Annotated in this window: 46 protein-coding genes, 2 pseudogenes and 1 riboswitch (1 of these 49 running past the window's edge); of the genes and pseudogenes, 12 read left to right on the forward strand and 36 right to left on the reverse strand. The window is 72.1% G+C overall.

What is annotated here, in order from left to right:
* From ACZ4A5_RS12045 to hemA, 4 genes are all read right to left on the reverse strand, one after another.
* Positions 1-5,265, reverse strand: a 5,265-nt coding sequence (locus ACZ4A5_RS12045) for a type I polyketide synthase (RefSeq protein WP_467581741.1), incomplete at its 3' end; no start/stop codon positions are given.
* Between the two features lie 293 nt (positions 5,266-5,558).
* Positions 5,559-6,626: an acyl-CoA synthetase family protein gene (locus ACZ4A5_RS12050; RefSeq protein WP_467581742.1), complete on the reverse strand. Its 1,068-nt coding sequence runs from the start codon at positions 6,624-6,626 to the stop codon at positions 5,559-5,561.
* A 2-nt stretch (positions 6,627-6,628) separates the two neighbouring features.
* Positions 6,629-7,567: an acyltransferase domain-containing protein gene (locus ACZ4A5_RS12055; RefSeq protein ID WP_467581745.1), complete on the reverse strand. Its 939-nt coding sequence runs from the start codon at positions 7,565-7,567 to the stop codon at positions 6,629-6,631.
* Between the two features lie 284 nt (positions 7,568-7,851).
* Positions 7,852-9,060 (reverse strand): 5-aminolevulinate synthase, encoded by a 1,209-nt coding sequence (gene hemA, locus ACZ4A5_RS12060; protein ID WP_467581747.1) that lies wholly within the window; start codon positions 9,058-9,060, stop codon positions 7,852-7,854.
* A 344-nt stretch (positions 9,061-9,404) separates the two neighbouring features.
* On the opposite strand from hemA, the gene ACZ4A5_RS12065 reads away from it, so the two are divergent.
* Both ACZ4A5_RS12065 and ACZ4A5_RS12070 read left to right on the forward strand, forming a co-directional pair.
* Positions 9,405-10,949 (forward strand): ANL family adenylate-forming protein, encoded by a 1,545-nt coding sequence (locus tag ACZ4A5_RS12065; RefSeq protein WP_467581749.1) that lies wholly within the window; start codon positions 9,405-9,407, stop codon positions 10,947-10,949.
* Entirely contained in the window at positions 10,946-12,511 is a 1,566-nt protein-coding gene (locus ACZ4A5_RS12070) for a long-chain-fatty-acid--CoA ligase (protein WP_467581751.1), read from the forward strand. The genes ACZ4A5_RS12065 and ACZ4A5_RS12070 overlap by 4 nt, the downstream gene beginning before the upstream one ends.
* Here the strand turns inward: ACZ4A5_RS12070 and ACZ4A5_RS12075 are convergent.
* Positions 12,459-13,253, reverse strand: a complete 795-nt coding sequence (locus ACZ4A5_RS12075) for a thioesterase II family protein (protein WP_467581753.1) — start codon at positions 13,251-13,253, stop codon at positions 12,459-12,461. The genes ACZ4A5_RS12070 and ACZ4A5_RS12075 overlap by 53 nt on opposite strands.
* A 750-nt stretch (positions 13,254-14,003) precedes the next feature.
* Here ACZ4A5_RS12075 and ACZ4A5_RS12080 point away from each other — a divergent pair.
* Entirely contained in the window at positions 14,004-14,240 is a 237-nt protein-coding gene (locus tag ACZ4A5_RS12080; RefSeq protein ID WP_467581755.1) for a hypothetical protein, read from the forward strand.
* Positions 14,237-15,037, forward strand: a complete 801-nt coding sequence (locus ACZ4A5_RS12085) for a Crp/Fnr family transcriptional regulator (protein ID WP_467581757.1) — start codon at positions 14,237-14,239, stop codon at positions 15,035-15,037. Before ACZ4A5_RS12080 ends, ACZ4A5_RS12085 begins: the two co-directional genes overlap by 4 nt.
* Before the next feature lie 39 nt (positions 15,038-15,076).
* Here ACZ4A5_RS12085 and ACZ4A5_RS12090 read toward each other — a convergent pair whose 3' ends face one another.
* Positions 15,077-15,739 (reverse strand): GGDEF domain-containing protein, encoded by a 663-nt coding sequence (locus ACZ4A5_RS12090; RefSeq protein WP_467581759.1) that lies wholly within the window; start codon positions 15,737-15,739, stop codon positions 15,077-15,079.
* A 198-nt stretch (positions 15,740-15,937) separates the two neighbouring features.
* Here ACZ4A5_RS12090 and ACZ4A5_RS12095 point away from each other — a divergent pair.
* Positions 15,938-16,312, forward strand: a pseudogene (locus ACZ4A5_RS12095) (DUF779 domain-containing protein); the annotation flags it as partial.
* Positions 16,313-16,335: 23 nt separating this feature from the next.
* Here the strand turns inward: ACZ4A5_RS12095 and ACZ4A5_RS12100 are convergent.
* The 4 genes from ACZ4A5_RS12100 to ACZ4A5_RS12115 form a co-directional block, all read right to left on the reverse strand.
* Positions 16,336-18,507, reverse strand: coding sequence for a putative bifunctional diguanylate cyclase/phosphodiesterase (locus ACZ4A5_RS12100; protein WP_467581979.1), 2,172 nt, complete (start codon positions 18,505-18,507; stop codon positions 16,336-16,338).
* A gap of 455 nt (positions 18,508-18,962) precedes the next feature.
* Positions 18,963-19,799, reverse strand: a complete 837-nt coding sequence (locus ACZ4A5_RS12105) for an SAM-dependent methyltransferase (protein ID WP_467581761.1) — start codon at positions 19,797-19,799, stop codon at positions 18,963-18,965.
* Positions 19,800-20,073: 274 nt separating this feature from the next.
* Positions 20,074-20,691, reverse strand: coding sequence for a GNAT family N-acetyltransferase (locus tag ACZ4A5_RS12110; protein ID WP_467581762.1), 618 nt, complete (start codon positions 20,689-20,691; stop codon positions 20,074-20,076).
* Positions 20,692-20,828: 137 nt separating this feature from the next.
* Positions 20,829-22,166, reverse strand: coding sequence for a peptidase C39 family protein (locus ACZ4A5_RS12115; protein WP_467581764.1), 1,338 nt, complete (start codon positions 22,164-22,166; stop codon positions 20,829-20,831).
* 162 nt (positions 22,167-22,328) lie between these two features.
* Between ACZ4A5_RS12115 and ACZ4A5_RS12120 the strand changes: the two genes are divergently transcribed.
* Together ACZ4A5_RS12120 and ACZ4A5_RS12125 are read left to right on the forward strand one after the other, a co-directional pair.
* Positions 22,329-22,919 (forward strand): uridine kinase family protein, encoded by a 591-nt coding sequence (locus ACZ4A5_RS12120; protein ID WP_467581766.1) that lies wholly within the window; start codon positions 22,329-22,331, stop codon positions 22,917-22,919.
* A 479-nt stretch (positions 22,920-23,398) separates the two neighbouring features.
* The gene (locus ACZ4A5_RS12125; protein WP_467581768.1) at positions 23,399-25,318 is read left to right on the forward strand and encodes an AAA family ATPase; all 1,920 of its coding nucleotides are present in this window, start codon (positions 23,399-23,401) and stop codon (positions 25,316-25,318) included.
* A gap of 235 nt (positions 25,319-25,553) precedes the next feature.
* On the opposite strand, the gene ACZ4A5_RS12130 is transcribed toward ACZ4A5_RS12125, so the two are convergent.
* The 10 genes from ACZ4A5_RS12130 to ribD form a co-directional block, all read right to left on the reverse strand.
* Positions 25,554-26,666 (reverse strand): hemolysin family protein, encoded by a 1,113-nt coding sequence (locus ACZ4A5_RS12130; RefSeq protein WP_467581770.1) that lies wholly within the window; start codon positions 26,664-26,666, stop codon positions 25,554-25,556.
* Positions 26,663-27,997: a hemolysin family protein gene (locus ACZ4A5_RS12135; RefSeq protein WP_467581771.1), complete on the reverse strand. Its 1,335-nt coding sequence runs from the start codon at positions 27,995-27,997 to the stop codon at positions 26,663-26,665. The genes ACZ4A5_RS12130 and ACZ4A5_RS12135 overlap by 4 nt, the downstream gene beginning before the upstream one ends.
* A 201-nt stretch (positions 27,998-28,198) precedes the next feature.
* Positions 28,199-28,654, reverse strand: a complete 456-nt coding sequence (locus ACZ4A5_RS12140; protein ID WP_467581773.1) for a PH domain-containing protein — start codon at positions 28,652-28,654, stop codon at positions 28,199-28,201.
* Positions 28,655-28,706: 52 nt separating this feature from the next.
* The gene (hisG, locus tag ACZ4A5_RS12145; protein ID WP_467581775.1) at positions 28,707-29,555 is read right to left on the reverse strand and encodes an ATP phosphoribosyltransferase; all 849 of its coding nucleotides are present in this window, start codon (positions 29,553-29,555) and stop codon (positions 28,707-28,709) included.
* A 53-nt stretch (positions 29,556-29,608) separates the two neighbouring features.
* Positions 29,609-29,881, reverse strand: a complete 273-nt coding sequence (locus tag ACZ4A5_RS12150; protein WP_116210688.1) for a phosphoribosyl-ATP diphosphatase — start codon at positions 29,879-29,881, stop codon at positions 29,609-29,611.
* A gap of 33 nt (positions 29,882-29,914) precedes the next feature.
* The gene (gene ribH, locus ACZ4A5_RS12155; RefSeq protein ID WP_467581778.1) at positions 29,915-30,400 is read right to left on the reverse strand and encodes a 6,7-dimethyl-8-ribityllumazine synthase; all 486 of its coding nucleotides are present in this window, start codon (positions 30,398-30,400) and stop codon (positions 29,915-29,917) included.
* Positions 30,401-30,440: 40 nt separating this feature from the next.
* Positions 30,441-31,721 carry a bifunctional 3,4-dihydroxy-2-butanone-4-phosphate synthase/GTP cyclohydrolase II gene (locus tag ACZ4A5_RS12160; protein WP_467581981.1) on the reverse strand — a complete coding sequence of 427 codons (1,281 nt, stop codon included), beginning with the start codon at positions 31,719-31,721 and terminating at the stop codon, positions 30,441-30,443.
* Between the two features lie 53 nt (positions 31,722-31,774).
* The gene (locus ACZ4A5_RS12165) at positions 31,775-32,440 is read right to left on the reverse strand and encodes a nicotinamide mononucleotide transporter family protein (protein ID WP_467581779.1); all 666 of its coding nucleotides are present in this window, start codon (positions 32,438-32,440) and stop codon (positions 31,775-31,777) included.
* Complete coding sequence (locus tag ACZ4A5_RS12170) at positions 32,437-33,057, reverse strand: riboflavin synthase (protein ID WP_467581781.1); 621 nt, start codon at positions 33,055-33,057, stop codon at positions 32,437-32,439. Before ACZ4A5_RS12170 ends, ACZ4A5_RS12165 begins: the two co-directional genes overlap by 4 nt.
* Positions 33,058-33,059: 2 nt before the next feature.
* Positions 33,060-34,163, reverse strand: coding sequence for a bifunctional diaminohydroxyphosphoribosylaminopyrimidine deaminase/5-amino-6-(5-phosphoribosylamino)uracil reductase RibD (ribD, locus tag ACZ4A5_RS12175; protein WP_467581983.1), 1,104 nt, complete (start codon positions 34,161-34,163; stop codon positions 33,060-33,062).
* Between the two features lie 157 nt (positions 34,164-34,320).
* Positions 34,321-34,451: riboswitch (FMN riboswitch) on the reverse strand.
* A 169-nt stretch (positions 34,452-34,620) separates the two neighbouring features.
* Between ribD and ACZ4A5_RS12180 the strand changes: the two genes are divergently transcribed.
* The gene (locus ACZ4A5_RS12180) at positions 34,621-35,859 is read left to right on the forward strand and encodes an MFS transporter (protein ID WP_467581783.1); all 1,239 of its coding nucleotides are present in this window, start codon (positions 34,621-34,623) and stop codon (positions 35,857-35,859) included.
* A 79-nt stretch (positions 35,860-35,938) separates the two neighbouring features.
* Here the strand turns inward: ACZ4A5_RS12180 and ACZ4A5_RS12185 are convergent, their stop codons facing one another.
* Positions 35,939-36,349 carry a hypothetical protein gene (locus tag ACZ4A5_RS12185; protein ID WP_467581785.1) on the reverse strand — a complete coding sequence of 137 codons (411 nt, stop codon included), beginning with the start codon at positions 36,347-36,349 and terminating at the stop codon, positions 35,939-35,941.
* 217 nt (positions 36,350-36,566) lie between these two features.
* Here ACZ4A5_RS12185 and ACZ4A5_RS12190 point away from each other — a divergent pair, with 217 nt between their 5' ends.
* Both ACZ4A5_RS12190 and ACZ4A5_RS12195 read left to right on the forward strand, forming a co-directional pair.
* A complete protein-coding gene (locus ACZ4A5_RS12190; RefSeq protein WP_467581787.1) occupies positions 36,567-37,970 on the forward strand; it encodes a uracil-xanthine permease family protein in 1,404 nt (467 codons plus the stop codon).
* Positions 37,971-38,042: 72 nt separating this feature from the next.
* The gene (locus ACZ4A5_RS12195) at positions 38,043-38,726 is read left to right on the forward strand and encodes a DUF5995 family protein (RefSeq protein ID WP_467581789.1); all 684 of its coding nucleotides are present in this window, start codon (positions 38,043-38,045) and stop codon (positions 38,724-38,726) included.
* 294 nt (positions 38,727-39,020) lie between these two features.
* Here ACZ4A5_RS12195 and ACZ4A5_RS12200 read toward each other — a convergent pair whose 3' ends face one another.
* From ACZ4A5_RS12200 to fmt, 14 genes and pseudogenes are all read right to left on the reverse strand, one after another.
* Complete coding sequence (locus ACZ4A5_RS12200) at positions 39,021-40,721, reverse strand: flavin monoamine oxidase family protein (RefSeq protein ID WP_467581791.1); 1,701 nt, start codon at positions 40,719-40,721, stop codon at positions 39,021-39,023.
* A gap of 49 nt (positions 40,722-40,770) precedes the next feature.
* Positions 40,771-41,571 carry a carbon-nitrogen hydrolase family protein gene (locus ACZ4A5_RS12205; RefSeq protein ID WP_467581793.1) on the reverse strand — a complete coding sequence of 267 codons (801 nt, stop codon included), beginning with the start codon at positions 41,569-41,571 and terminating at the stop codon, positions 40,771-40,773.
* Between the two features lie 174 nt (positions 41,572-41,745).
* Positions 41,746-42,201 carry an Lrp/AsnC family transcriptional regulator gene (locus tag ACZ4A5_RS12210; RefSeq protein WP_095580789.1) on the reverse strand — a complete coding sequence of 152 codons (456 nt, stop codon included), beginning with the start codon at positions 42,199-42,201 and terminating at the stop codon, positions 41,746-41,748.
* Positions 42,202-42,211: 10 nt separating this feature from the next.
* Complete coding sequence (locus ACZ4A5_RS12215; protein ID WP_467581795.1) at positions 42,212-43,705, reverse strand: amino acid permease; 1,494 nt, start codon at positions 43,703-43,705, stop codon at positions 42,212-42,214.
* Positions 43,706-44,079: 374 nt separating this feature from the next.
* Positions 44,080-45,522, reverse strand: a complete 1,443-nt coding sequence (locus ACZ4A5_RS12220; RefSeq protein WP_467581797.1) for a GuaB1 family IMP dehydrogenase-related protein — start codon at positions 45,520-45,522, stop codon at positions 44,080-44,082.
* A 193-nt stretch (positions 45,523-45,715) separates the two neighbouring features.
* Positions 45,716-46,885, reverse strand: a complete 1,170-nt coding sequence (locus tag ACZ4A5_RS12225; RefSeq protein WP_467581799.1) for a pyridoxal phosphate-dependent aminotransferase — start codon at positions 46,883-46,885, stop codon at positions 45,716-45,718.
* Between the two features lie 163 nt (positions 46,886-47,048).
* Positions 47,049-48,038 carry a sugar-binding transcriptional regulator gene (locus tag ACZ4A5_RS12230; RefSeq protein ID WP_398874649.1) on the reverse strand — a complete coding sequence of 330 codons (990 nt, stop codon included), beginning with the start codon at positions 48,036-48,038 and terminating at the stop codon, positions 47,049-47,051.
* A 147-nt stretch (positions 48,039-48,185) separates the two neighbouring features.
* Entirely contained in the window at positions 48,186-48,869 is a 684-nt protein-coding gene (rpe, locus tag ACZ4A5_RS12235) for a ribulose-phosphate 3-epimerase (protein ID WP_467581801.1), read from the reverse strand.
* A 185-nt stretch (positions 48,870-49,054) separates the two neighbouring features.
* The gene (locus ACZ4A5_RS12240; protein WP_467581803.1) at positions 49,055-49,276 is read right to left on the reverse strand and encodes a DUF397 domain-containing protein; all 222 of its coding nucleotides are present in this window, start codon (positions 49,274-49,276) and stop codon (positions 49,055-49,057) included.
* Positions 49,260-49,469 (reverse strand): hypothetical protein, encoded by a 210-nt coding sequence (locus ACZ4A5_RS12245; protein ID WP_467581805.1) that lies wholly within the window; start codon positions 49,467-49,469, stop codon positions 49,260-49,262. Before ACZ4A5_RS12245 ends, ACZ4A5_RS12240 begins: the two co-directional genes overlap by 17 nt.
* A 76-nt stretch (positions 49,470-49,545) precedes the next feature.
* Positions 49,546-50,207: pseudogene (locus tag ACZ4A5_RS12250) on the reverse strand (helix-turn-helix domain-containing protein); the annotation flags it as partial.
* A 425-nt stretch (positions 50,208-50,632) separates the two neighbouring features.
* Complete coding sequence (locus ACZ4A5_RS12255) at positions 50,633-51,418, reverse strand: recombinase family protein (RefSeq protein WP_467581807.1); 786 nt, start codon at positions 51,416-51,418, stop codon at positions 50,633-50,635.
* A gap of 301 nt (positions 51,419-51,719) precedes the next feature.
* Positions 51,720-53,156: an RsmB/NOP family class I SAM-dependent RNA methyltransferase gene (locus ACZ4A5_RS12260; protein WP_467581809.1), complete on the reverse strand. Its 1,437-nt coding sequence runs from the start codon at positions 53,154-53,156 to the stop codon at positions 51,720-51,722.
* A gap of 175 nt (positions 53,157-53,331) precedes the next feature.
* The gene (gene fmt / locus ACZ4A5_RS12265; RefSeq protein ID WP_467581811.1) at positions 53,332-54,270 is read right to left on the reverse strand and encodes a methionyl-tRNA formyltransferase; all 939 of its coding nucleotides are present in this window, start codon (positions 54,268-54,270) and stop codon (positions 53,332-53,334) included.
* 258 nt (positions 54,271-54,528) lie between these two features.
* On the opposite strand from fmt, the gene ACZ4A5_RS12270 reads away from it, so the two are divergent.
* The gene (locus tag ACZ4A5_RS12270; RefSeq protein ID WP_467581813.1) at positions 54,529-55,032 is read left to right on the forward strand and encodes a hypothetical protein; all 504 of its coding nucleotides are present in this window, start codon (positions 54,529-54,531) and stop codon (positions 55,030-55,032) included.
* Positions 55,033-55,251: 219 nt separating this feature from the next.
* On the opposite strand, the gene ACZ4A5_RS12275 is transcribed toward ACZ4A5_RS12270, so the two are convergent.
* Positions 55,252-57,381, reverse strand: coding sequence for a primosomal protein N' (locus tag ACZ4A5_RS12275; protein ID WP_467581815.1), 2,130 nt, complete (start codon positions 57,379-57,381; stop codon positions 55,252-55,254).
* A 238-nt stretch (positions 57,382-57,619) separates the two neighbouring features.
* On the opposite strand from ACZ4A5_RS12275, the gene ACZ4A5_RS12280 reads away from it, so the two are divergent.
* Positions 57,620-57,671, forward strand: the start of a protein-coding gene (locus ACZ4A5_RS12280; RefSeq protein WP_467581817.1) for a helix-turn-helix domain-containing protein. 1,244 nt of this gene lie beyond the right edge of the window; the window shows 52 of its 1,296 coding nt (coding positions 1-52); it begins with the start codon at positions 57,620-57,622; the stop codon falls past the right edge of the window.

The following is a 57,671-nucleotide window of genomic DNA, read 5'->3' on the forward strand; positions in this document are numbered from 1 at the left end:
GTCGGCCGTCGCGAGCGCACCGGTCACATTCGAGACCAGCGGGATACGCGGCGCCTCGTACGCCAGCCCCTCGACCACCTCGCGGAAGTCGGCCAACATCGGCTCCATCAACGGGGAGTGGAACGCATGCGAGACACGCAGCCGCCGCACACGACGACCCTCACTCCGCCACACTGCCTCCAACTCCGCCACCGACGCCTCAGCACCCGAAACCACCACAGACAACGGCCCGTTGACAGCGGCAATGTCCACATCAGAGGAGGTCAGCGCTGTACGGACGGTCGTCTCGTCCGCCTCCACGGCCAGCATCGCCCCACCCGACGGCAACGCCTGCATCAGGCGCCCACGCGCCGCGACAAGCGCGCAAGCATCCGCGAGCGACCACACACCAGCCACATAGGCGGCCGCGATCTCACCGATGGAATGCCCAGCCACGAAGTCCGGCTTCACACCCCACGAAGCAACCAGCCGATAGAGAGCAACCTCCACCGCGAACAGACCACACTGCGTGAACACCGTCTCATCAAGAGCCTCACCACCCTCGAACACGACCTCACGCAACGGCCGTTCCAACTCAAACGCCGCACACACCTCATCAAAAGCGTCCGCGAACACAGGGAAGGCGTCATACAGCTCCCGCCCCATCGCAGCCCGCTGACTGCCCTGCCCCGAGAACACCAACGCCAGCTTCCCCGACGCCGACACACCCCGGACCACACCAGCAGCAGGCTCACCCGAGACCACCGCACCCAAACCAGCGGCGAAAGCCTGCGCCTCACCGGCCAACACCACCGCACGGTGCTCAAACGCCGCACGAGCCGACACCAAGGAGTGCGCCACATCGACAGGCGCGACAGCCTCGTCCCGCGTCAACGACAGCAGCCGCTCAGCCTGCCCCCGCAACGCCGCCTCGGACCTGGCCGACACCACCCACGGCACCACAGGCAACGAGCACTCCGAAGCCACCGGAAGCTCCAGCTCCGGCGCCTGCTCCACGATCACATGCGCATTCGTCCCACTGATGCCGAACGACGACACACCCGCCCGGCGAGGACGACCGCTCTCCGGCCACGGCACGGCCTCGGTCAGCAGCTCCACCGCACCCGCGGACCAGTCCACATGCGAAGACGGCTCATCCACGTGCAGCGACCGCGGCAGCACACCATGCCGCATCGCCAGCACCATCTTCATGATCCCGGCAACACCGGCCGCAGCCTGCGTATGACCGATGTTCGACTTCACCGACCCCAGCCACAACGGCTCGTCTGCCGCCCTGCCCTGGCCGTACGTGGCCAGCAGCGCCTGCGCCTCGATCGGGTCACCCAACTTCGTGCCCGTACCATGCGCCTCCACCGCGTCGACCTCAGCGGCCGACAACCCCGCACTCGCCAACGCCGCACGGATGACGCGCTGCTGCGACGGGCCGTTCGGCGCCGTCAGACCGTTGCTCGCGCCGTCCTGGTTCACCGCAGAGCCACGCACCACCGCCAGCACCCGATGCCCATGACGCCGCGCATCCGACAGCCGCTCCAGCAGCAACACACCCGCGCCCTCGGACCAGCCCGTCCCGTCGGCCTCGGCGGAGAACGGCTTGCAGCGGCCGTCCGACGCGACGCCTTGCTGGCGGCTGAACTCCACGAAGAGACCCGGGGTCGCCATCACGGTCACACCGGCGGCGAGGGCCAGCGAGCACTCGCCCTGCCGCAGCGACTGCGCCGCCAGGTGCAGGGCCACCAGCGACGACGAACACGCCGTGTCCACCGTCACCGCGGGGCCCTCGAACCCGAACGTGTACGAGATGCGCCCCGAGGCGGCACTGACGCTGTTGCCGGTGAGGAGGTAGCCCTGGAGCCCGTCCGAGGCGTCGTGCATCCGGGGGCCGTAGTCCTGGGACATCGCGCCGACGAAGACACCCGTCTCGGTCTTCGTCCGGTCGTCGGGAGCGATACCCGCCCGCTCGAACGCCTCCCACGCGGTCTCCAGCAGCAGCCGCTGCTGCGGATCCATCGCCAGCGCCTCACGCGGCGAGATCCCGAAGAACTCGGCGTCGAAGTCACCTGCGTCGTAGAGGAATCCGCCCTCGCGGGTGTACGTCGTCCCCGGCTTTCCGCGCTCCGGGGAGTACAGGCCGGCCAGGTCCCAGCCACGGTCCGTCGGGAATCCGCCGATCGTGTCCCCGCCGGAGGCGACCAGGTCCCAGAGCTCTTCGGGCGACCCGATGCCGCCGGGGAACCGGCAGCTCATCCCCACGATCGCGATCGGATCGTCGTCCACCGGCACCACCGACACCGGCGCGGTCGCCGCCTGCTCGCCGTCGAGGAGGGAGGTCCGCAGGTGGCGTGCGAGGACGGCGGGAGTGGGGTAGTCGAACAGCAGGGTGGTCTGCAACCGCAAGCCCGTCGTGAGGTTCAGGCGATTGCGGAACTCGACGGCACCCAGCGAATCGAAGCCGAGCTCCTTGAACGTCCGCCCGGCGTCGACGGCTTCCGGCCCGTCGTAACCCAGCGTCGTGGCGACCTGGTCACGCACCAGGTCCAGGAGCAGATCGTCCTGCTCGCTCCCCTCCAGCTCCGCCAGCCGCGCCCTGAGTCCCGAGGCGGCGTCGGTCGCCGGCACACTCGCCCGCGCCTCAGCCGAGGTGTCCAGCCAGTGACGGCTGCGCTGGAAGGCGTAGGTGGGGAGGTCGACGCGGCGGGCACCCGCGCCGTCGAAGAGCTTGGCCCAGTCGACGGAGGCGCCGCCGACGAAGGCTTCGGCGACAGAGGTCAGGAAGCGGTCCAAGCCGCCCTCGTCGCGACGGAGAGAGCCGACGGCGGTGATGGTGTGGGTCTCGGCGGTCTGCTCCACGCCGACGGTCAGCACCGGGTGGGCGCTCGACTCCACGAACAGGCGGAAACCGTCGTCCAGCAGTGCCTGGACGGCTTCCTGGAAGCGGACGGTCTGACGCAGGTTGCGGTACCAGTAGCCCGCGTCCAGGGTGCTGGTCTCCAGCACGCCACCGGTCACCGTCGAGTAGAGCGGCACGGAGGCCGGACGCGGGGAGATACCCGCGAGATCACGCAACAGCGCGCTCTCGATCTCCTCCACGTGCGCGCAGTGCGAGGCGTAGTCCACCGCGATACGACGCGCACGGATACCGTCCGCCTCGCAGCCGGCGAGGAGCTGTTCCAGCGCTTCATTGTCACCGGAAACAACCACCGCGGCCGGGCCGTTGACCGCCGCCACCGCGAGTCGGCCGTCCAGCCGCTCTTCAACCGCCTTCACATCCAGCGAGACGGACACCATCCCACCACGGCCGGACAGCGCGCGCAGAGCCTTGCTCCGCAGCGCCACCACCTTCGCCGCATCCTCCAGCGACAACGCACCCGCAACACAAGCAGCCGCGATCTCACCTTGGGAATGACCGATGACAGCGGCCGGCTCCACACCGGCCGAACGCCACACCTCCGCCAGCGAGACCATCACAGCCCACAACACCGGCTGCACCACGTCGACCTGCTCAAGCCAGGCGACGTCCTCCGAACGCAGCAGATCGGTCAACGACCAATCCACATACGGCGCCAACGCCGCCGCACACTCCGCCATCCGCTCCGCGAACACCGACGAGGAATCCAGCAGTTCGGCCGCCATACCGGCCCACTGCGACCCCTGCCCCGGGAACACGAACGCCACACGCCCGTCCCCCGTGACACGACCCCGCACCACGCCGGGCACCTCGCGCCCATCCGCCAGCGCGCTCAAACCATCCCGGTGCCCCGACAGCACCACGGCCCGGTGCTCGAACACACTCCGGCCCGCCGCCAGCGAGAAGCCCACATCCAGCGGCGACAACTCCCCCACACGCGCGAGCAACCGCCCAGCCTGCGCACGCAACGCCGCCTCGGACTTGCCCGACACCACCCACGGCACCACCGGCGCCTCGACCCGCGCCGACGTGTCCTGCTGGGCGTGCCGCGGTCCCTCGGTGAGGACGACGTGGCAGTTCGTACCGCCCACTCCGAAGGAGCTGACGCCGGCGGTGCGCGGGGCGTCCGGGGCGGGGGTCCAGGGGGCGAGGGCGGTCTGGACGCGCAGGTTCAGTTCGTCCAGGGGGATGTCCGGGTTCGGCGTCCGGAAGTTGAGGCTGGGGAAGAGTTCGCCATGCCTGAGGCCGAGGGCCGCCTTGATGAGGCCCACGATGCCCGCGGCGCCCTCCAGGTGGCCGACATTGGTCTTGGCGGAGCCGACCAGGAGCGCGTCGTCGCGGCGGGCCGTGCCCAGGACGGCGCCGAGGGCCGCGGCCTCGATCGGGTCGCCGACCTTCGTGCCGGTGCCGTGGAGTTCGACGTACTGGACCTCGGAGGGGTCCACGCCGGCCTGCTCGTAGGCGCGCCGGAGCACGTCCTCCTGGGCGGCCTGCCGGGGGGTGGTGAGGTGGGTGCCGCCGCCGTCGTTGTTGACGGCGCTGCCGCGGATGACGCAGTGGACGGTGTCGCCGTCGGCGAGGGCGTCCGCGAGGGGCTTGAGCACGACGGCGCCGCCGCCTTCGCCTCGTACGTAGCCGTTGGCGCGGGCGTCGAAGGTGTAGCTGACGCCGTCGGGTGACAGGCCGCCGAACCTGGCGACGCCGACGCTGCTCTCGGGCGCGAGGATGAGGTTGACGCCACCGACGACGGCCACCGTGCTCTCGCCGCGGCGCAGGCTCTCGCAGGCCAGGTGGACGGCGACGAGGGAGGACGCCTGGCCCGCGTCGAGGGTGAGGCTGGGGCCGCGCAGGCCGAGGTGGTAGGAGACGCGGTTGGCGATGATGCCGCGGTGCAGTCCGGTGAAGCTGTGCCGGTCGATGGCATCGAGGCCGCGGCGCCGCTGGAGGGTGGCGTAGTCGTCGGCGATGACGCCGATGTACACGCCGGTGGCGGTGTCGCGGAGGCGGTCGGGGACGATGCCGGCGTCCTCCAGGGCCTCCCAGGTCAGTTCCAGCACGAGGCGTTGCTGGGGGTCCATCGCGGCGGCCTCGCGGGGCGAGACGCCGAAGAAGTCCGCGTCGAAGTGGTCCACCTGGTGCTGGGCCAGGAAGCCGGCGCGCCGGGTGCCGGGGGCGTCCGCGGCGGAGAGGCCGGCCGCGTTCCAGCGTTCCGCGGGGACCTCGGTGATCGCGTCGACGCCGTTGCGGAGCATGTCGCGGAAGGCGGCCGGGTCGGGTGCCCCGGGGAGGCGGCACGAGAGTCCGACCACTGCGATCGGAGCGTCCGCCATGTTCGGGCAGGCGGCCTCGGAACCCTTCATGTGCGTGACTCCCTGGGGACCAGAACGTGGGACGCCGAGCGCGACGGAACTGCGCTCCCGGCTCTATGGGCGTGACAGTGATTGCTTTGTCGGTGTGGGGGCGCCGGCGGTGCCTGGCGGTGCCGTGGACGCCGTGCGGCGTCGCTGACACATGCTGCCGATGTGCGGGCCCGTCCCGGGCAGGCCGGGATCACCCCGTCGCGCCCGGCGAGGGGCGCGACGAGGGGTAGGGGTGTGCGGGCGGACCGGCAGGCGGGAGCTCGTGTCCCGGCCGGTTGTACGGCCCGGTGGGGCTAGTAGATGCCCTCGGGGGCCGAGCGGACGACCTGGAGCGGCCGGACGTTGGCGACGCCGTCGCAGGGCCAGGCGTCGCCCGTGTCGTACCGCACGGCGATGTCGCGCTCGAGGATGTTCGGCAGGAAGAGGTCGTCGTGCAGGACGGTGAGCCGGACCTGGCCCTGTTCGCCGTAGCCGACGACCTTCGACCAGTCGTCCTTGTCGACCACGGCCATGGTCACCTGCGGGTAGTTGGGCAGGTAGGGCATCAGCGCGCCGTCGTTCTCCACGGGGAGGCCGACGGTGTTGCCGAAGGTGTTGGCGTAGGTCACGACGACCAGCCCGCCGCCGAGCGCCTCGTGGAAGGCACGGCGCATCGCGGGGGTGGCGTGGGTGCCGCTGAGGCGTACGCCCTTCAGCTCGGCCACCAGTTCCGGTCTGGCCTTGATGAGGGCCTGGAGGAGCGCGGGGGTGGTGACGAGGTAGTCGACGGGCTGGCTCTCCAGGACGGCGGCCATCTGGTCGATGAGGTGCGCCGTGTATTCCTGGGCTTCCTTCAGCCTGCCGTTGCGCAGCATGCGCTTGACCCAGCGGGGGTCGAAGTCGATGCCGTACACGCGGCCGTCGTAGAGGTCCGCCAGGTCGGCTGCGCCGTGGCCGATGAGGTGGGGGCCGGTCGGGGTGGCCTGGAGCCAGACCCGGCCGGGCTCGAAGCCCTCGCGCTCGATGATCCAGCGTCGCCAGGCGGCGCGGTGTTCGAGCATGGGCTCGGTGTAGAAGACGCGGCAGGGGCTGCCGGTGGTGCCGCCGGAGTCCCAGATCCGTCCGGACAGCGGGCGGGGCAGCGCCAGGGGCACCAGGTCGGTGGGGTCGAGCGTGCGCAGGACGCCGAGCGGCATGGGGCCGAAGGCGGCGAGGTCGGCGTAGCGGGTGATGTCACCGGATGCGACGCCGATCTCGGCGGCGCGCTCGATCCAGTACGGGGCGCCGGTCTCGGGGTCGAGGTGGTGGCGGACGATGCGGCGCGTCCAGGCGTCGATGTCCTGCGCCAGCCACTCGTCGATGAGCGGGGTGACGTCCTTCATGGTCAGCCCACCACCGTCTCGCCGGCGGGGAGTTCGATGCCGAAGTCGTAGACGGCGGTCATCGCCTCGAAGACGTGGTCCGGGGACTCGACGTGCACCACGGGGAAGGAGGCGCTCTGGAAGGTGCCGAAGGCGGCGGGGCCGAGGACCAGGCCGAGCTCGGTGCCGGCGTCCTCGAGGCTGCCGATCATGTCGGCGACGTTCACGGGGTCGGTGGGGTTGCGGCGGAAGAGGTCGCGGATCTCCTCGCCCGTGGTGAGCGCCTTGCGTTCCATGCAGGAATGGACGGGAACGCGTGGGTCCTTGAAGGTCATGGCGTCCAGCGTGGGCGCGAGGAAATCGCTGACGTGCTGCTGCAACGGGGAGTGGAAGGCGGCGCCGTGATCCTCGGAGACGTGCAGGGCTCCGGTGGGGAGGGTGGTGCCGAAGTGGTCGAGGGCGGTGCGGTAGCCGCCGAGCAGGACCATGCGTTCGCTGCCGTTGCCGACCCGTCCGAGATCGGCGGACAGATATACGTCGTCGATGTCGGCGAGCAGGGCCGCGGTATCCGTGTCGAAGGGAATGCGGAGCATGGCGACGGCTTGCCGGGGACTGCCGGGCGGGGGTGCGGGAACTTCCCGCAGTCGCATCAGGAGGGTGAAAAGGTCCTGGCGTTCCACCGCGCCCGCGAGGGTCGCGGAGACAAGCGCGCCGAAACTGAGGCCGGATACCGCGGCCGGCGTGATTCCGTATTCCGCGGCGAGCACGTCGGCGATTCCGAGAACGGCGGCCGCCTGCCGAATGGCGCCGACCCCCTGGCGGTGTTCCTGTCCCGGCTGTCGTTGTTCGTGGAATATGCGGTCGACTTCGATACCGGTCCACTGCGCGATGTCCGCGTAGGTCTGCTGCACGCTCGGAAAGAGTTCGTACAGCTCCGCGCCGGCACCCGGCTGATCGTTCATGCCGCCGTCAAGAATGTATGCAAGCGTCATTCAGGCCCCCGTTCCCGCTCTCTCCTCCGGACAGAGCGATGTTGCATCGCGGCGGGTCCCGTTGACACTTCCCCGGTGGACCCGCCCGCGCTCCCACCCTACAAACTTTCGAACTTCACGCGACTGTAACCATGGTCACATCCATGCACTTGAATCATGGACTACCGCACGACAGGTAATTGGTCCATACCGGAGTTGACGAATGGCATGGACCTTTCACCATCAAGTGCCCTCTCGCGGCGGCCCGTTCACGGCTACGCGCGCGCGGCGCCCAGATCCGCCCAGATCCGGTCCAGGGCGTCGACGAAGCCCTCGACCTCCTCGGAGGTGTGCACGGCCCCGGGCGCGACACGCAGGATCTCCTCGCCGGCCCGCACGCTCGGCGCGTTGATCGCCTGCACATAGATCCCGTAACGGTCCAGGAGCAGCGCGGACATGCGCTTGCACAGGGCCTCGTCCTTCACCAGGACGGACACGATGTGCGTCTGGTCCGAGATAAAGGGAATGCGCCGTTCCGTCAGCAGTTTGTGCATCAACTGCGCGTTGTCCCACAGAAGGGAGCGTTCATCCTCGGACGACCGCAGATGCCGCACGGCGGCGAGGGCGCCCGCGGCCACGGCGGGCGGCAGGGCGGTGGTGAAGATGAAGGAGCGGGACAACATCCGCACGGCCTCTATCACTTCGGCCGGACCCGCGATATAGCCGCCGTTGGTGCCGAAGCCCTTGGCCAGCGTGCCCATGATGACCGTGAAGTCGTCGGCGATGCCCTCCCGGGCCGCGATGCCGGCGCCCTCCGGGCCGTACATGCCGACCGCGTGCACCTCGTCGAGGAAGGTCATCGCCCCGTACCGCTCGGCGATCTCCGCGATCTCGGCGAGCGGCGCGATGTCGCCGCTCATCGAGTACACGGACTCGGCGACGATGAGCTTGGGCACGTCCGGGTCGGCGGCCGCGAGCAGTTCTTCCAGGTGGGCGGTGTCGTTGTGGCGGAAGATGTGCTTCCGCGCGCCGCTGTGGCGCAGGCCGTCGATGATGGAGGCGTGGTTCAGCGCGTCGGAGAAGACGACGCAGCCTTCCAGGCGCCCGGCGATCACGGACAGCGCGCCGTCGTTGGCGGTGTAGCCGGAGCTGAAGAGGAGGGCGTCCTCCTTGCCGTGCAGCGCGGCGAGCTCCTTCTCCAGCAGCACGTGGCAGTGGTTGGTGCCGCCGATGTTCCGCGAACCACCGGCGCCCGCGCCGTATTTGTCGACGGCTTCCTTCATGGCGTCGAGGACCGCGGGGTGCTGCCCCATGCCGAGGTAGTCGTTGCTGCACCAGACGCTGATCCTGGCCGCGTCGTCGCCGCCGCGTACGCTGGCGGCGGGGAACCGGCCGGCGAGCCGTCCGATCTCCAGGAACTCCCTCTTGCCCCCGTCGGAGCCTTCGGTGAGACGGGAAAAGAGGTCCAGATATGGGGTCGTCACGTCTACTCGCTTTCGAGGCCAGCTGGGTGTGGTTGCCGCCTGTGCGCGAATGCGCCGGGCGCGGCTGCGGAGACTTCGTGGCGCCGGGTGCGGGGAGTTGGGGATCGCCCGCCGGAAATCACGGCGCGCCGTCCTCGATTCGAGGAGGCCGGGGGAATTGACCTCTGTATATCACCGTTCCACGCCACCGTCCAACCGTCCGGTCCGTGACCGCCAATCGGCGCACCGTAAAGCGGAACTGCCGCCTCGACCAGGAAACTGACGGTCAATCAGGAATAGTTGCCAGGTCATCGTCAGTATGTGATCCTGCCCCGAGCAAACCGGTTCGGCGCAGTGGAGATTCGATGTCTACGAACGAGAATTATGTCCGCCGGGTCCTCGAGGCGCTGGCGGGCGCTCCGGACCGGATCGCCCTGTGGCGGGAGGGCGAGGAGTACACCGCGGCCCGGTTCTCCCGGACGGTTCTCGCCGCGGCGGAATTCCTGCGCCGGCACTTTACGGAAGGCGAAACTCCGATTGTGGCGGTGCTGACCGTCACCAATAGCCCGGCGACCATAATTCTGCGCTACGCGGCGAACCTCGTCGGAGCCACCGTGGTGCACCTGCACTCCACGAACGCGGTGGACCCCAACGACCAACTGACCGCCGCCGCACGGCTGGAGATCCTCCGGACGACCGGGGCGACGTTCCTCGCCGTCGACAAGGAGAACGCCGGCACGGCCCGCGAGCTGTGCGGCCGGCTGCCCGACGCGCCCCGGCTCGCCGCGCTCGGCGACCTCGGCCCCGACGTCCTGGATCTGACGGCGGGCGACCCGGAGGCCATCGCCCTGGACGCGATCGAGGCCGACCCCGAGCAGCCCGCCGTGGTGCTCTACACCAGCGGCACGAGCGGCGCGCCCAAGGGCGTCACCCTGCCGTACCGGGTCCGCGGCCTCTATCTCCTCGCGGGCCTCCAGGCCCCGGCCCCCATCGTGTATCTGTCGACCCTGCCCGTGAGCCACTCCAACGGCTCGGGCGCCGACCTCGCCCTCGCCTCCGGCGGCACGGTCGTCCTGCACGACGGCTTCGAGCCGGGCGCCGTCCTGCGCGCGGTGGAACGGCACCGGATCTCGGCGCTGACGCTCACCCCGCCGCAGCTGTACATGCTGGTCGACCACCCGGACATCGCCGGCACCGACCTGTCCAGCATCAAGATCATTTCCTATGGCGGCTGTGCCGCCTCCCCCGCGCGGCTCGCCGAGGCGGTCGAGGTGTTCGGCCCGGTGCTCCTGCAGTTCTACGGCACCACCGAGACCAGCGGCATCACCGTGCTGATGCCGCCCGACCACTTCGACCCGGAACTCCGCGCCACCGTCGGCCGCCTGACCGCCGAGGTGCGCATCCTCGACCAGGACGACCAGCGCGAACTCCCGCCGGGCGAGACCGGCGAGGTGTGCGTACGCACCCCCTTCACCATGCTCGGCTACTGGGGCGACCCGGAGCTGACCGCCGCGACCGTCCGCGACGGCTGGGTGCACACCGGCGACCTCGGCTCCCTCGACGAGCGCGGCTATCTGCGCCTGCACGGCCGGACGGGCGAGGTGATGAAGACCAACGGGATCAAGGTCCACCCCACGGACGTCGAGAACGCGCTGCTCTCCCACCCCGGGGTCGCCCAGGCCGCCGTGTACTGCGTCGTCGACGCCGACGCCGTCGAGCACAGCCACGCCGCGGTGGTCGTCCACGCGGGCGCGGCCGTCGACGCCGACGCCCTGATCGGCCACGTCGCCGCCGAGCTGTCCCCGAAGCACGTGCCCGCCGTGGTCACCTTCCACGACACCCTGCCCCTCACCGGCGCGGGCAAGCCGGACAAGCAGGCGCTGGCCGCGCGGCACGCGGACGCGGCATGACCCTCAGCGCCGCGTCCATCCTCGCGGAGTCCGCGCTGCGGCGCCCGGACCACACCGCGCTCGTCTTCGGGCCGGAGCGGTTCACCTACGCCGAACTGTGGGACGCCGCCCGGCGGTACGCGACCGTGCTGCGGGAGCAGGGCGTGCGCCCGGGTGACCGGATCGCCCTGCTGCTGCCCAACTCACCGCACTTCCCGATGGTGTACTACGGCGTGCTGGCCCTCGGCGCCGTCGCCGTCCCGGTGCACGGCCTGCTGCACGCCGACGAGATCGCGCACGTGCTGCGCGACTCGGAGGCCGGGGCGCTGGTGTGTGCCGAGCCGATGCTCCCCCAGGGAGCCGAGGCCGCGCGGGCCGCCGACGTCCCCGTGCTCACCATCATGGAGGAGACCGACAGCGGCTCACCACGCCTCGACGTCCTCGCCGAACGGGCGGAGCCGCTCGACCGCTGCGCGCCGCGCGCGCCCGAGGACCTGGCCCTGGTGCTCTACACCTCCGGCACCACCGGCCGGCCCAAGGGCGCGATGATCACCCAGCTCAACCTGGTGATGAACGTCAGCACCACGATGCGCTCGCCGTTCGACCTCGGCCCCGACGACGTACTCCTCGGCTGCCTGCCGCTCTTCCACACCTTCGGCCAGACCTGCGGCATGAGCGCCGTCTTCCTGGCCGGCGGCACCCTCGTCCTCATGAGCCGCTTCGACGGCCCCGGAGCGCTCGGCCTCATGCTCGCCGAGAAGTGCACGGTGTTCATGGGTGTCCCGACGATGTACCTCGCCCTCCTCGACGCGGCCGCCCACGAGCCCCGCCGCCCGCCGCTCGACCGTGCCTTCTCCGGCGGCTCCGCGCTGCCGGTCAAGGTGCTCCAGGACTTCGAGGACGTCTACGGCTGCCCGATCTACGAGGGGTACGGCCTGACGGAGGCGTCACCGTGCGTCGCGTACAACCAGAAGGCGTGGCCCCGCAAGCCCGGCACCGTCGGCCGGCCCATCTGGGGCGTCGAGGCGGAGATCGCCGCCGCCGACGTGGAGGGCCGTATCGAGCTGCTGCCGGACGGCGAGGTCGGTGAGATCGTCGTGCGCGGCCACAACATCATGGCGGGCTATCTCAACCGGCCGGAGGAAACCGCGGCCGTGCTCGTCGACGGCTGGTTCCGCTCGGGCGACCTGGGTGTGAAGGACGCCGACGGCTATCTGACCCTGGTCGACCGCAAGAAGGACATGGTGCTGCGCGGCGGCTACAACGTCTACCCGCGCGAGGTCGAGGACGCGCTCATGCACCACCCGGCCATCGCCCAGGTCGCCGTCATCGGCGTCCCCGACGAGGTGTACGGCGAGGAGGTGTGCGCCGTGGTGCGCACCCGGCCCGGCACGGCGCCCGGCCCCGCGCTCGCCTCGGACATCGTGGCCTGGAGCAGGCAGCGGGTCGCCGCGCACAAATACCCGCGCCTGGTGGAGTTCGTCGACGCCTTCCCCCTCGGGCCGAGCGGGAAGGTGCTGAAGCGGGAACTCACGGCGCGGTTCGGTGAACGGCGGGACGGGGGCGGGCCCCGAAGGCCGTGAGGTCCTCGATCAGCGCCGCGGTCACCTGCTCCCGCTGCTCGTTGAGGTAGAAGTGGCCTCCGGCGAACGTCCGGACCCGGAAGTCGGAAACGGTGTGCTCCGCCCACCGTTCCGCTTCCCGGCCGCTCACCTGCGGGTCGGTGTCACCGGTGTAGACGACGAGGGGACAGCTCAGGGCGGGGCCCTGCCGGTAGGAGTACGTCTCCACGGCGGTGTAGTCGGCGCGGAGCGCCGGCAGGATCATGCGTACGACGTCCTCGTCGTCCAGGAGAGCCGAGTCGGTCCCCGCCAACTCACGGATCCCCGCGAGGAGTTCCGCGTCGTCCCGGAGCCGCGCCGTCCGCCGCCGCGCGGGGCCGGGGGCCTCGCGCCCCGAGACGATCAGCCCCAGCAGCCGGCCGTCCGACTCCGCCTCCAGCCGCCGCGCGGTCTCGAAGGCGAGCGTGCCGCCCATGCTGTGCCCGAAGAAGACCATGGGCCGGTCGCCGCAGTCACGCAGTGCCCCCGTGATGCCCCGCACCAACTCGTCGACGCTGCTGAGCGGAGCCTCGGACCTGCGGTCCTGCCGCCCCGGATACTGCAACGCGACCACCTCGGCACGGTCCGAGAGTGCGGCGGACAGCGGCAGGAAATAACTGGCCGACCCACCCGCGTGCGGAAAGCAGACCACGGTGACCTCACGGTCCGGACCACCGCCCGGAGAATGAAACCGCCTGAGCCACGACTCCCCGATGCCACCCATGAGTTCCCACCCGTCCTGTCGCCCCGTCGAACGCGCCTGACGAAGCGCGCTCCGGCGCCAACCCTTCCGGACGCTCACCTGATGATCAAGACATCGGGTATGAGGGGAACGCCTCATCGACGACCCTCGAACTACTGTCCGACACGGCGGGACGCAGCCCCGCGGGCCACTCTTCCCCCGCCCCTGGCCGGCATGCCGAACGGAAGCTCCTCCCGCGACGCTCGCGCGGCAGGAACCGGTCCCCCCGGGGCACCACCCCCGGGGGGACCGTCCGTGCTGCGCGCTGGACCTGCCAAGGTCAACGACAGCGCTCCGGCCGGTCAGTGGCCGGTGACCAGCTAACGCGATAGTCGCGCACAGGATTCCCTGCCCTCAGGGACCTTAACTCGAACTGACGGCGTTTTCCCTCGCGTCAGGGAATAAGGCTCGGAGATACCGGCGCGTACCGCCGACGGCGACGGAAATCCCTGCGTGCAGGGAAACGGGGCGGCGGATCCTAGCACACAAGATATTCCCCCACCCGGCCGATCCGCTTTGCGGGACCGGCATTTCCACCGAGGTCCGGACCATCGGGAGTGGGTCCCTACATGCAGGGACGAAGCACGCGAGTACCCGCTCTGTCGGATACGCTTCTGCGCTACCCGAGTTCGCTCGTTCGGGCGCCCGCTCACCACGGGCAGCGGCCCGGACCGGCGACCCGAGAATGAAATGGACCTGCCAAGTCACTCCATGGAGAAATGGAGATCAACATTGGACAGTGGGAACGTCGCATTCCTTGCCGCAGCGGTGACGATCTTCGCGATCATCGCGTTCGTCGTGGTCTACGCCATCAAACACCTGACCGGACACCCGCTGCGAATAGCGACGACGATCCTCGCCCTGGCCACTCTGGTCGGGGCGCTGGTGCCGCTGGTCGACGAGCTCCACGCGATGCCCTCGGCGCCTCCGCCGAGGCCGGTGTCCCCGGCGTCAGGGGTGGGGCGTTGAGCCGTCAACTGCCACCGGACTGGATGGCGACGCTCAACGAGCGGGTGATACGGCAGGCCGAACGGGCGCGCTCCGTCCGCTTCTTCACCTCGCTGCCCGGTCCCGTGCGGGAGACCCTCGGCGATCAGCTGGTCAGCAGGCAGTACGGCAAGGGGGACCGGCTGCGCGGGGTCGCGCCCGGGTCGAGCGAGGTGCATTTCATCCTCTCCGGCTGTGTGGCCGAACGGACCACGTCCGCCGGGTCCACCACGCTGCGTTTCCGCGGCGCCGACTCCCTGCTCGGGGATGTGGAGATCGTCGACGAGACCGCCGGGCCCGCGGCGGCCCAATACCTCACCACCACCTGGACCCTGTCCTGTTCGATGCCGCGCATGCGCATGCTCGCCGAGAGCGAGATATCCGTGATGAAGGGCGTGGCGAAGACCATCTCCGAACGCCTGCGGACCAATGAGCGGGTCTACGCCAATTCCCGGCACGCGCCCATTCAGCGCGTCTGCACGCTGCTGCTGGAATTGCACCGGACATCCGGCATGAGCGCCCGGCTCCTGCCCGATTCCTCGGTGGAGGTCACGGGGCCGACGCAGGCGGAACTCGGAGAAGCCCTGATGCTCGGCCGGGCGACCATCGAGAACGTCATGGCGGAATTACGCATGATGGGAATCCTGACGACCGGGCACCGGCACTACGCGGTCAAGAACGTCGAATTGCTGACAGCCCTGGCCGAGGGAAAGGGCCCGTCGAAGGGCAAGGCGGGAAAGGGCCCGCCACCACCGCCGTCCCCCTTGCCGGAGCTGTGAGCGGGCCCGGGCCGGCGGCGTGGGGCCGCCCGGCAGGAGCTACGACGCCCTCCTTCGCGTGGCGGGGAGGAGGATCAGGTGCGTGCCCGGACGGCCCGCGCGGCGGCCGTTGGCGGTGCGGTAGACGTCGACCGCTCCGGCCGGACGCCAGTGCAGGCCGAGGCGCTTCGCGGTGTACATCGCCTCGTCCGCGCCGCGCAGCAGCTCCGAGAGGCCGGCGCCGGGCCGGCGGCCGACGCGGCACAGGCCGATCGACGCGCGGGGCGAGAGGGTGACGGCGCCGGTGTCCAGCGGGGCGGAGAGCCGGGCCGAGAGGCCGTACGTCAGCTCGCCGTCGAGGTCGGCGTCCGGCGCGAGACGGATCACGGCGGTGTACTCGTCGCCGCCCAGCCGCGCCGCGAACCCGCCCCGTTCCCGGCACCACCCGTCGAGCCGCCGCCCGACGGCGGCGATGACCTGGTCACCCACGGCGTGCCCGTGGGTGTCGTTGATCTGCTTGAAGCCGTTGAGGTCGAGGAGCAGCACGGCGGCGTCCGGGTGTTTGACGGCCCGCCGCGCGCGGGAGGTGAATTCGTCGCGGCACATGAGGCCGGTGAGGGGGTCGGTGCGGGCGGTGCGGAGTCGGCGGACGAGTATGAGCGCGTGGGCGGCCCAGCCGACGGTCGGCGCGGCTATGGGCAGGGCCTGGACGAGGAGGTTCATCGAGGAACACCTTCCGAACAGAGAGCTGGCCCGCACGGCTTCGCGGACTCGGCGCGTGCGGGCCGGTGTGTGGTCCGGTCATGCTGGAGATCCCCCCTTTCCGCCCGCTCGGTGCGAACTCGACCTCCGTACAGCGATGTTCGGATACCGGAGCCCCCACGTCTGGCGGGTGGGCCCGTTCCGGTGCAGGCTGTCCGGATGGACAAGGACCTCTCCCGCGTCGCGCTCACCCCTGCCGCCGCCGAGCTGATCCGACGGCTCCGGGAACGGCACGGGCCGCTGATGTTCCATCAGTCCGGAGGCTGCTGCGACGGCAGTTCGCCGATGTGCTATCCGTACGGCGAGTTCCGTACGGGTGGGTCCGACGTGCTGCTGGCCTCGCTCGTGGTGGAGGGGGTGGCGGAGCCCGTCGGGTTCTGGATGTCGGCGGACCAGTTCGAGCGCTGGCGGCACACACACCTGACCGTGGACGTGGTGGCGGGGCGCGGCAGCGGCTTCTCGCTGGAGGCGCCGGAGGGGGTGCGCTTCCTCGTCCGGTCACGGCTGCTGACGGACGAGGAGGCGGGCGCCCTGGACCGGGGGCCCGGCACGCGGCCCTACGACGCCGCGTCCACCAAGGACAGCATCCGCAGCCGCTCCGGCGGGCCCGGCCGCGCGTAGTACCAGCCCTGCGCGGTGTCGCAGCCGAGGATCCGCAGGTGCTCGGCCTGGGTGCCGGTCTCGACGCCCTCGACGGTCACGGACAGGTCGAGGGTGTGGGCGAGGGAGACAATGCCCTCGACGATCTTCACATCCACCGGGTCCGCGGGCGCGTGCTGCATGCCGCGGGTGAAGGAGCGGTCGAGCTTGAGCGTGCTGACGGGCAGCCGGCGCAGGTAGGAGAGGTTGGAGTAGCCGGTGCCGAAGTCGTCGAGGGCGATGTCCACGCCCATGTCGGCGAGTTGGCGCAGCGGGCGCAGCTCCTCCTCGTCGGCGCCGATCAGCGCGTTCTCGGTGACCTCCAGGCAGAGCGCGGACGGGGCGAGGCCGGACTCCTCCAGGACGGCGACGGTGTCGGCGACGAGGGAGGGGTAACGCAGCTGCGACGGCGAGAGGTTGACGTTGACGCGCATGGGCGCCTTCCCCGAACAGCCTTCCTGCCAGGCCCGTGCCTGCCGGAGCGACTCCTGGAGGACCCAGCGGCCGAGCGGCACGATCAGGCCGGTGCTCTCCGCGAGCGGGATGAACTGGTCGGGGCCGAGCACGCCGTGGATGGGGTGCAGCCAGCGGACGAGTGCCTCGGCGCCGCGCACGGCGCCGTCGGCGAGGCCGACGAGCGGCTGGTACTCGATGAAGAACTCGCTGTTGTCGAGCGCCGCGGGCAGCCGGTTGGTGAGGCTGTGCCGGGCGATCACGCGGGCGTCGGAGTCGGCGTCGGCGAGTTCGTAGCGGTTGCCGCCCGCCGCCTTGGCGCGGTACATCGTGATGTCGGCGCTGCGCAGCACCTCGGCGGCGCCCAGTTCGCCGGCGGCGCCCTCGACGATGCCGATGCTGGCGCGTACGGACAGGTCGCGGCCGTCGAGGCGGATCGGGCGGGAGAGGGCCGTCAGCATCCGGCGGGCGAGGGCGATGGCGTCGGCCTGGGCGGACGGCCCGGTGAGCAGGGCCACGAACTCGTCGCCGCCGAGGCGGGCGACGAGTTCGGCGGGGGCGGTGGCGCAGGCGCGGAGCCGTTCGGCGACGGCGACGAGGAGCTCGTCGCCCACGGCGTGGCCGAGGCTGTCGTTGACGGCCTTGAAGCCGTCGAGGTCGAGGTAGCACAGGCCGAAGCGGGCGGCTCCGCCGTCGTCCGCGGGGGCGGTGAGGGCGCGGTCGATGCTCTCGAAGAACAGGGTGCGGTTGGGCAGGCCGGTGAGGGCGTCGTGGGTGGCCTCGTAGCGCAGCCGCTCGTGGAGCAGCCTGCGCTCGGTGATGTCCTCCATGAGCGCGAGCTGGTACTGCGGCCGGCCGTGGGCGTCGCGGAGGAGGGCCACGGACAGGTCGGTCCACAGGACGCTGCCGTCGCCGCGGTAGTACGGCTTCTCGACGCGGTAGTAGTCGCGTTCGCCGCTGATGAGCTCCTTGTAGAGGCCCCAGACCTCGGGTGAGTCGTCGGGGTGGACCATCTCGCCGACGTTGCGGCCCATGACGTCCTGGGCCATGCCGCCGAACATCCGGGTGAGGGCGTCGTTGACGTCCATGATGCGGCCCTCGACGTCCGCGATACCGACGCCGATGGCGGCGCCCTCGAAGACGGCGCGGAAGCGGGCCTCGCTCGTGTGCAGGGCCTTCTCCGTCTCGGCCTGCGCGGCGAGCGCGGCGCGGGAGAGGGCCTCCTGCTCGGCCAGGGTGCGCTCGCGCAGGGCGCGGGCGAAGCCGGCGGCCAGGGAGTGCTGGAGGCGGGCGCACCGGTCGCGGGCCTCGGCTTCGGAGAGGCCGCCGCCGGGCGGGCAGTAGACCAGGAGGTAGGAGTCGACGGCGCTGAGGATCAGCGGGAGGGCCTCGGGGTCGGTGCAGTGGGCGGCCACGAGCGCGGCCCCGACCTCGGCGGCGGCCGTGGGGTCGAAGGGGCGGGTGCGCAGGGCGGCACCGAGCCGTCCGGCGAGCGGGACGAGGTGGTTCTCGAACTCGGCGCGGGTCAGATGGGTCGTCGTCGCCGGATAGACCGTCCGGCCCCAGATCGCGGCGAAGCGCTTGAGGCTGTCGTCACGGACGGGGTCGTCGCCGTGCCGCGCGAGCGAGGCGAGGATCCCGAGAGCCCGGCCGTCGGGACCCTGGATGCCGGGGCCTTGGATACCGGGGCCCTGGACGTTGGTGCCCTGCGGGTCGGGTCCCTGGACGCCGGAGCCCTGCCGGTCGGTGCCCTGGACAGCGGTGCCCCGCGGGTCGGCGGCAGGCTCCGCCACCGGTTCCGCTACCGGTTCCGGATGCCCGTCGCGGTGGGCATGGGTGTTGTGCCCCTGGGCACGGGAGCCGTACGGACCGGCCGGCTCCGCGCGGCCCTCGTCGCAGCAGGGGTCCTCGCTCGGTTCGCCTTTCCCCAGGCTGTTCGGCTGCGTGGGGCAGTCCGGTGCGCGGCCGCCGCGTACGCAGAACCCGGCGGCCAGGCCGGCCGTGGTGCCCAGGGCCGGCGCCCCGCTCCCGGGGCTCAGCCCGGCACCGGCGCTGCCGCCGATTCCGATTGCGGTTCCGCTCCAGATCTCGTTCACGGCTTGCGCCCCACCCCGGCGAAGCCTACGTACATCGCCGGATCGTCGCCCGGGTCCGCCGTGCCCGCGCGGCCCGCGACCGGGGCCTCGGGCCGCCACATCGGCATGGGCACCAGGCCCGGCTCGACCATCTCGAAGCCGTCGAAGAAGCGGGCCACCTCGCCGTGCGACCGCATCAGCAGCGGGGAGCCGACACCGCGGTAGACGCCCTCCACCCGCTCGCCCTCCTCCGGCTTGATCGGGCCGCTGTCGGTGGTGGCGTGGGTGAGGATCAGCAGGCTGCCGGGGGCGAGCGCGTCGCGCAGCTCGGCGACGGCGCCCCACGGGTCGTCGCGGTCCTCCATGAAGTGCAGGACGGCCACCAGCAGCAGCGCGACCGGCCGCCGCAGGTCGAGGAGCCTGGTGACCTCCTCGCCGGTCAGGATGTCCAGCGGCGCGCGCAGGTCCGCGGCCGCGATCGCCGCGCGCGCGTTGCCCGCGAGGACGGCGCGGCTGTGCGCGACGGCGACCGGGTCGTGGTCGACGTAGACGACGTGCGCGCCGGGGGCCGCCTCCTGGGCGACCTCGTGGACGTTGCCGAAGGTCGGGATGCCGGAGCCGATGTCGAGGAACTGCGTCACGCCCCGGCCGGCGGCGTAGCGCACGGCCCGCCGCATGAAGGCCCGGTTGGCCTGCATGACCTTCGGCAGGCCGGGGAAGGCGTCGATGGCCCTGCGCCCGGCCTCCCGGTCGACCTCGAAGTTGTGCGAGCCGCCCAGGTAGTAGTCGTAGATGCGGGACACGCTCGGCACGGAAAGGTCGATGCCTTGGGGGGCCCAGGTGGGACGCTCCATCAGTCTGTCTCTCCAGCTCATCGAACGGACATGTGAGCAGAGGCTACTGATCGCCCGTTCGAATGGAAGAAGCAAGTGGAAATCTGCGATCCGCATTTAACCGCGGTTCGCCCCTGCTCCCTGCGGGTGCTCCCCCCGAAGTACCCCAAAACCACTTTCGCACGTGAGATGCATCTCTCCCACTTCCCCCCTCACATACCTCTACGGCCACAACGGGCACATGCGCAACCCTTTGCACCGCCCTTCCTCGATTTGATCATGAATTGCACGGGGTTCAGCACCGGGGCTCTCGCCACATCGGCCACATCGGCGGGCCCTCGGGGAGCTCCACCGCCGTGCCCGTGAAGACGAAGCCGAGGCGCTCGTACAGACTCTTGCTACGCGCATTGCTCGCCTCCAGATAGGCCGGTATGCCCTCCCGGTCGCAGCGGTCGAGGGCCGTCGTCAGCAGCGCCCGGCCGCGGCCCTGGTTCCGGCGGCCGGGTGCCGTGACGATGACCGGCAGGTAGTAGTGCGACCGGTCGGCGGGGTGCGCCCGGGCCGTCAGCTCGCCGACGATCCGCACGCGCTCGTTGCCCCGGTCCGCGCCGACGAGCCGGTCGCCGAGGTCGTCCTCCTCCGCGCCCTCCCCCGCCGCCCGCACCGGCAGCCACAGCGCGGCCGCCGAGAGGTCGTCCGTCACGTCGGCCCAGCCGTCGCGCAGCGCCGCGTCCAGATACACGCCGAAGAATTCCGGCTGCACGGCACGCCGGTGCTCCTCGTCCGGGAAGACCCAGCCGCTGACCGGATCAGCCATGAACCCCTCTCCGATCAGCCGGCGGATCTCGTCCCGCTCCCCCGCGACGGCCCGGCGGATTCCCGGCACGACGGCGGTGTCCTGATGCACGGTCACGGCTCATTCCCCACATGCGAAATGACGTGGCTCTCACGCCGCGACGATCGTACGGACCGGTGGAGCGAGCCGTCGGCGCGAATGCGGTACGGCCTGAATGGCCGCCGAATGACGCGGTATTCACCGGCACATGAACATCAGCGGACTCCCACCGCCGCCAGTGCCCGGCACTGCGCGGCCGACGGTTCGGCCGGGAAGTAGAGATAGCAGATCCCTCCCGTGCCGCTCTTGACCTGCCCCTGCGCATTGCGGCGCTTCGTCCGCAGCCAGATGTTCTCGAACTGGCGGCGCTTGTAGACGTGCCGGACCGCGGCGTCCGTCGCGCTCGCCGGGTCATTGGCCACCACGTCGCCGCCGTGGGTGAATCCGACGACGCACATCAAGTGGCCCGCGGTGCCGTAGCCGGCGCCGTCGAGTTCGGAGGCGAGGAAGGACTGCGAGGTGATCACGGGAATTCCCGCGTGGATCAGTTTCTCCACGTCGTTCAGGGAACGCAGCCGGGTGACCACCGCCTGCATGTCGCGGTAGGTCGCGGCATAGGCGGCGTTGAACGGCCAGTTGCCGCAGCCCTGGTACTGGTAGTCGTAGGTGAAGCGGGCCGCCTGGCAGACCTGCGGATCGGCGTACGCGCGGTCCACCCAGGCGAGGTCCGCGGCCGACGGCGCCCGGCCCCAGTATTCGACGACCATCTGCGAGGAGGTCGGACTGCACCACGCCTCGCCGCCGTTGTCGTACTGCGGGTACTGCCCCTTGTGGATCTCCTGCGAATAGCGCGGCACCCGCAGCTCGCGCCCCGCCCCCTCCCCCGGTGCCGAGGCGGGCACGGTGAAGCGGTCGGGGATGTCGGAGCCCATGGCACCGAGCCGCCACACCGTGGGCGTCAGGCCGCTGCCGGGCCTGCGGAGGAGGGTGAGGCGCAGCTCGTACGAGGCCAGCCGGAGGCCCGTCGCGGGGTCGTCGACGGCGAGGGTGTCGGTGGAGACGCTGCTCCTGCCGTCCTTCTGCCCGTCGACGGAGGTGCGCCGGATGTCCCCGGCCGCGTCACCGGCGGTCCAGCGGCCCATCACGTACCACGGGGTGTGGCCGCCGCCGGTGTAGGCGCAGCGGAGCTCGACCTGGAGCCAGGTCCCGGCGGGCGCGTGGGCGTTCCAGGAGGCGACGATCTCGCTCGCGGGGGCCGTCAGCCGGTGGACGGGGCCGGTCCAGGTGGCGTACTCCCAGGTGGCCGTGGTGCCGGTGTGCGGGTCCTGGTGGTCGAGGGTGCCGGCGGGGTGGTCGATGACCAGGCCGGGGCGATGGCCCGCGCGGACCCGGGTGCCGTGGGCGGTGCCGTGCCGCCAGTCGGCGGGGGTGAGCCAGGCGTGGTAGTCGATGGTTCCTCCTCCCGAGGGGGCGGCGAAGGCCGGTCCGGGGGTGGTGACCGCGGCGGCGGCCGCGCCGAGTGCGGCGGCCAGGACGGTGCGTCTGCTGGACATGGCGTGATCCTCGTGGTCGGGCGCCGGTGGGGGTGGCGAAGGGCTTCTCCCCGGTCCCGCCCCTTGCCGAAACGGGCCCCTGCCCCGGGCCCCGTCCCCCGGGGAGGGCACGCGCCGGGCCGGGCGGTACGACTCCGCCCGTACCGCGCATAACGTGGGATCGTGAACGACCCCAGCACCCTCCTGCCGCTCGCCCGGGAACTGCGCGCGCTCCCGCCGTCCCTCGGGCCGGTGCGGCTCGTGGCCGTCGACGGCCACGCGGGCTCCGGCAAGACCACCTTCGCCGCCCGCCTCGCGTCCGCCCTCGGTGGCGCCCCGGTCCTCCATCTGGACGACCTCGCCACCCACGAGGAGCTCTTCGGCTGGACCGGGCGGCTGCGCTCCTGGGTCCTGGAACCGCTGGCCCGGGGCGAGACGGCCCGCTACCGCGCCTACGACTGGGTGGCCCGGCGGTTCGCCGAGGAGCGCGAGCTCCCGCCCGCGCCGGTCGTGCTCGTGGAGGGCGTGGGAGCCGGCCGCCGGGAGCTGCTCCCCCAGCTGGCGTGTCTGCTGTGGATGGAGTTGACGGATGAAAACTCGTGGGAAAGGGGTCAACTCCGTGATGGTCCCGAACTGACCGATTTCTGGGACGGCTGGAAGCGAGCGGAGCGGCGCCACTTCTCGACGGACCCGACGCGCCCGCGCGCACAACTCCTGATTCTCCAGTGCAAGGAGGGGTACGAGGTGCTGCCGGGACCCCAAGAGAGCCCCTGAACCGCCCTCGTGCTCACGCTCGGTGAGCAACCGGGGCCGGTCCGCCGGTCGTCCTCGACCGATCCCCGCCGAGTGCGCCAACTCGGCTTGACCGAGGGGGCGTACAGGACTTACGTTCTCATTAGGCGGCTGACGCGAGTCGCCGCAGGACGCGAAGCCCCCGGTTGTTCCCCCGTGATCGGGGGCTTCGTACTTTCCACGTCACCCCCTTTTGAGCGCTTTGCTCCACCGCCCCCTTCACCCTGGGTGACCATCTTCCGGAGCGCTTTCCGGCCCCTCGGGTCCGCCCCCGCGCCGTGAACAGCGGTGCCGCACCCTTCGGCCCCCACCGACCACGCAGGTACGATGCCAGTCGGCACACTTATCGGCTGGCGTGTCGGCACACTGGTCAACTCCCGTCCACAGCACAGCGGTTCGGCAAGGCGCGCCAGGCAATCGCCCGGCTGCACGCTACGGGGGCAGGGTTTGTGGGGGACGTGATGGATTTCGGCATGCAGGGCCCACCCGCCCCGGCCGATCTCGCCTGGCTGCGCGCCGTCGACGCCTACACGATGGGCGCGTACGCGCAGGCCGAAGAGGAGTTCCGGGCCGCGGTCCAGGCGGATCCCGGCATGGCCGACGCCTGGCTCGGCCTGCACGCGCTGCGCGCCGAGACGACCACGGCACTGCTGCGCATGTACCGCCACCGCGAGCGGTTCGGCGAGCAGCGCACCCGCCACCGGCGCACCCTCAATTCCTGGTACTGGCTGGGCTGGTGGGTCCAGCCGGTCCTGGAGAGCGGCCGCGACCTGCTCCTCGCCCACGCCTCGCACTGGCTCGACGGCCGCCATGTGCCCGAGCTCGACCGGGCCCTGGCCGACTGCCCGCCCGTCGAGACCGACCCCCAGGCCCGCTTCCTGCACGCCTGCCGCGCCTACCTCGTCAAGGACTGGGAGCAGCTCGTCCGGCACACCGAGCCGCTGCTCGACGATCCGCTGCTGGGCATCGAGGCGGGGCTCTTCGGCGGCATGGCCCGGGTCCGCCTGGAGATGTACGGCCAGGCCGAACCGCTGCTGTCCGCCGCCCTGATGCGCTGCCGCAGCGAGCAGCCGCAGCGCAAGGAGCTGCGCTACTGGCTGGCCCGTGCCCACGAGGGCACCGGCCGCAGTGCCGCCGCCCTCCCCCTCTACCGCGCCGTGCACCGCGTCGACCCGTCCTTCATGGACACCTCCGCCCGGCTGACCGCCATCGCCGACGGGGACGGCCTGGACGACCATCTGGACCTGGCCCCGGTGCCCTCGGGCGGCCCGCCGGGCCCGGGCGCCGAGGGCCCCGCCGACACGGCGGGCGAGCCGGACTCCCTGTCCGCGCCGGACCCCCTCGACGGCCGCGACCTGCTGACCGGCACCGGCCCGGAGCCCACGGGTACGGCACAGGCCGGTCCCGACGGCGTACGCCGGATGACCCGGATCCCGGTGCCGCAGCAGCCCGCGCCCCAGCCGGTGCCGGGCCCCTCCGACCCCGTGCTGCTGGCGAAGGCCCTCTCCGAGCTGGAGCGGATGGTGGGCCTTGAGCCCGTCAAACGGCAGGTGCGGGCGCTCTCCGCCCAGCTGCACATGGCCCGGCTGCGGGCGGGCCAGGGGCTGCCGGTGCAGCCGCCCAAGCGGCACTTCGTCTTCTCCGGCCCCTCGGGCACCGGCAAGACCACCGTGGCCCGCATCCTGGGCCGGGTCTTCTACGCCCTGGGGCTGCTCGGCGGCGACCACCTGGTCGAGGCCCAGCGCGCCGATCTGGTCGGCGAGTTCCTCGGCCAGACCGCGGTCAAGGCCAATGAGCTGATCGACTCGGCGCTCGGCGGGGTGCTCTTCGTCGACGAGGCGTACAGCCTCTCCAACTCCGGCTACAGCAAGGGCGACGCGTACGGCGACGAGGCCCTCCAGGTGCTCCTCAAACGCGCCGAGGACAACCGCGACCGGCTCGTCGTCATCCTCGCCGGCTACCCCGAGGGCATGGACCGGCTGCTCGCCGCCAACCCCGGCCTGGGCTCCCGCTTCACCACCCGCGTGGACTTCCCCAGCTACCGCCCGCGCGAACTCACCAGCATCGGCCAGGTGCTGGCCGCGGAGAACGGCGACCAGTGGGACGAGGAGGCGCTGGAGGAGCTGCGCAGCGTCAGCTCCCACGTCGTCGAGCAGGGCTGGATCGACGAGCTCGGCAACGGCCGCTTCCTGCGCACCCTTTACGAGAAGAGCTGCGCGTACCGCGACCTCCGCCTGTCGGGGTACGCGGGCACGCCGACCCGGGACGACCTCGCCACACTGCGCCTGGCGGACCTGATGCAGGCATACGGCGAGGTCCTCTCGGGCCCGGGCTGGACCACCCCCCGCCGCGAATCCCGAGACCCCCAGGACCCGCCGTGACGATATACAGCCCGTCCGGCGCCTGAGGACAACGCGCGAAGCGCGTTGCGGGGGTCTGGGGGCTTGCCCCCAGTTTCGGGAAGGGGCGAGGCTGAGGAACAAACAGCCCGCCCGGCGCCTGAGGACGCGGCCGCAGGCCGCTCCCGCCGCAGGCGGCAACGAACCCGCAGCCGGGGGGGGGACAGGGGCACACCCCTGAACCCGCACCCGGGAGCCAGGGGCACCCACCCCCACCTCAGCCCGCCATCACCCCCCGCTCCCGCCCCACAAGCACCGGCTCAGCCCGAAGCTCCGGCACCAGAGCCCGCACCGGCGCAGCCACCCGGTGCGAAGGATCCCGCACCTCACCCACGAGCATCTCCAGCACATCCTCCAGCGCCACAAGACCCAGCACCTTCCCGGACGCGTCGGTCACGGCGGCCAGGTGCGCGGCCGCGCGCCGCATCACGGTGAGCGCGTCGTCCAGCGGGAGTTCGGCCCGCAGGGTCTCCACCCGCCGCCAGACGTGCTGCGGCACGGCCCGCTCGCGGTCCTCCAGGTCCAGGACGTCCTTCACGTGCAGGTAGCCCATGATGGCGCCGCCGGGACCGGCCACCGGGAAGCGGGAGTAACCGGTGCGTACCGTCAGCTCCTCGATCTGCCGGGGCGTGACGGACGGGGCGACCGTGACCAGCGCCGCCGGGTCGAGGAGGACGTCGGTGACCGGGCGGCTGCCCAGCTCCAGCGCGTCCTCCAGCCGCTCCTGCTCGGCCGGTTCGAGGAGACCGGCCTGGCGGGAGTCCTCCACCAGGCGGTTGAGCTGCTCGCTGGTGAACACCGCCTCCACCTCGTCCTTGGGCTCGACCCGGAACAGCCTCAGCACCCCGTGCGCGCAGGCGCCGAGGAGGGCCGTGACCGGCCGGCACAGCCGGGCGAAGGCGACGAGCCCCGGGCCGAGCCACAGCGCGGCACGGTCGGGCGCCGACATCGCGAGGTTCTTCGGCACCATCTCGCCGATGACGAGGTGGAGGAAGACCACGAGGGCCAGGGCGATCACATAGCCCAGCGGGTGGACCAGCCCGTCGGGCAGCCCCACCGCGTGGAAGACGGGCTCCAGCAGGCGCGCGACCGTCGGTTCGGCGACCGCGCCGAGGGTGAGCGAGCAGATGGTGATGCCGAACTGCGCGGCCGCCATCATCTGCGGGAGGTTCTCCAGCCCGGTCAGCACCGTACGGGCCCGCGCGGAGCCCTCGGCGGCCTTCGGCTCGATCTGGCTGCGGCGCACGGACACGAGCGCGAACTCGGCGCCCACGAAGAAGCCGTTGGCCAGGACCAGCAGCACGGCGAAGAGGAGTTGCAGCACGCTCATCGCTGCTCCCCCTTGGCACCGGTGGTGCGCATCAGGCGCACCCGTTCGGCCCGGTGGTGCGCCACCTGCCGTACGGAGAGCCGCCAGCCCGGCAGTTCGGCGGTGTCGCCGGGGGCGGGGATCCGGCCGAGGAGACCGGCGACCAGGCCGGCGACCGTCTCGTAGGGGCCGTCGGGCGCCTCCAGGCCGACGCGGCGCAGGGTGTCGACCCGGCAGCCGCCGTCGGCCTCCCAGCCGGCGCGGCCGTCCTCGCAGGCGACGGGGGCGAGTTCGGGCCGGGCGTCCTCGTCGTCGTGCTCGTCGCGCACCTCGCCGACGAGCTCCTCGACGATGTCCTCCAGGGTCACCACGCCGGCCGTGCCGCCGTACTCGTCGACGACGACGGCTATCGGCTGCTCGCTGCGCAGCTGCTCCAGCAGCGGCTGCACGGGCAGCGTGCCCGGCACGAGCATGGGCGCGACCGCGATCCGGCCGACCGGCGTGCGCAGCCGGTCGTGGCCGGGGACCGCGAGGGCGTCCTTGAGGTGGACCATGCCGACGACCTCGTCCAGGCGCTCCCGGTAGACCGGGAAGCGGGAGAGGCCGGTGGCGCGGGTGAGGTTGAGGACGTCCTCCGCGGTCGCGGTCGACTGGAGGGCGCTGACCTTCACCCGCGGGGTCATCACGTGCTGGGCCGTGAGCCCGCCGAGCGAGAGGGTCCGTACGAACAGGTCGGCGGTGTCCTGCTCCAGGGCGCCGGCGCGCGCCGAGTGCCGGGCGAGGGAGACGAGTTCGCCGGGGGTGCGGGCGGAGGCCAGCTCCTCGGCGGGCTCGACGCCCAGGGCCCGTACGAGCCGGTTGGCGACCGTGTTGAGCAGGGTGATCACGGGCCGGAAGAGGTGCGCGAAGGCGTGCTGCGGGCCGGCGACGAAGCGGGCGACCTGGAGGGGCCGGGAGACGGCCCAGTTCTTGGGCACCAGTTCGCCGATGACCATCTGGACGGCGGACGCCACCAGCATGCCGGTCACCACGGCGACGCCGGGGGCGGCGCCCTCCGGCAGTCCGGCGAGGGTGAGCGGCCCGGTGAGCAGCCGTCCGAGGGCGGGCTCCGCGAGCATGCCGACCACCAAGGAGGTGATGGTGATGCCGAGTTGGGTGCCCGAGAGCTGGAAGGAGAGCTCACGCAGGGAGGCGACGACGGTGCGGGCGCGGCGGTCGCCGGCGGCGGCGGCCCGTTCGGCCTCCGGCCTCTCGACGGTCACCAGGCCGAACTCGGCGGCGACGAAGAAGCCGTTCGCGAGAATGAGGAAGAGCGCTGCCGCCAGAAGCAGCAGGGACACGGTGACACTCATGCCGCCGCCTCGTCACGGTGGGCGGCGGCGCAGGTACTACAGGACGATCCGTCCATTGCCGGAGGGAGTCACTCCTCGGTTCGCAGGTGCCCCGCGGGGCCGTGGGGTCCACGGCCGGAACGGCGTGTGCGGGGCGGGGCACGGTGTGCCCGTGGCACCAGAGTAATCAAGGACTCGCGATCTTGGGGCGGTCGACGGCGGTCAGGTCGCGGACCGGCCGGTGCCGTGCGCCTCGGCGAGGGCCCGCAGGGCGCGGGCGTGGGTGATGGCCTGCTGCTTGGCGATGCCCGGCTGGATGCCCATGGCGGACAGCGTGGTGCCGTCGGAGAGGTCGAGGCGGACCCAGGGGTCGCCGGCGCGCAGATTGACGCGGACGATCTGGGCCCAGGCCAGCTTGCGGGTCGTCGCCATATTGACGACGGTGACGCCGTCCTCGGTGGCGACGACCTTGGGCCGGGCGAGCAGCGCGAGGACCCCGAAGACGACGAGTCCGGCGGTGGTGAAGGTGATCCGGTCCCCCGTGCTGAAGCTGCCGGTCAGCAGGGCGCCCGCCGTGAGCACGACGAACAGCGCGGCGCCGAGGCCGAGCAGCACGGCCCGGGTGACGGTCGGGCGGAAGGTGACCGGAAGGGCGGGCGGCGGCAGGGGGGTGGACACGGCGTGAACGTTCTCTCGGCGTCGTCGGGGCTCGCGTGCGGGGTGGGCGCCGTCAGAGGCGGCAGGCGTGGATGCCGGTGGTGAGGATGGCGCGCGCGCCGAGCTCGTAGAGCTCGTCCATGATCCGCTGGGCGTCCTTGGACGGGACCATGGAGCGGACCGCGACCCAGCCCTCGTGGTGCAGCGGGGAGACGGTGGGCGACTCCAGGCCGGGGGTGAGGGCGACGGCGCGCTCGACGTGCTCGACCCGGATGTCGTAGTCCATCATCACGTAGCGGCGGGCGACGAGGACGCCCTGCATGCGGCGGAGGAACTGCTGGACCTTGGGGTCGTCGGCCGGGGCACCGGCGCGGCGGATGACGACTGCCTCGGACTCCAGGATCGGCTCGCCGATGATCTCCAGCCCGGCGTTGCGCAGGGTGGTGCCGGTCTCGACGACATCCGCGATGATCTCGGCGACGCCGAGCTGGATGGCGGTCTCGACGGCGCCGTCGAGGTGGACGACGGAGGCGTCGACGCCGTTGTCGGCGAGGTGCTTGGTGACCAGGCCGGAGAAGGAGGTGGCGACGGTCATCCCGCCGAACTCGCCGACCTCCTTCGCGGTGCCCGGCCGGGTGGCGTAGCGGAAGGTGGACCCGGCGAAGCCGAGCTGCATGATCTCCTCGGCCCGCGAGCCGGAGTCCAGCAGCAGGTCCCGGCCGGTGATGCCGATGTCGAGCTTGCCGGAGCCCACGTAGACCGCGATGTCACGGGGGCGCAGGAAGAAGAACTCGACGTCGTTGGCGGAGTCGACCAGGACCAGTTCCCTGCGGTCCTTGCGCTGGCGGTAGCCGGCCTCATGGAGCATCGCCGACGCAGGCTCGGAGAGAGAACCCTTGTTGGGAACGGCGATGCGCAGCATGAGGTCGTTTTCCTTTGTGCGTGGGCTTGGGGGATGTGCTGGGGTGGTGCTGATCAGAGGTGAGCGTATACGTCGTCGAGGGAGATTCCCCGGGCGACCATCATCACCTGTACGTGGTAGAGGAGCTGGGAGATCTCCTCGGCCGTGGCGTCGGCGCCCTCGTACTCGGCGGCCATCCAGACCTCGGCGGCCTCCTCGACGACCTTCTTGCCGATGGCATGGACGCCCTTGCCCACGAGCTCGGCGGTGCGGGAGGTGGCGGGGTCGCCGGTGGCGGCCTTCTGCTGGAGCTCGGTGAAGAGCTCCTCGAACGTCTTCTTGGACATGGTGGTCCTACCCTACGCCGCTCCCCGGCCGCTTCAGTGCCAGGGCTCGGACACCGAACGGAGGACGGCGGCGGTGGCGACGGCCGCGGTGACCGCCTCGTGTCCCTTGTCCTCCGCCGAGCCCTCCAGGCCGGCCCGGTCCAGGGCCTGCGCCTCGTCGTCACAGGTGAGGATGCCGAAGCCGACGGGGACGCCGGTGTCGACGGAGACCTGGGCAAGGCCCTGGGTGACGCCCTGGCACACGTAGTCGAAGTGGGGCGTGCCGCCGCGGACGACGACGCCGAGCGCCACGATCGCCTGGTAGCCGCGGCCCGCCAGCGCCTTGGCGGCCACGGGGAGTTCCCAGCTGCCGGGCACGCGCAGCAGGGTCGGCTCGTCGATGCCGAGGTCGTGCAGGGCGCGCAGGGCACCGTCGACGAGTCCGTCCATCACCTTCTCGTGCCACTGCGCGGCGATCACGGCCACACGCAGGTCCTGGCAGTTCCGCACACTCAGCTCGGGGGCGCCCTTGCCGCTCACGTTTCTCCTCGGGTTTCTGGTCGGGTGACGGTTCGTGGTGCTACTGGTTGCCGCAGGCGGAGACCGGGTCGGGGTCGAGCCAGGGCAGGTCGTGCCCCATCCGGTCCCGCTTGGTCCGCAGATAGCGGAGGTTGTGCTCGCCGGCCTTCACGGGCATCGGCTCGCGGCCGGTGACCCGCAGGCCGTGCCGCACGAGGGCGGCGGTCTTGTCGGGGTTGTTGGTCATCAGCCGCAGCGAGCGCACTCCGAGGTCGGCGAGGATCCGCGCGCCCGCCGCGTAGTCGCGGCCGTCGGCGGGCAGGCCCAGTTCCAGGTTGGCGTCCAGCGTGTCGCGGCCGTCCTCCTGGAGCTCGTAGGCGCGCAGCTTGGGCAGCAGACCGATGCCGCGTCCCTCGTGGCCGCGGAGGTAGAGGACGACGCCGCGCCCCTCGGCGGTGATCCGTTCGAGCGAGGCGTGCAGCTGCGGGCCGCAGTCGCAGCGCAGCGAGCCGAAGACGTCGCCGGTGAGGCACTCGGAGTGGACGCGCACGAGGACGTCCTCGCCGTCGCCGAGCTCGCCCGCGACGAGGGCGATGTGCTCGACGCCGTCGGTGGTCGAGCGGTAGCCGACGGCCCGGAAGTCGCCGAAGGCGGTGGGCAGCCGGGTCTCCGCCTCGCGCCGGACGGTGGGCTCGGCGGAGCGGCGGTAGGCGATCAGGTCCTCGATGGAGATGACCGCCAGGCCGTGCTTGCGGGCGAAGGGGATCAGCTCGGGCAGCCGCAGCATCGCGCCGTCCTCGCCCGCGATCTCCACGATCGCGGCGGCGGGTCGCAGCCCGGCGAGCCGGGCGAGGTCCACGCCCGCCTCGGTGTGGCCGTCGCGCACGAGGACGCCGCCGGGCCGGGCGCGCAGCGGGAAGACGTGGCCGGGGCGGACGAAGTCGCCGGGCTCGGTCGTGGGGTCGGCGAGCAGCCGGATGGTGGCGGCGCGGTCCGCGGCGGAGATCCCGGTGGAGACGCCGTGGGCGGGGACGGCGTCGACGGAGACGGTGAACGCGGTGCGCATCGCCTCGGTGTTGGTCTCGACCATCTGCGGCAGGTCGAGCCGGGCGATGTCCGGCTCCTCCAGGGGCACGCAGATCAGGCCGCGGCACTCGCTCATCATGAAGGCGACGATCTCGGTGGTGACCTTCTCGGCCGCGACGACGAGGTCGCCCTCGTTCTCGCGGTTCTCGTCGTCGACCACGACGACGGGCCGCCCGGCCGCGATGTCGGCGATGGCGCGCTCGACCGGGTCGAGGGTGAGGTCCTCGGTCTCGTGCCGGCTCTGCACGGCGGTCATCATTCCTCTTCCTTGGGTCGCTCGGGTCGCTCGTGTCACTCGGATCGCTCGGGTCACGACAGTGCCCCTTCCAGCGCGGCCCGCTCGGCGGCGCTCGTCAGGGCGCGGGAGCGCAGCCACCAGTCACGCATGCCCCACACGACGACCGCGAAGTAGACGACGTAGACCAGGCCCGAGAAGGCGAGGCCGCTGCTGAAGGCGAGCGGGACGCCGACCACGTCCACGAGCAGCCAGGCGAACCAGAATTCGGTGAGGCCGCGGGCCTGGCAGACCATCGCGGCGAGCGTGCCGACGAAGATGTACGCGTCCGGCCAGGGGTTCCAGGACAGGTCGGGCACCGCGGTGAAGAGGCCGCCGACAGCGAGCGTGCCGAGCGCGGTGCCCGCGGCCAGGGCGCCGCGCTCGCGCCAGGTCGCGAAGCGGACGGCGATCGAGCCGTCCTGGGCGTCGCGCTTGCCGCGCTGCCACTGCCGCCAGCCCCACACCGAGACGCCGATGACGAGGAGTTGCTTGCCGATGCCGCCGCTGAGGTGGGCGGAGGCGTAGGCGGCGACGAGGATCAGACCGGAGAGGAGCTGGACGGGCCAGGACCATATGGAGCGCCGCCAGCCGAGGGCGAGCGCGATGAGGCCCACGCTGTTGCCGATCATGTCGGACCAGATGACGCGCTGGCCGAGCACGGAGAACGCCTCGTCATTGAGCCACTGCACGGCGTTCACGCGACCGGCTCCCCGGCTCCCGGCACCGCGCCGTCGGCCAGCAGCCGCTCGACGTATTTGGCGAGCACGTCCACTTCGAGGTTGACGGGGTCGCCGGGCTGCTTGATGCCCAGGGTGGTCAGTTGGAGCGTGGTGGGGATGAGGCTGATGGTGAAGAAGTCGTCGCCCGCCTCGACCACGGTCAGGCTGACGCCGTCGACGGTGATCGAGCCCTTGTCGACGACATAGCGGCGCAGGCCGGCCGGGAGGGCGATCTTCACGATCTCCCAGTGCTCGCCGGGGATCCGCTCCACGACGGTGCCGGTGCCGTCGACATGGCCCTGGACGATATGGCCGCCGAGGCGCCCGCCGAGTGCCATGGGCCGCTCCAGGTTCACCCGGGAGCCGGGGGCGAGGGCGCCGAGGCTGGAGCGCTTGAGGGACTCGGCCATCACATCGGCGGTGAACTCGCCGTCGGCGGTCTCGACGACGGTGAGGCAGACGCCGTTGACGGCGATCGAGTCGCCGTGCTTGGCGCCCTCGGTGACGAGCGGGCCGCGCAGCCGGAAGACCGAGGAGTCGCCCTGGCTGTCCACGGCGACGACCTCGCCCAGTTCTTCGACGATTCCGGTGAACACGTTCAGTTCTCCTCAAGGGCGGAAGCGGTGGGGGTGGCGGTGATCCGCAGGTCGGGGCCGAGGCGGGCGACGTCGGTCACCTCCAGGCGCAGCGTCTGCGCGATGGTGCCGATGCCCGCGTCGCCGAGGGCGGCGGGTCCGGCGCCGAGCAGCGCGGGCGCGAGGTAGCCGACGACGCGGTCGACGGCCCCGGCGGCGACGAAGGAGCCGGCCAGCGACGGCCCGCCCTCCAGCAGGACGGAGCGGACGCCGCGCCCGTGCAGCTCGGCGAGCAGTGCGTGGATGTCGAGGCCGGCCGCGCCGCGCGGCAGCCGGACGGTGTCGGTGCCGGGCAGGTGCCGGGTGTCGGCGTGCTCGCCGACGGCGATCAGGGTGGGTGCCGCGTCGTCCAGGACGCGGGCGCCGGGCTTGACCGTGGCGTGGGTGTCGACGACGACGCGCAGCGGCTGGGTGACGCCGTCCCGGCCGCGGACGGCCAGGTGCGGGTCGTCGGCGCGCAGGGTGCCGGAGCCGACGACGACGGCGTCGGCCTCGGCGCGCAGCCGGTGGACGTCGGCGCGGGACGCGGCGGAGGTGATCCAGCGGCTGGTGCCGTCGGCGGCGGCGCTTCGGCCATCGAGGGTCGCCGCGTATTTCCACTGGACGAAGGGGCGGCCGCGGAGCACCGAGGTGAGCCAGGCGGCGTTGCCCGCCGCGGCCTCGTCGGCGAGCAGCCCGCCCTCCGTGCCGACCCCGGCGGCGGCCAGGGTGGCCGCGCCTCCGGTGGCCGTGGGGTTGGGGTCGGCGACGGCGTAGACGACGCGGGCCACTCCGGCGGCGAGCAGGGCCTGTGCGCACGGTCCTGTGCGTCCGGTGTGGTTGCAGGGTTCGAGGGTGACGACGGCGGTGCCGCCGCGGACGTCACGGCCGGAGTCCGCCGCGTCCCGGAGGGCGGCGACCTCGGCGTGCGGGCCGCCGGCGCGGCGGTGCCAGCCCTCACCGGCGGTGCGGCCGTGCGCGTCGAGCAGGACACAGCCGACGACGGGATTGGGGCTGGTGGAGCCGAGGGCGCGCGCGGCGAGTGCGATGGCCCGACGCATCGCGTCGGTTTCGGCCTGGGTGGCCACCGGGTCCTCCTGCCTCATCGGGCACGGACTCCGGGGCTGTCGTACGGGACGACGAAGAGCGGGGACGCGGACCGGGGTGCGCCGAGGCCGAAAAAGAGGGGTCCGCCCCTGAAGAGGGCCGGATCACCTGACGCCGGTGTGCCGGTATGCGTGCCCGCCGCGCACTGCCTCCCATCCGGACTTTAACCGTCGGTCCAGGAATTTCACCTGGTCAACCGGCCGCTGGCTGCGGACGGGTCGCGGACTGTAACCGCCGGTTCGGAATTTCACCGACCCCGGAGTGCGCTGCGTAACTAATTGTCTGTAGATGCTACATCGAGCCTGACCTGCGCGTTCCTCCAGCACCGTCAGTTCGACGCCTTTGAGCGTACGCCGAGGGGCGGGGCGGTGTCCACGGTGATGTAGGTCGCCGCAAGGGGTCGACCGGCCGCGCCCGGTTCGGGGAGGATGCGCCTCCATGGGCGCGGACAAGAGGGGCGCGGACAAGAGGGACAAGAGAGGTAAGGACGTCCGGTTACACCGGGCGCGGCTCGCGGTGGCCGTGGTGTTCGCCGTGCACGGCGCGGTGACCGGAAGCTTCGCGACCCGTGTCCCGTGGATCCAGGCACACGCGGGGATCGACGCGGGCCGGCTGGGGCTGGCGCTGGCGTTCCCCGCGATCGGGGCGTCCGCGGCGATGCCGCTCGCGGGGTGGGTGAGCCACCGGCTGGGTTCTCGGGCCGCGCTGCGCCTGCTGCTGTCGTCGTGGTGCGCGTCTTTGGCGCTGCCCGCCCTCTCCCCCGGGCTGCTCACGCTGTGCGCGGCGCTCGGCGTCTACGGCGCGACGGCCGGCATGGCGGACGTGGCGATGAACGCGCTGGGCGTGGAGACCGAGGAGCGGATCGGCCGCTCGATCATGTCGGGGCTGCACGGGATGTGGAGCGCGGGGGTGCTGGCCGGTTCGGCGGCGGGCACGGTCGCGGCGCACGCGGGCACGGACGCCCGCCTCCACCTGGGGATCGCGGCGGGCGCGCTCCTGCTCCTCGCCACGCTCACCTGCCGGTGGGTGCTCGACCTGCGGACCGCGCCCGGGGAACACCCGCCGCCGCGCTTCTCGCTGCCCCCGCGGGCGGCGCTGGCCATCGGCGCGGTGGGGTTCTGCGCGGTGTTCGCGGAAGGCGCGAGCCTGGACTGGTCGGCGGTCTATCTCCGCGACGTCATCGGATCGGAGCCGGGTGTCGCGGCCGCCTGCACCACGGCGTTCTCCTGCACGATGGCGGCGGCCCGGTTCGCGGGGGACGCGGCGGTGCGCCGGTTCGGCCCGGTGCGGACCGTACGGGCGGGAGGCGCGCTGGCCACGGCCGGTGGGGTGCTGGCGGTCTCCGCGGGCGGGCCGGTGGCCGCGATCGCGGGCTTCGCGCTGATCGGCCTGGGCATCGCGGTGGTGGTGCCGCTCGCGTTCGCGGCGGCGGGGCGCAGCGGTCCCGCGCCGAGCCAGGCCATCGCCGGGGTCGCCACGATCACCTACGCCTCGGGCCTGATCGCGCCGGCCGCCATCGGCGAGATCGCGCACGCCAGTTCGCTCGTGGTGTCGTTCACCCTCGTCACCGTGCTGACGACGGGGATGGTGCTGGGGGCGGGGGTGCTGCGCACTCCCGCGCGCGGAGCGGTGGGCGCGGGCCCGGCGGGCGAGCGTGCGAACGCCGCGGCGGAGTGAGCGCGGCAGTGGGCCGTACGGAGGACCCTCACGGGTCCTCCGTACGGCCCGGAACCAGCCGGCGGTGAGCCGTCGGTGGTTAGAGGATGCCGAACAGACCGCCGAAGCCGCCGAAGCCACGGCCGCCCCAGCCGCGCCCGCCGAAGTCACAGCGGCGGTCGCAGTCGTCACGGTCCCAGCGGTCCCAGCCGCGGTCCCCACGGTCCCAGCGGCCCCAGTGGTCGCCGCGACCGCGGTCGCAGTCGTCCCGGTCCCAGCGGCCGTGGTCGCGACCGTGGTCCCAGCGGCCGTGGTCACGGTCGTGGTCCCAGCGGCCGTGGTCACGGTCACGGCCGTGGTCGCCACGGTCACCGTCGTGGTCATGGTCGTGGCTCCACGCCTGGACCGTCGCGACGTGGGCCGGAGCGGCCTGGGCCACGCCGGCGATCGGGACGATGGCAGCCGCGGCGAGCACGGTGGCGGCCGCGGTGCGGCCGACGAGGTTACGCATGAATGTCTCCTGGATTGCAGGAATCGGACACAGAGACCCATACCTCGCACGAAGCAAGAAACAGCCCAGGTTCACGGTCATACAGTCGTACGGACCATTGATTGCCCCGATTGCAGCAACGGCGGCCCGTGCCGGACCGGCGGCGACGGCCGGGATCACGGGCCGGAGCCACTTAACATGGTCCGGATTCCCCCCACCTCGAACATTTGGAGCACTCATGGGCCTCGGCGTGCGCTGGACTCTGCACGGGGACGGGCGCACCCCGGCACCCGGGGCCGTCGTGCGACCGGACGAGCGGCTCACCTGGCCGCGGACGGCGGGGCTCGGCGCGCAGCATGTGGTGGCGATGTTCGGGGCGTCCTTCGTCGCTCCGGTGCTCATGGGCCTCGACCCCAACCTCGCGATCATGATGTCGGGCGTCGCGACGATCCTCTTCCTGCTCGCGACGCGCGGCCGGGTGCCCAGCTATCTGGGGTGCAGCCTCTCCTTCGTCGGGGTCGCCGCGATCATCCGGGCGCAGGGCGGCGGCACCGCGGCCGTCACCGGCGCGATCTTCGTGGTCGGCGCGGCGCTGTTCCTGAGCGGCCTGGCCGTCCGGAGGTTCGGCGCGCGGATCATCCACGCGGCGATGCCGCCGGTGGTCACCGGCGCCGTGGTCATGCTGATCGGCTTCAACCTCGCGCCGGTCACCGCCCGGACGTACTGGCCGCAGGACCAGTGGACGGCGCTGCTGACGATGCTCGTCACCGGGCTGGCCGTGGTCTGCCTGCGCGGGTTCTGGTCCCGCGTCGCGATCTTCCTGGGGCTGCTCTTCGGCTACGGCGTCTCCTGGGCCTTCGACCGGGTCTTCGGGAAGATCCACTCCGTGCACGGCGGGCCGGAGGCGGTCGACCACTGGCGGCTCGACCTCTCCGGCGTCTCCAAGGCCGACTGGATCGGCCTGCCCTCGCTGCACGGGCCCACGTTCAGCTGGTCCGCGATCCTGGTGGCCCTGCCGGTCGTCATCGCCCTGATCGCCGAGAACGCCGGACACGTCAAGGCCGTCGGCGAGATGACCGGCGACCCGCTGGACGACCAGCTCGGCACCGCGATCTCCGCGGACGGCGCGGCCACGATGCTCTCCACCGCGGTCGGCGGACCGGCCAACACCACCTACTCCGAGAACATCGGCGTCATGGCGGCCACCCGCGTCTACTCCACCGCCGCCTACTGGGCCGCGGCAGGCTTCGCCCTGCTCTTCGGCGTCTGCCCCAAGTTCGGCGCCGTCGTGGCGGCCGTGCCCGGCGGGGTGCTCGGCGGCATCACCGTCATCCTCTACGGCATGATCGGCCTGCTCGGCGCGCAGATCTGGGTCCACAACAAGGTCGACCTGCGCAACCCGCTGAACCTCGTGCCCGTCGCCGCCGGCATCATCATCGGGATCGGCGGCGTCAGCCTCAAGGTCAGCGACAACTTCGAGCTCAGCGGCATCGCGCTGGGCACCATCGTGGTCCTCTCCGGCTACCACGTCCTGCGCGCCCTGGCCCCGGCCCACCTCAGGACGCAGGAACCGCTGCTGGACGCGGGCACGAGCGGCTACGACGCGACGGCGGAGAAGGACGCGACCCGCGACGAGCGCTGACCTCGTCATCCGTTCCGGTCAACACCGCCGCCCGCGCCCCTACGCTGCGTACACGCGTGTCACCGTGTGTCCATGACGACGGCAGAGGTGCGGGCGGCACCCGCTGGTATCGAGGGCGTCGTGGCCCGGATGCGCCGGCTGGCGGCGGCCCTGCCGCCCCGGGACGGGGTCGCGGTCTTCAACCACGTCTACCTCACGGTCACCGAGGAGATCGCCCGGCGCCTCGCGGCGGGGGCGTTCGCGGACCGGGCGTCGGCGACGGAGCTGGACGTACGCTTCGCCGCGCGCTATCTGACCGCCGTCGACGACGCGGCGGCGGGCCGCCGCCCACCCGCCTGCTGGCGCCCCCTCCTCCAACTACGCGGCCACCCCGCCGTCCGCCCCCTGCAGTTCGCCCTCGCCGGCATCAACGCCCACATCGGCCACGACCTGCCGCTGGCGCTCACCGACACGTGCCGCGCCCTGGACGTCGAACCGTGCGCGCTCGAAGGGGACTTCGACCGGGTGGGCGAGGTGCTTGTCGCTCTGGAGGAGCGGGTGCGGGAGGGGTTGGCGCCGGAGCTTGTGGATGTGGCGGATCCTTTGACGCACTTGGTGGGGGCGTGGAGCCTCGAAGCTGCGCGGGCGGCTGCCTGGACGACGTTTCGCGCGTTGTTCGCGATTCGTGAACTTCCTGACGTGACGGAGGAGTTCACGGAGCGACTCGACGCCGGGGTGGGGTTGGTGAGCCGCTGCTTGCTGACGCCGCTGGCGTGATTTTTCCCCAGCCCCGCCCCTTCCCGAAGCTGGGGGCAAGCCCCCAGACCCCCTACAACACGCTTCGCGCGTTGTCCTCAAACGCCGGACAGGCTGGATATGGCTGAGCTCAGCCATATCCAGCCCGTTGGGGGCACCTCCCAGCGGTAGCTGGGGGAGATCGAGGACGCGACCGAAGGTCGCTGGGGGTCCGGGGGTCTCCCCCGGTTTCGGGAAGGGGCGGGGCTGGGGAAGATGCCCGCCGCAGGCGCCGGCAACCCGCACCCCGCACCCCGCACCGGCGAGCAACCCCCGTCAGTCCTCCGGCAGTTCCACCGGCGCCAGCTCGTCGAAGCGGTCGCCAGGACCCAGGTTCGCCGGATCCGTCGCCCCGCCGAACTGCCGCATCACACCCCACACCGCGTTGAGCGCCGTCTGCACCGCGCCCTCCGCCCAGCCCGCCGTCCAGGAGATGTCGTCGCCGGCGAGGAACAGGCCGCGCTTGTCCTCCGGCAGGCGGTCCTGCATGAAGTGGGTGAACAGGCGCCGCTGGTAGCGGTAGTGGCCGGGCAGGTTGGCCTTGAACGCGCCCATGAAATAGGGCTCGTTCTCCCAGGAGACGGTCACCGGGTTGCCGATGATGTGACGGCGGATGTCGACCTTGGGGTAGATCTCGCCGAGCGACTTGAGCATGACCTCCATGCGCTCGTTCGCCGACAGCGGCAGCCACTTGAGGCTGTCGTCGCACCAGGTGTACGAGAGGCAGATGACGGCCGGCTTGTCGGGCCCGTCGTCCAGGAGGTAGGTGCCACGGGTCATCCGGTCGGTGAGCGTCATCGACATGACGTCCCGCCCGGTCTCCTCGTCCTTGTCCAGCCAGAACGGCCGGTCGACCGGGACGAACAGCTTGGACGACTCCATGTAGTGGGTGCGCTCCATCGCCGTCCAGTGGTCGATGGGGAAGAGCGAGTCGTCGCACGCGATCTTCGACAGCAGCATCCACGACTGGGCGGTGAAGACGGCCGCCTTGTACGTACGGATGTCACCCGACGCGTCGGTCACGGTGATGCCGTTGCCCGCCGTGCGGTGCAGCCGGGTCACGGCCGGGCGGGGCTCGCCGTCGTGCAGCGAGGACAGCGAGGTGCCGGGCGCCCAGTGGACGATCTTGCCGGGCTCGCGCTCCCACAGCCGCAGCGGGAGCTGCTGGCTGCCGCCGACGATGCCGCGGTGGTGGTCGTCCGCCTCGGTGTAGACGACGCGCAGGATCTCCAGGATGGAGTTGGGGAAGTCGGTGTCCCAGCCGCCGGTGCCGAAGCCGACCTGGCCGAAGATCTCGCGGTGGCGGAAGGACTTGAAGGCGGTGGACTCGCAGAGGAAGCCGTAGAAGGTCTGGTTGTCGAGCTTCTCGACGAGCTTCGCCCAGATCTCCCGGATGCGCGGCACGTCGCGCTCGCGCAGGGCGCGGTTCATGTCGGAGAAGTCGGCGCCCTCCTCCAGGCAGGCGTTCCACGCCTCGGCGACCTCGCGGTAGACGGCCGGCAGGTCGTCGATGGTCCGCGCGTAGTGCGACTCGCCCTTGAGGTCGACGACGGTCGAGGGCGTGTCGGGCGCGAGCGGGTTGGGGAACGGCTTCGTCTCCAGGCCCACCAGGTCGATGTAGTACTGCAGGGCCGTGGAGCTCGGCGGGAAACGCATCGCGCCCATCTCGGCGGTCAGCGAGGGGTCGCAGCCCTCGAAGCCGACCGTGCGCAGCCGGCCGCCGATCTGGTCCGCCTCGTAGACGACGGGCTTGAGGCCCATCTTCATCAGCTCGTAGGCCGTGATGATGCCGGAGAGGCCGCCGCCGATGACCGCGACCTCGGCGCCGTGCTCGGTCGCGGGTATCTGCCCGAGACCCGCCGGGTGGGCGAGGAAGTCGTCGTACGGGAAGGGGAAGTCCGGACCGACCATGGTGATCGGCGGCAGGGCCGGCTGCGACGGCTCGTCGTGGGCGGCGTTGGGCACCATGGACGTCATCGGCTGAACTCTCCTGCGGAAAAGGGGGAACAGTGGGGGGTGTGCTGCTTCAGCCGAGCGAGCCGTAAAGCTCCGGACGGCGGTCGCTCAGGTAGGTGTTCTCGGCGCGGGAGTCCTTGAGCAGCGCCGGGTCCACGTCGGCGATGATCAGGTCCTCGCCCGCGCCCGCCCGCGCCCGTACGGTCCCGTCGGGGGCGGCGAGGCAGCTGAGGCCGGCGAAGGCGAACTCGCCCTCGGTGCCGCAGCGGTTGGCGTAGGCGATGTAGAGCTGGCTCTCCCAGGCGCGGGCCGGGACGATCGTCTGCGGGACGATCTCGTACGGCCGCATCAGCGCGGTCGGGGTGAGCAGCAGCTCGGTGCCGGCGAGGGCGTGGGCGCGCACCGGCTCGGGGAACTCGACGTCGTAGCAGATCAGCATGCCGAGGCGGACGCCGTCGAGGTCGGCCTGGACGACCAGCTCGTCGCCGGGCGTGAAGTGGGCGGTCTCGTAGTCCCCGAAGAGGTGGGTCTTGCGGTAGTGCGCGAGGCGCTCCCCGTCCGGCGCGATGAGCTGGAGGGAGTTGTGGAGCACCGCGCCGGCGCGCTCGGGGTAGCCGTAGCCGATGGCCAGGCCGTGCTCGGCGGCGATGCGGGCGACGGCCCGGGCGCCGGGTCCGTCGGCGGGCTCGGCCCGCTCCCGCACGGTGGCGCCGAGGGCGTAGCCGGTGAGGTAGAGCTCATTGGTGAGCAGCAGCCGGGCGCCCGCGTCGGCGGCCCGGCGCGCGGCGGCGGCCAGGTCGTCGAGGGTCTCGGCGGTGGAGGCGGGGACGCCGGGGCGGCCTTGGTACAGCGCGGTGCGCAGCGGCGTCATGCGGCCTCTCTTCACCTGTCGCGAGGGGGCGTGCGTTAAGGACGCCTTGACGGTACGGGCCGGTAACTCCGCCCGACAAGGCGCGACCATTGCGTACCGACGCGGCATTCGTTGCGCGTTGCGCCACCTCCGCGGCGATTCATTGCGCGGAGGCTCGCGGGGTCCCGGCGTCGCTCAGGAGGGGGCGCCGGAGCTGAAGCGGCGCAGCAGGGGGGAGAGCACGAGGACGGACTTGGTGCGCTCGACGAAGGGCTCGCCCGCGATGCGCTCCAGCACCCGCTCGAAGTGGCGCATGTCGGAGGCGAAGACCTGGACGATGGCGTCCGCCTCGCCGGTGACGGTGGAGGCGGACGCCACTTCCGGATAGCGCGACAGGCCGCGGTGGATGGCCTCGGGCGAGGTGTTCCGGCGGCAGTAGATCTCGATGAAGCCCTCGGTCTCCCAGCCGAGCGCCGCAGGGTCCACCCGCACGGTGAACCCGGTGATGGCGCCCTCGGCCCGCAGCCTGTCCACGCGCCGCTTGACGGCGGGCGCGGACAGGCCGACCTCGGTGCCGATGTCGGCGTAGGAGCGGCGGGCGTCCTCGGCGAGGGCGTGGACGATGCGTTCGTCGAGATCGTTCAGTCGCACTGCGGGTGGATCACTTCTCTAGGGAAACCTGCGTCTCTTCCCGGGCGAGCCGCGAGCGGCTCCTCCCGTACCCGAAGTAGATCACGAGCCCGACGGCCATCCAGACACCGAAGACCATCCAGGTGACCTTGTCGAGGCTGCCCATCATGTAGACGCACAGGAGGAAGCCGATGGCCGGGAAGACGGGGCTGAGCGGCACCCGGAAGGTGCGCTTCATCTCCGGGCGGGTCCGGCGGAGCACGATGACGGCCACGTTGACCAGGGCGAACGCGAAGAGCGTGCCGATGCTGGTGGCGTCCGCGAGCTGGCCGAGCGGGATGGCCGCGGCGAGGATGCCGCAGAAGAGCGAGACGATGACGGTGTTGGCCCGGGGGGTGCCGCTCTTGGCGTGGACCTTGGAGAAGACCTTGGGCACCAGGCCGTCGCGGGACATCGCGAAGAGGATGCGGGTCTGGCCGTAGAGGACGGTCAGCACGACCGAGGCGATGGCGATGACGGCGCCCGCGGCGAGCAGCACGGCCCAGAAGCTCTGGCCGGTCACGTCCTTCATGATCCCGGCGAGCGCGGCCTCGCTGCCCTCGAACTTCTGCCAGGGCATGGCGCCGACGGCGACGGCGGCGACGAGGCAGTAGAGCGCGGTGACGATGATCAGCGAGAGCATGATCGCGCGCGGCAGGTCACGCTGCGCGTCCTTGGCCTCCTCGCCGGCGGTGGAGGCGGCGTCGAAGCCGATGTAGGAGAAGAAGAGCGAGGCTCCGGCGGAGCTCAGGCCCGCGATGCCGAGCGGCATGAAGGGGGTGTAGTTGCCGGCCTTGACGCCCTGGAAGGCGACGCCGCAGAAGAGCAGCAGGGCGACGATCTTCACGCCGACCATGATGGTGTTGGCGCGGGCGCTCTCCTTGGCGCCGCCCAGCAGGAAGGCCATGCACAGCAGCACGACGAGCAGGGCGGGCAGGTTGAAGACGCCGCCGTCGCCGGGCGGGTTGGCCAGCGACGCGGGGATGGTGACGCCGATCGTGCCGTCGAGCAGCTCGTTGAGGTACTGCCCCCAGCCGACGGCGACGGCCGCGACGGAGACGCCGTACTCCAGGATCAGGCACCAGCCGCAGACCCAGGCGACGAGCTCGCCGAGGGTGGCGTAGGCGTAGGAGTACGAGGAGCCGGAGACCGGGATGGTGCCGGCCAGCTCCGCGTAGGAGAGGGCCGAGAAGAGGGCCGTGATGCCGGCGATGACGAACGAGATGATGACGGCGGGGCCCGCCTTGGGGACCGCCTCGCCGAGCACCACGAAGATGCCGGTGCCGAGGGTCGCGCCGATGCTGATCATCGTCAGCTGCCACATGCCGAGCGAGCGGCGCAGCGAACCGCCCTCGCCCTGCCCGCCCTCGGCCACGAGGCGTTCGACCGGCTTGCGCCGCATGAGACCTGCCGCGAAGCCGGCGGCCGGGCGCGGGGAGCGCTGGTCGTCGCCCGCGGCGGGGGGCGCTGTGCCGTGGTCCAACACTGGGTGGCTCCATTCGTCGCTGCCTGTCGAGGGCGGAGGGGACGACCACCGACGGGACCCCACCGGGGCGGCGCCGGCAGGGCGGAGCGAACCCATAAAAGGAGGGGGACCGCGAGCAAGCGGTATCCGCCACTCCACGTACAGCGCAGACCCTACGAGGTGGGTGCGTGCGCTCGTAATGCACCATTCTTGCGTATGCCCGTACGATCATTGCGTGCGGGGGGCCGGAACGGGCGATCGTTGCACGTCACCTTACGAATCGGTACATGTCGGCGTCAACAGCCGCCGACCGGGGCATGGCTCACACGTCCCAGGGCATGCGAAAGGGGCGCGGCCCGGAGAACCGGACCGCGCCCCTTCGGGGATCGCTTCGCTTACTGCCAGCTGGCGTGCAGCGGCTTGCCCTCGGCGTAGCCCGCGGCGCTCTGGACGCCGACGACGGCACGCTCCTGGAACTCCTCCAGGGAGCCCGCGCCCGCGTAGGTGCAGGAGCTGCGGACGCCCGCGATGATCGAGTCGATCAGGTCCTCGACGCCCGGACGGGTCGGGTCGAGGAACATCCGCGAGGTGGAGATGCCCTCCTCGAACAGACCCTTGCGGGCCCGGTCGTAGGCCGACTCCTCGCTGGTGCGGTTGCGCACGGCGCGGGCGGAGGCCATGCCGAAGCTCTCCTTGTAGAGCCGGCCGTCGGCGCTCTGCTGGAGGTCGCCCGGGGACTCGTACGTCCCGGCGAACCAGGAGCCGATCATGACGTTGGAGGCACCGGCGGCGAGCGCCATGGCGACGTCACGCGGGTGGCGGACGCCACCGTCGGCCCAAACGTGCTTGCCGAACTTCTTCGCCTCGGCGGCGCACTCCATGACCGCGGAGAACTGCGGGCGGCCCACGCCGGTCATCATGCGGGTGGTGCACATGGCGCCGGGGCCCACGCCGACCTTGATGATGTCCGCGCCGGCCTCGATGAGGTCGCGCACGCCCTCGGCGGCGACGATGTTGCCCGCGACGATCGGGACCCGCGGGTCGAGGCCGCGGACGGCCTTGATCGCGGAGATCATCGACTCCTGGTGGCCGTGGGCGGTGTCCACGACGATGGTGTCGGCACCGGCCTCCAGCAGGGCCTTGGCCTTGCCGGCCACGTCGCCGTTGATGCCCACGGCGGCGGCGATGCGCAGCTTGCCGTCCGCGTCGGTGGCGGGGGTGTAGAGCGTGGCGCGCAGGGCGCCCTTGCGGGTCAGGATGCCCGCGAGCTTGCCGTCCTTGTCGACGGCGGGCGCGAGCTTGCGGTGCGCGGCGTCGAGCTTGTTGAACGCCTCGCGCGGGTCGATGTCGGCGTCGAGGAGGAGCAGTTCCTTCGACATGACCTCGGACAGCTGGGTGAAGCGGTCCACGCCGGTCAGGTCCGACTCGGTGACGACGCCGACCGGGCGGTGGTCGCCGTCGACGACGACACCGGCGCCGTGCGCGCGCTTGGGCAGCAGCGACAGGGCGTCGGCGACGGTCTGGGTGGGGGCGAGGACGATCGGGGTGTCGAGGACCAGGTGGCGGCCCTTGACCCAGGAGATGACCTCGGTGACGACCTCGATCGGGATGTCCTGCGGGATGACCACGAGGCCACCGCGGCGGGCGACCGTCTCGGCCATGCGGCGGCCGGCGATCGCGGTCATGTTGGCGACCACGAGCGGGATGGTGGTGCCGGTCCCGTCGGGGGCGGAGAGGTCCACACCCTGGCGGGAACCGACCGCGGAGCGGCTGGGCACCATGAACACGTCGTCGTACGTCAGGTCGTACGGCGGCTTCTGGTCGTTGAGGAATCGCATACTGGCTCTCTCACCTGCGGTTTTGAGTACAAGGCGGGTGGGGAGTCAGCACCGAGCCAGCTCCGGATCGGGCTGAGGTTCCTGGACCCATCATCCATGATGCCTTCGCGTAGTGACGAACCGGAGCCCGATTCTCATGGGTTCGCCCAGAGACCGGCCGGCGCGTCTGTGGCATCGGACAGGAGGCCGCCGGTCAGGCGGAGAGGCCCTTGAGGCGGGCCACCGCCTCCTCCAGCACGGCCGTGCGCTTGCAGAAGGCGAAGCGGACGAAGGGGGCGCCTTCGGCGCGGTTGTCGTAGAAGACGGTGTTGGGCACGGCCACCACGCCCGCGCGCTCGGGCAGGGTGAGGCAGAAGTCCAGGCCGTCGGTCGCGCCGAGGGGGCGGATGTCGGTCGTGATGAAGTAGGTGCCGGCCGGGCGGTGCACGGCGAAGCCCGCGTCCGCGAGCCCGGCCGCCAGCAGGTCGCGCTTGGCCCGCAGGTCGGCGCGGAAGTCCTCGAAATAGCTGTCGGGCAGCCGCAGGGCCTCCGCGATCGCGTACTGGAACGGGCCGGACGAGACGTAGGTCAGGAACTGCTTGGCCGAGCGGACCGCGGCGATCAGGGCCGCCGGAGCCGTCACCCAGCCGACCTTCCAGCCCGTGAAGGAGAACGTCTTGCCCGCGGAGCCGATGGTGACGGTCCGCTCGCGCATGCCGGGCAGCGAGGCGAGCGGGACGTGCTCGCCGTCGAAGACGAGGTGCTCGTAGACCTCGTCGGAGATGACGAGCAGGTCGCGCTCGACGGCGAGGGCGGCGACGGCCGCGAGCTCCTCGCGGGTGAGCACCGTGCCCGTCGGGTTGTGCGGGGTGTTGATCAGGAGCACCCGGGTCCTGGGGGTGACGGCGTCGCGCAGCTCGTCGAGGTCCAGGCGGAAGGCGCCGTCGCGGGGGCGCAGCGTCACGGGCACCCGCTTGCCGCCCGCCATGGCGACGCAGGCCGCGTACGAGTCGTAGTACGGCTCCAGCGCTATCACCTCGTCGCCGGGCTCGACCAGGGCGAGCAGCGCGGCGGCGATCGCCTCGGTCGCGCCCGCGGTGACCAGGACCTCGGTGTCGGGGTCGCAGACCAGGCCGTAGCGGTGCGCCTGGTGGTCGGCGACGGCGAGGCGCAGCTCGGGGACGCCGGCGGCGGGCGGGTACTGGTTGCCGCGGCCGTCCCGCAGGGCGCGGACGGCGGCCTCCCTGATCTCCTCGGGCCCGTCGGTGTCCGGAAAGCCCTGGCCGAGGTTGATCGCCCCGGTCCGGGCCGCCAGGGCGGACATCTCCGCGAAGATGGTGGTGCCGAATTCCGCGAGGCGGCTGTTGACGGGCTTTCGGGTCATGCGTGCTTCTCCCTCGACCGACGGATGTGCGGGGCATGGTGCGTTCGCCCATTGTCACAGCCGGACATCACCCGGGAGCAGGGCCCGCGTACCGCACGGGCCGCATACGCGCACCGCCCGCCGGGGCGGACCCCAGCGGGCGGTGCGGGTGAGGCTCGGTCGGTCAGTTGCCGTCCGGGTCCGCCCGGTCCAGCGCCGGGCGCGGGCCCGGGCCGGTCTCCAGCAGCAGATAGTCGGCGGCGGCGGTGTCGGTGACCAGGCTGGTGACCAGCCCGGACCGCAGCACCGCGCCGATCGCGGCGGCCTTGCGCAGGCCGCCGGCGATCGCGACGACCTCCGGTATGCGGCGCAGCCGGTCCGCCTCGACGGTGATGCAGCGCTCGCCCAGGTCGCGGCCGATGCGCCGGCCCTCGGCGTCGAAGAGGTGCGCGGACATCTCGGCCGCGGCGCCGAGCGAGGCGTAGTGCGCGCGCTCCTCCTCGCCGAGCATGTCGTAGACGGTCGAGATGCCGGGCGCCCAGGAACCGATGGACACGGCGGCCACCGTGACCTTGTCGAAGTAGTCGAAGGCCCGCGCGATGCCGGTCTGACCGCGCAGGGCCGCGGCGGTGGCGGAGTCGGGCAGCAGCATCGGCGCGTAGATCGGGTGCGCCTCGCCGCCGGACACCTGGGCCGCGCGGCGCACGGCCTCCACCGAGCCGCGCTCGGCGGTGCCCGCGTCGTAGACACCGGTGAGCTGGACCACCGTGCACGGCGGCAGCCGGTGCAGGGCCGCGGCCATGTGGATGGTGGAGCGGCCCCAGGCCAGGCCGAGGACGTCGCCCTCGTGCACCAGCTCGCCGAGCAGGTCTGCGGCCACCTCGCCGAGGTTCTCGGGGTCGGGCGCGTCCTCGGCCGCGTCGGCCGGGGACTCGACGACCACGGCGTGCCTCAGGCCGTAGCGGGCGCGCAGCGCGTCGGAGCGCTCCGCGTCCAGCTCGGCCGGCACCCGGATCTCGATCCGCACCAGATCCCGCTCCAGAGCGGTCTCCAGCACCCGGGCCACCTTGAAGCGGCTCACGCCGAACTCCTCGGCGATCTGGATCTTCGACTTGCCCTCGAGGTAGAAGCGGCGGGCCATGGCCGCCGCCTGCACCAGCTCGGCGGGCCCCATCGGCGTGGCAGAACGGCCCGTCGACACCGCGGCCTCCTCACTTCTGTGTTCAAGCTGTGGACTCGACCGTCATCCTGTCAGAAACGGCGGTCCTTTGATCAGGGCCTGCTCCGCACCACGGCGTTCCGGGCGCGGTGCGGCACCGGGTCAGTGCGCGCAGGCCCAGGGCGCGACGGCCGTGGCCTGCTCCGCCTGCTCCCTCAGCGAGCGTACGGCGGCCGCCGGGTCCTGCGCACCGTAGACGGCGGAGCCGGCCACGAAGACATCCGCCCCGGCCTCCGCGCAGCGCTCGATCGTCTGCGCCGACACCCCGCCGTCGACCTGGAGCCACAGCTCGAGACCGTGCCGCTGGATGAGCTCCCGGGTCCGGCGGATCTTGGGCAGCATGATGTCGAGGAACGCCTGACCGCCGAAGCCGGGCTCCACGGTCATGATCAGCAGCATGTCGAGCTCGGGCAGCAGGTCCTCGTACGGCTCGATGGGCGTCGCGGGCTTGAGCGCCATCGACGCGCGGGCGCCCTTGGCCCGGATCTCCCGCGCCAGCCGGACCGGCGCCGCGGCGGCCTCGGCGTGGAAGGTGACCGAGCCCGCCCCGGCCTCCACGTACTGCGGGGCCCAGCGGTCCGGGTCCTCGATCATCAGGTGACAGTCGAGGGGGGTGTCCGTGGCCTTGCTGAGCGACTCGACGATCGGCACCCCGAGCGTGAGGTTGGGGACGAAGTGGTTGTCCATGACATCGACATGGAGCCAGTCGGCGCCCTGCACGGCCTTCGCCTCATCGGCGAGGCGGGCGAAATCGGCGGAGAGGATGCTGGGGTTGATCTGGGCCATTTCCAAACTCTCTGTACGGAGCCACCTGGTCTCGCTACACCCCATGGTCCCGGGTCCTGCGGGGCCGCTGAACAGGGGCTGTCCCTTGCAAGACTAGGCCCTACGGGTGCAGGGGCAGCAGGTGGGAGGCCAGCGGGCCACGCTGGAATTGCCCTGATCTCGTCCACCGGATCGCCCAGAGGCCGTCAGACGGCCGCGCCGCCCTCCCCCTTCACCTTGGCCACGAACGAGGCCCACGCGCCCACAGGGAACCTCAGAGCGGGACCGTAGGGGTCCTTGCTGTCACGGACGGGAACGACGCCGGAAGCTGCGTATGCGGGTGCCCATTCGACGCAGTTGCCGTTGTTCCCTTGGCTGTAGGTGGACCGCACCCATATCGCGCGAGAGAAGTCAGGGGTGGTGCTCATGGGCGTACGCCTCCATAACGTGCCGGATAAGGACCAGAGAGTTCGCGAGTGACAGGGCATCGGCACGTAGACGCTCGTACGCCGCTTGTGCTTCGGCGACCGCCCCCGCCGAGTCGTCCACATGCCCTCGCGTGTACGTCTCCTCGTACAGGATGATCGTTCCGTCTCGTCGCGTCAGCACAATGAACGGCACTCCCTTCGGCGGCGCCCCCGCAGCGAAGGGGAAGAATGGCAACGTGCGGGGACTCCGCTGCCGCCAACAGGTGCTGGAGCTGTCCCCGCATGACCTCGGGCCCGCCCACGGCGGAACGTAAGACCGCCTCGTGCAGGATCACCCACAACAGCGGGGGTCCTCACTCTCGAAGATCTCTCGCCGCTGCATGCGCAGCTCGATCCGGGCTTTGATCTCGATTTCCGTCTCGCGCGGGTGCGCCGAACGGAAGACGGCTCCGGCGTACTCCGGGGTTTGCAGTATGCCCATGACGAACGCGTTGGAATAGTCGCAGATGCTCTGCGCTTCGCGTTCCAACTTGAGGTAGGGCACGAACCATGACGGGTACCGGCCGTCGGCCGCTCGCTGCCGCCACTGAGCGTAGGTGCCCGGCATGCCGAATACCTTGTCGCACTGCTCCGCGAACTGAGGTGAGGCCAGCTGCTGGCCTGTCTCCACCTTGCTGACGTACGGCTGTCCGCAAAGCAGCCGGACGGCAAGCTGAGCCTGTGACCACCCACGAGCCTCCCAGAGGCGGGCACCCGTGATCGAACCCCTACCCCTCTGCGTGCGCCCGCATCCCCCGTTGGGCGCTAGCCGATCACAGAGGGGCAGGCACCCCTTCCGGCTGTACGGGGGACAGCCGGAAGGCGCCAAGCTCCGCCCTGCCGGGCGGGACGACACAACCCCGGCAGGGCGGGAACCAGCCCCGTTGGGCACAGGTGGCCATCAGGGGGTAGAAGTGACCGCACCATAGAAGGGAAACGCCAACATGGGCTCGACGCCGTGCAATACCTGTAGCGGCACCGGGTACGTGACCAAAGACGGATTGCAGCACCAGTGCGAAGACTGCGGCGGGACCGGGCGCATCGAACACAGTTAGAAGGAGGGGCGATGTGCAATAAGTGCTTCGGCAGGGGATTCATCGACGAAAAGTTGCCGAACGGCACGAAACTGGTCCACGCGTGCAATTCATGTAACGGAACCGAGTCGGACAGCCGGAACAGGGAGCCGCGCAGGGTGTTCGGACGGCAAGCCAACCGACCCCGCGTAGACAGCAGCGGGGAAGCCTGAAGCGGTAGAGGGCCCCGCCCGTGCGTTCCTCCCCCGAGGCGTGCGGGCGGGGCTCTGTGCTCCGCTGCGCCCTACTCGCCTAGGTGCCGGTACAGGGTCGCCCTGGACACTCCGAGGGCCTTAGCGATGGCCGTGACGCTCTCCCCCTTCGCGTGCCGGGCACGGGCCACGGCAAGCTTGTCGTCATCGACCACGGTCGGCCGCCCGCCGTGATTGCCCTTGCGGGCCGCAGCCTCCAGCCCCTCCAACGTCTTCTCCCGTATCCCCTCCCGCTCCACCTCAGCGCTGACAGCCAGCACGGCGAACACGATGGCCCCGGCCCCGTTGGGGTCGTAGACGCCCTGGAGCGGGCCGGAGAGAAGTTCCAGTTGGATGCCATCCGCCTGGAGCATGGCAGACAAGGACATGAGCTCAGCGGCGCTGCGGGCAAGACGCTTCATCTCGACCACGGTCAGGATGACCGGCTGCCTGGGCGCAGCCGTCTTGATCTCCCGGGCCAGCATCAGGGCCTTATCCAGTTCCGGACGTTCCTTGACCCGAGTGCTGATCTTCTCCGAGAACACGCGGGTGCACTGGGCGCCGGACAGCGCGTCCAACTGACTCTGGAGTTCCTGGCCGACCGTGGAGCAGCGGGCGTAACCGATCCGGATCGCTGCGCCCGGCGTCGCCTCGCTCGCCTCCGGCACGGCCTCACCCTCCACCCACGGCTTCCCGGGGTTGCGGTCCGCTGGAGTCTTCACGGCCAGTTCCGCCTTGAGTGCGGGCACCAGGGTGAAGCGGCCCGTGTGGTAGTTCACGGCCACCCTGCCCGTGGACGTACGGCAGGGGCTACCAGCAGCCCAGGTGGGACCGTACACACAGTTGGGAAGAGCGCAGAATCAACGGGTTGATCTGCGCGGCCATGCGTTTAGCTTGCCATGCCGCGTGCGCGGGGATCGCCCGGGTCCACCACGGGTCCGTTGCCGCCCACGGCGGGAGCCGCCTCCGGGTGTGGTCCTCGAAATGCCGGACAGGCCGGGTTCCGCGAACCGTAGCCGGCACCTCCAGCCCGTCCGGCGCTCGAGGACAAGCGGCGGAGCCGCGAATCGGACACGGACGGGAAGGACGGGGTCCTGGGAAAATCCCGCAGGGGCCCCGCCCGCACCGGCGTACCGTCCGTCAGGACACCCGGCGCAGCAGCGCGAGGTACATCGCGTCCGTGCCGTGCAGGTGGGGCCACAGCTGGACGTCCGGGCCCTCGCCCAGCGCCGGGACGCCGTGCATCAGGGGCCGCGCGTCGATCCACTCCGCGTCCACGCCCTGCCGTTTGAGGACGTCCTCCACGACGGCGCGCGTCTCCGCGGGGTGCGGCGAGCAGGTCGCGTAGCCGACGACGCCGCCGACGCGTACGGCCCGCAGCGCCTCCCGCAGCAGGTCGCGCTGGAGCGGCGCGAAGCCGGCGAGGTCCTCGGGACGGCGGCGCCAGCGCGCCTCCGGGCGCCGCCGCAGGGCGCCGAGCCCGGTGCAGGGCACGTCGACGAGTACGCGGTCGAAGGTGCCCTCCCGCCACGGCGGGCGGGTGCCGTCGGCGGCGATGACCTGGTACGGGCCGGGGTTGCCGGCCAGGGCCCGCTCGACGAGCCGCGCGCGGTGCGGCTGCTTCTCGGAGGCCAGCAGCGCGGCGCCCCGCCGGGCGGCGAGCGCGCCGAGCATGGCGGCCTTGCCTCCCGGGCCCGCGCAGCCGTCCAGCCAGCGGCCGTCGGTGCCTTCCAGCGGAGCGTTCGCGAGGGCGAGGGCGACCAGCTGACTGCCCTCGTCCTGGACGCCCGCCCGGCCCTCGCGCACCGCGTCCAGCGCGCCGGGCTCGCCGCCCTCGGCGAGCCGCACCGCGTACGGCGACCAGCGGCCGGGCAGCGCCGACTCCTCGCCGACCGCCGCGAGCAGCTCCTCGGGGGTGGCCCGGCCGGGCCGGGCCACGAGGGTGACCTCGGGCCGTTCGTTGTCGGCGTCGAGGAGGTCCTCGATGCCCGCGCGGCCGCCACCGAGCGCGTCCCACAGCGCGGAGACGATCCACCGCGGGTGCGAGTGCACGACGGCGAGGTGCTCCTCGGGGTCGTCCTCGTAGGGCGGGGCGACCTTCTCCAGCCAGCCGTCGAGGTCGTGGGCGGTGATGCGGCGCAGGACCGCGTTGACGAACTTCGCCCGGCCGTCGCCGAGCACGACCCGCGCCAGCTCGACACTGGCCGACACCGCCGCGTGCGCCGGGATGCGGGTGCCGAGCAACTGGTGCGCGCCCAGGCTCAGTACGTCCAGCACCGGCGGGTCGACCTCGCGCAGCGGCCGGTCGATGCAGGACGCGATGATCGCGTCGTACGTCCCCTGGCGGCGCAGCGTCCCGTAGACCAGCTCGGTGGCGAGCGCGGCGTCGCGCGCGTCGAGGCCGCCCTGCTCCTTGCCCTTCTCGCGGGCCTTGCGCAGCAGGGGCGGCAGCACGAGGTTCGCGTACGCGTCCCGCTCGTCCACGGCCCGCAACGCCTCGAAGGCGAGGATCCGTACCGGGTCCTTCTTGGGCCGGCGGTGCGGTTTTGCGGGGCGGCGAGGGGCCTGATCGTTCACGAAAGGTGCTCCGGGGCGTAAGTGGTGAAGGGTCCAGCGTACGCGGTACGGCGTGGGCGCCCTCGCGCACCCGCGTCGGCCGCGTGCGGCCCGTCCGGCGTTCGAGGACACCGCCGCGGAGCGGTGGTGCGGACGGCGCCACCCCCACCCGGCCGACGGGCCCGGCCGCGGACGGCTAGCCGGCGGAGCCGAGCCGCTCCCCCTCCGCGATGCGAACTCCACGCGCCCAGTCCGCGGCGGCCATCGGCTTCTTGCCCTGCGGCTGCACCCAGAGCAGCTGCACCGCGTGCGAACCCGTACCGACGTGCACCGAGTTCTTCGCGGCCGCGATCTCCCCGGGCGCGAGGCCGTCGCGGTCGGGCGTGGGCGAGACGGCCATCACCTTCAGCCGCTCGCCGCGGAAGACCGTCCACGCGCCCGGCGCGGGCGCGCACCCGCGCACGACGCGGTCGACGCGCAGGGCGGGCGCGGACCAGTCCAGCCGGGCGTCCTCGACCTGGATCTTCGGGGCGAGGGAGATGCCCTCGGCGGGCTGCGGGACCGCCTCGAGGGTGCCGTCCTCGATGCCGTCCATGGTGGCGGTGAGCAGCCCGGCGCCCGCGAAGGCGAGCCGGGTCAGCAGGTCGCCGCTGGTGTCGGTGGGCCGGACCTCCTCGGTGAGCACGCCGAAGACGGGCCCGGAGTCCAGGCCCTCCTCGATCAGGAAGGTGGAGGCCCCGGTGACCTCGTCGCCCGCGAGGATCGAGTGCTGGACGGGGGCGGCGCCGCGCCACGCGGGCAGCAGCGAGAAGTGGAGGTTGACCCAGCCGTGCGCGGGGATCTCCAGGGCGGCCTTGGGCAGCAGGGCGCCGTAGGCGACGACCGGGCAGCAGTCGGGGGCGATCTCCCGCAGCCGGGCGAGGAAGTCCTCGTCGCGCGGCCGCGCGGGCTTGAGCACCTCGATGCCCGCCTCCTCGGCGCGCTGGGCGACGGGGCTGGCGACCAGCCGGCGGCCGCGCCCGGCGGGGGCGTCGGGCCGGGTGACGACGGCGACGACCTCGTGGCGGCCGGAGGCGATCAGGGCGTCGAGGGCGGGGACGGCGACCTCGGGGGTACCGGCGAAGACGAGCCTCATGGGTGACGAACTACCTCTCCTCGAGCGCCGAGCGGAACAGCCCACCAGTCTAGAGGCCCCGGAATCAGGGGGCGTACGAGCCGCCGCCGCGCCCCATTCCGGCGGATGTGCGCCCCCATACCGTGACCCGGCGGGCCGTGGCGCGTTGTGGTCAAGAGAGATTGACCTGAACGGGCCGCTGCCGCGGCCCGCTTGCGTTGGATGTCAACTCTCGCCCTTTTTTAGTCCTTTTACCCCGCCGGTCCGAGAGGCTTCTTCATGGCCGACCACGCAACCCACGACGCCCAGGCACGGGCCAGCCTGCATCTTCTGGTCCGGGACATCGAGCGGGTCCGCAGGCAGGTGGACGCCCTGCGCACCCTCACCGCCCAGCTGGGCAATGTCTACCGCCCCCGACGCACCGGCCCCTCCGCCGGCTTCGTCGTCTACGGGCGGGCACCCGCACCGACCGTCCGGCTGGCCCAGGAGCTGCGGGACAGCGTCGAGACGCTGGTGACCGCGGCGGTGGACTTCGACCGCTCGCTGGGCTTCTCGTGGGACGCGGTGGGTTCGGCGCTCGGGGTCACCAAGCAGGCGGTGCACCGGCGTTACGGCGCGCGCCGCTCCAGCGGGCAGGCCACCACCGAGGGCACGGAGACCGTCCGTACGGCCGAGCCGTCCGCCGTACCGGTCGTGCCCGCCGCCCGCACCGTGCCAGGCCAGTCCACCGTCACCCGCGACGAGCCGCGCCCCCCTGCCTTCCCGGGCCCGCGCAACGGCTGACCCTGCGGGCGGCTCGCACGGCCCCGCCCGTCGCGTCGGGACCGGCGAGCCCCGCGTGTCCCGTGCCGGGCGCCTCACTTCCGCCGCGACTTCCGGCGCGACGGCGCCCGACCGCCACGGGGTCACCGGCGATGGTGATGCGGCAGGCCGCGTATCCGGCCATGACCGTGACCCACCGGCGGTGTCCGCATCAGCGGCCACCCTGCCGGGGGCGAGCCGTCAGCCGATGTCCGGCGGATCGATCCGCAACCGCACCGGCTCCCCGTCCCGGCGAGCGAGCCGGGCCGCCTGGGCTCTCTTGAGGGCCGCGGCCAGCGCCGCGCCGCGGCCGGGGCGCACCCGGAGCAGGGCCCTCTCCCACCGCTCCCCCGGCGGCGGGTCACCGGGGCGCCGCGGGCGGCCCGCGGCCGTGACCGGCAGGGGCACCGGCCCGAGCACCTCCGCGTCCTCCGGGAGCTCCGCCGCGGCGAGCAGGTCGGCGACGTCCTCCGGCGGACCGGAGACCGAGGCCATGCGGGACACCGGGGGGAAGCCGAGCTCGGCGCGGTCGGCGAGCTCCCGCATCGCGTGCCCGGCGGGATCCCAGCGCACGAGCGCCTGCACGGGCCGCAGCGTGGGCTCCGCGACGACGACCACCGTGCCGCCCGCGTCCTGACCGCGCACCAGCGCGGCGGCACCCAGCCAGCGGCGCAGCGCCTCCTCGCCCGCCCGCAGGTCGGGGCGGCCGAGCATCGCCCAGCCGTCCAGCAGCAGGGCCGCCGCGTAGCCGCCCTCCGCGACCGGCTCGGCTCCGGGCGTGGAGACGATCAGGGCCGGGCGGTCGGGAACGGTGTCGAGCACGTGGTCACGGCCCGAGGTGCGCACGGGCACGGCCGGGAAGGCCCGGCCCAGCTCCTCGGCGGTGCGCCCGGCCCCCACGACCATGGCGCGCAGCCGGGCGCCGCCGCACTCTGCGCAGTGCCAGTCCGGGGCCTCACGGGCGCACCAGCCGCAGTGCAGGCCGCCGTCGTTGCCCCGGGCCTCCAGCGGGCCCGCGCAGTGCGCGCACCGCGCGGGCTCCCGGCACCGCTCGCAGGCCAGCCGAGGCACGTACCCGCGGCGCGGCACCTGGACGAGCACCGGCCCGTGCTTGAGGCCCTCCCGCGCGGTCTGCCAGGCGAGCGAGGGCAGCCGGGCGGCGCGCGCGGCCTCGTCCCGCGCCTGCTCGGCGTCCCCGACCGTGCGGATCAGCGGTGCCGCCGCCCGGACCTGCTCGCGGGCGGCCGTGAGCGGCAGCGCCCAGCCGGTGTCCACCAGCTGCGCGGCCTCGACGGTGCAGCCGAAGCCGCCGAGCAGGAAGGCCGCCTTCTCGTGGGCCGCCCGCAGCTGCAACACCTCACGCGCGTGCGGCTGGGGGGCGTGCTGCTCGCTGTGGCTGGAGTCGCCGTCGTCCCAGATGGCCGCGAGGCCCAGGTCGCGCACGGGCGCGAACATCGCGGCGCGGGTGCCGACCACCGCCCGCACCGAGCCCCGGCTGACCGCGAGCCAGCGGCGGTAGCGCTCCTCAGGGCCGGTCTCGGCGGTCAGCAGCACATGGCGGCCCTCGCCGAGCAGCTCGGTCAGTGCCGCGTCGACGCGGGCGGCGCAGCGGCCGTCGGGCACGACGACCAGCGCGCCCCGGCCCGAGGCCAGCGCGGCGGCGGCGGCGCGCGCCAGCTCGCCCGGCCAGCGCGGGCCGGGCAGCGCCGTCCACACCGCGCGCGGCGAGTCGCCACGGGCGACGGCGGCGAGATAGGCGGGCCCGGTGGCGTAACGCGACCAGCTGCCCGGCTCCGGCGCGACGGGCGGGGGCAGTGGATCGGGGGACGCGGCGGCCTCGGCGCGGACCCTGCGCGGCGGCACGGCGAGCTGGACGACGTCCGCGAGGGTCCCGGCATAGCGGTCGGCGACCGCGCGGCAGAGCTTCAGCAGCTCGGGCCCGAGCACCGGCTCCGGGGAGAGCACCTGGGCGAGGGGGGCCAGCGGGCCGCGGTAGTCGCTCTCGGCGAGGCGCTCGACGATGAACCCGTTGTGCAGCTCACCGCCCTCGCGCCGCCCCTTGGCGACCCTGGCCCCGAACCGCACCCGCACCCGCGCCCCCGGCCGCGCCTCGGCGTCCATCGCGGCGGGCACGGCGTAGTCGAAGAACTGGTCGAGGTGGATGAGCCCCTTGTCCACCAGCACCCGGGCCACGGGAAACTCCTCAGCCAGCGCGGCCCCCCGCCACGTACGCGGCTTGGCCCGTGGCACCTTGGCCTGCCGCACGGTCTCCCGGATCAGCGCCAGCTGCTCCCCACCCTGCGGCTCCCCCGCCCCCTTGTCACTGCTCACAGCTCAAGTCTTAGCAGACCGCACTGACAGCGGCGGTGGCGTGCGGAGCTGGGCCGGCCCACGCGCGAGGCAGCCGAGGCCTTGTCGACAGCCCGGGGATGTTGCTGTTTCCTGCCGTCGGGGCCGCAAAGAGGAAACAGGAAACACCGGCATCCGCCTTGTTCGTCCGTGGCAGCGGATCGCAATCTGGCTTGCGGCTTCCCGTCGGCTGCCGGGACAACCGGTGGGGGAGGTTCTTGTGTTCGAGCAGCCGACTCGCTTCGGCCCGGAGCTTCGCAGGCTGCGCCTGG

Source organism: Streptomyces sp. NPDC025618, assembly GCF_055558795.1.

Excerpts from the sequence above, each read along its gene's own strand:
- ACZ4A5_RS12050 (WP_467581742.1), bottom strand. The coding sequence starts at position 6,626 with ATGAAGGACGTCACCCCGCTCATCGACGAGTGGCTGGCGCAGGACATC.
- ACZ4A5_RS12055 (WP_467581745.1), bottom strand. The coding sequence starts at position 7,567 with ATGAACGATCAGCCGGGTGCCGGCGCGGAGCTGTACGAACTCTTTCCG.
- ACZ4A5_RS12065 (WP_467581749.1), top strand. The coding sequence starts at position 9,405 with ATGTCTACGAACGAGAATTATGTCCGCCGGGTCCTCGAGGCGCTGGCG.
- ACZ4A5_RS12070 (WP_467581751.1), top strand. The coding sequence starts at position 10,946 with ATGACCCTCAGCGCCGCGTCCATCCTCGCGGAGTCCGCGCTGCGGCGC.
- ACZ4A5_RS12075 (WP_467581753.1), bottom strand. The coding sequence starts at position 13,253 with ATGGGTGGCATCGGGGAGTCGTGGCTCAGGCGGTTTCATTCTCCGGGC.
- ACZ4A5_RS12090 (WP_467581759.1), bottom strand. The coding sequence starts at position 15,739 with ATGAACCTCCTCGTCCAGGCCCTGCCCATAGCCGCGCCGACCGTCGGC.
- ACZ4A5_RS12105 (WP_467581761.1), bottom strand. The coding sequence starts at position 19,799 with ATGGAGCGTCCCACCTGGGCCCCCCAAGGCATCGACCTTTCCGTGCCG.
- ACZ4A5_RS12115 (WP_467581764.1), bottom strand. The coding sequence starts at position 22,166 with ATGTCCAGCAGACGCACCGTCCTGGCCGCCGCACTCGGCGCGGCCGCC.
- ACZ4A5_RS12125 (WP_467581768.1), top strand. The coding sequence starts at position 23,399 with ATGGATTTCGGCATGCAGGGCCCACCCGCCCCGGCCGATCTCGCCTGG.
- ACZ4A5_RS12130 (WP_467581770.1), bottom strand. The coding sequence starts at position 26,666 with ATGAGCGTGCTGCAACTCCTCTTCGCCGTGCTGCTGGTCCTGGCCAAC.
- ACZ4A5_RS12135 (WP_467581771.1), bottom strand. The coding sequence starts at position 27,997 with ATGAGTGTCACCGTGTCCCTGCTGCTTCTGGCGGCAGCGCTCTTCCTC.
- hisG (WP_467581775.1), bottom strand. The coding sequence starts at position 29,555 with ATGCTGCGCATCGCCGTTCCCAACAAGGGTTCTCTCTCCGAGCCTGCG.
- ACZ4A5_RS12150 (WP_116210688.1), bottom strand. The coding sequence starts at position 29,881 with ATGTCCAAGAAGACGTTCGAGGAGCTCTTCACCGAGCTCCAGCAGAAG.
- ACZ4A5_RS12160 (WP_467581981.1), bottom strand. The coding sequence starts at position 31,721 with ATGACCGCCGTGCAGAGCCGGCACGAGACCGAGGACCTCACCCTCGAC.
- ACZ4A5_RS12180 (WP_467581783.1), top strand. The coding sequence starts at position 34,621 with ATGGGCGCGGACAAGAGGGGCGCGGACAAGAGGGACAAGAGAGGTAAG.
- ACZ4A5_RS12185 (WP_467581785.1), bottom strand. The coding sequence starts at position 36,349 with ATGCGTAACCTCGTCGGCCGCACCGCGGCCGCCACCGTGCTCGCCGCG.
- ACZ4A5_RS12190 (WP_467581787.1), top strand. The coding sequence starts at position 36,567 with ATGGGCCTCGGCGTGCGCTGGACTCTGCACGGGGACGGGCGCACCCCG.
- ACZ4A5_RS12195 (WP_467581789.1), top strand. The coding sequence starts at position 38,043 with ATGACGACGGCAGAGGTGCGGGCGGCACCCGCTGGTATCGAGGGCGTC.
- ACZ4A5_RS12200 (WP_467581791.1), bottom strand. The coding sequence starts at position 40,721 with ATGACGTCCATGGTGCCCAACGCCGCCCACGACGAGCCGTCGCAGCCG.
- ACZ4A5_RS12205 (WP_467581793.1), bottom strand. The coding sequence starts at position 41,571 with ATGACGCCGCTGCGCACCGCGCTGTACCAAGGCCGCCCCGGCGTCCCC.
- ACZ4A5_RS12220 (WP_467581797.1), bottom strand. The coding sequence starts at position 45,522 with ATGCGATTCCTCAACGACCAGAAGCCGCCGTACGACCTGACGTACGAC.
- ACZ4A5_RS12225 (WP_467581799.1), bottom strand. The coding sequence starts at position 46,885 with ATGACCCGAAAGCCCGTCAACAGCCGCCTCGCGGAATTCGGCACCACC.
- ACZ4A5_RS12230 (WP_398874649.1), bottom strand. The coding sequence starts at position 48,038 with ATGGGGCCCGCCGAGCTGGTGCAGGCGGCGGCCATGGCCCGCCGCTTC.
- rpe (WP_467581801.1), bottom strand. The coding sequence starts at position 48,869 with ATGGCCCAGATCAACCCCAGCATCCTCTCCGCCGATTTCGCCCGCCTC.
- ACZ4A5_RS12240 (WP_467581803.1), bottom strand. The coding sequence starts at position 49,276 with ATGAGCACCACCCCTGACTTCTCTCGCGCGATATGGGTGCGGTCCACC.
- fmt (WP_467581811.1), bottom strand. The coding sequence starts at position 54,270 with ATGAGGCTCGTCTTCGCCGGTACCCCCGAGGTCGCCGTCCCCGCCCTC.
- ACZ4A5_RS12270 (WP_467581813.1), top strand. The coding sequence starts at position 54,529 with ATGGCCGACCACGCAACCCACGACGCCCAGGCACGGGCCAGCCTGCAT.